This window comes from Paenibacillus taihuensis (genome assembly GCF_003386535.1).
Taxonomy (GTDB): Bacteria; Bacillota; Bacilli; order Paenibacillales; family Paenibacillaceae; genus Paenibacillus_Z; species Paenibacillus_Z taihuensis.
In genome coordinates, this window is record NZ_QTTN01000016.1 from 65,872 (window position 1) to 121,548 (window position 55,677).

Sequence of the window (55,677 nt, forward strand, 5' to 3'; positions counted from 1 at the left end):
TGTAAAATCTATCTCTCAAGATATTGCGCTGCTGAAGGACGGGAGTGTTGTCAAATGGGGATTAAACTTCAGGGGAAGTATGGGGTTAGGTACCTTAAACGATTATTATTACGATCCAGCACCGATACCGTCTTTGAACAATATCACTGCGGTTTCTAAGACGCGTGCACTCACGGCGGATGGCCACATCTGGTCATGGGGCAGAAATGAGCGTGGGCAGGTAGGCGACAATACACAGCAGAATCGGCCTACACCAGTGCTGCTTCCAAATATCGATCACATTAAAGATATGACGAGCGGTGAAGAAACGACGGTTGTGCTCACCGAAGATGGCAAGCTGTTCGAGTGGGGTGACAATAGGAACGGAGAGATTTCCGGAGATGCAGTAGACATTATGCCGCCAACCGCAGTTCCCTTCACACTTCCACAGGTCAATTACACGTTGCCTATACCGCGAGATCCTTTCACGTGGACCTTCTTGGACGATAAGGATAAGCGAATAAAAGACCATCAGCTCTATCTTCGGGTGAAGCCTTATTCAGAAGGTTTGGCTGCCGTGCAGCGTGCTTCAAATCAGCTTTGGACTTTTATTAACGTTCATGGTCAGCCTGCTTTCTCCAACCAATTTACCGTTGCGAAGGATTTCCACCAGGGAGTAGCGGCAGTCAAACTGCAGGACGGATGGCATTTTGTGAAGGCGAATGGCAAGTTCCTTAATCAAGTCAGCTATCAAAACGCAGACTCTTTCTCGAACGGGTTAGCTCCAGTAATGCTCAAAGGCAAGTGGGGCTATATCGGGCTGGATGGAGAAATGAAAATCACTCCTCAGTTCGCAAGTGGCGCGCCGTTCGAGAATGGTATGGCAGCTGTGCAGATGAACGGGAAGTGGGGATTCATTAATTTGACGGGGAAGCTTGTTATTAAGTCGTCCTATTCAGCAGCAGGTTCATTCTCAAGTCAGTTGGCTGCCGTTAAGCAGAACGACCTATGGGGATATATGAACAAAGCAGGTGTTTGGGTTATTAAGCCTCGTTTCCAGGATGCGAAGGGGTTTACTGATTCTAAGCTGGCGCCGGTGAAGATCAATGGAAAATGGGGCTATATTAACGCAACTGGAAAGCTAGAAGTTCCAGCACAATATGAAGATGCAAGCACATTCCAAGAAGGGTGCGCGAGTATAAAGAAGAATGGACTATGGGCTATCATTCAGAATAACGGCAAGCTGCTGACGCCTTTTCAATTCGTGTCCATTCAACCTTTTAAGAACAATAAAGCTTGGGCGGTTACCAAAGCCGACAATGGATACATCAGCATTAATGGCAGTTGGTCCTATAAAGCAGCCATTTATCACTAAAACGGAGGAACAATTAATGAGCGAAAATAACGCGGTGAACCAGACTCTTGCACAAGTAGGCGACAACCGGGCATGACTGGACCATACGCGCACCAGGGGCGTTTTCGAATACAGAGCTTGCTCGTCGGGCTGCTCGCTTTCACCCTCATTGGGTCGACTGTAATCTTGATGGCCGTGTCGATCCACCGTCAGAACGAGATGCTAATGCGGACAACGCAGCAGAAAAACTTTGAGGCTGCGCGGAATCTCGCCACATCCGTCAATACGATCAAGAGTCTGATGTTCCAGCAGCTTGGAGGGACGGCCAACTACATTGCCGAAGAAGGGCTGTCGGTTGAAGGCGACAGCAGGCGGCTGGGCAGGCTGTTGCTGGGCTCGCGAATGTTTAATGGAGCAATGGTCGTAGACAGCGAGGGGCAAGTGTCCGTAACGACGCCGGAGACCGGCTACTTGAAGGGCGATCAGCTTGCTGCTTCCGATCTGTTTCCTAAGGAGCGGGAGCCAGGCCCTTGGATGTCCAAGCCGTTCATCGCGCCGGACGGACATCGCGTCATCCTGGCCATGCATCAACTGACGATGCCGGGCAAGCAAAAGCGTCTATATCTGTCGGGTCTGATCGATCTTGGGGGGCGGAATGTGTTCTCCGACATGTTCGAGCATACGATCAAGAGCGGCCCTGGCACCTACGCCTATCTGGTCGACGGCCAGGGCGAAATGCTGATGAACGCGCAAGAGAATCGGGCGGGCGAGGCCGTGCCCGGCGATCGGCTTGTCGCGGCGTTCGAGAGAGGAACGCTAGGGCAGCGCGGCAAGCAAGGCGGAACACCGCCGCCGCCGCCTTCTCCCCCGCCGCCCGCCAACGGTAAGGTCGGTAAAGGTGCCATCGATGGCAATCGACAAGATCCAGCCGAGACGTCGCATGTCGCGATTCTGGCAGACGGTCACGGCGTCGAGACCATTGTCGGCTACTTGCCTGTCGGCGACCTCGACTGGGGGCTGGTCGTTCAATCTTCGGCTTCGATCGTGACCAAATCGAAGCATGACTTTCTTATGACGCAGCTGAAGTGGTGCGTGCCGCTTATTGCGGCGTTTCTATTGCTCAGCCTTTGGATGGCACGCAAGCTCGCTGCGCCTTTCGCACAGCTGACTGCTGCCGCAAGGGCGATTGCGTCCGGCGATCGGGCAGGGTATCCACTATTCGATAGCCATTGGAATTATGAAGCCCACCATCTTGCGCGGGCGATGATGATGGCGGTGCAGGGCTTGCAGAATCAGGCGGATCGGCTAAGCCAGCAGGCACATACCGACCGGCTGACCGGACTCGCGAACCGGGCGGGGCTAGAGGATTGGCTGAAGGCACGTGAAGGCGACAGCACAGGTTATACGCTCCTGGTCATCGACATTGATCATTTTAAGACCGTCAACGACAAGCATGGTCATAAGGTCGGGGATGAGACGCTCGTCTACTTGGCGCATATTTTACAGGCGGAATGCAGGGAGACGGATCTCGTCTGCCGGCTTGGCGGGGAGGAGTTCATTGCCATTCTGCCTGGAGAGAAGATGAAAGGCGGGACAGACCTCGCGGAGAAGGTGCGAATAAGAACCGAGAGTACAGTCAGTCCTACGGGCCAGCCGATCACGGTATCAATCGGAGTAGCGGCTGCGTCTCCTGAACGGGGCTTTGACTTCGAACGAACATTTCAACGGGCGGACGAGGCGCTCTATGCAGCGAAGAGGTCGGGGCGCAACCGCACAATGGCTTCAGCCTAACGAATTGAATTTGTCAAAACTACTGCACCATCGCCCCATTCGTCTCGAAATCGCGGCTTTTCTGTATAATGAATGTAGTTTTTTTAATGGCAAAGGGGAGACGTGAATCGTGCTGGAGTATAGAATGGCAAGGCCGGATGAGCGCGAAGAATATATCGATTTAGCTAATTATGCATTCAAAATAGATGTCGAGTGCGTACTGCCCAAAATGTACAGCAAGGACATCGATTCGTCCGGCATGCACATGGTCGCCGCGGACGGGCAGGGGCGGCTTCGTGCGCAGGTTGCGGTATATCCGGAGCCGATGAACGCAGGCGGCTTCCCGCTGCGGGTCGGATACTTGGGCATTGTATCGGTGCACCCAAGAGCTCGCGGAGAAGGACATATGAAGGTGCTCATGAACAAGTGGATCGAAGAGGCGCCTGCTTCGTACGACATGCTCGTCCTGTACGGAAATCGGCAGCGGTATGAGTATTTCGATTTCACGCTTGGCGGGGTGAAGATCAAATACTCGGTGGGGGAAGTCAACGCCCGCCATGCCTTGAGAGAGGTGAATGTAGAAGGGCTGTCCATTCGCCCGTTGTTCGAGATCGAAGGCGCGGCGGCTTACGCGAGCAAGCTGAACGAGGCTCGGCCGTCATTCGTGCATCGAAGCGAGCGGCAGATGCAGGACATCTTGACGGGGCTAGAGCAGCAGCCGCTCGGCGTGCTTGAAGATGACAAGCTGATCGGCTACTTGGTGGTCAGCAAGACAGGCAAGGAATTGACCGAGCTCGCCATGGAGCGTGCAGCCGATATTCCGCGAGCGATCAAAGCTTATTTGGCACATTCAGGCGCAGATTGGATCGCTGTATTTGCCCCTGAGTATGACACGGAGCTGAACGCGTCCTTAAGCAGCTTCGCGGAGAATTACACGATTGAGACCTCCGACATGTATAACATCATGGACTTTGCCCGCGTGCTGGAAGCGTATTTGACGGTGAAGCACCGGACGATCGGACTTATGCCGGGCGTGTTCTCCGCCGTGCTGGACGGACAGCCGGTTACCGCCCGTGTGGACGGCAACGGCGTGACGGTCGAACGGTCGGCGCAGCCTGGCGCAGTGGAGCTGGATAAGAAGCAGGCACAGACATTGCTGCTTACGCCGCATGGTCGCTATGTGGGCGGCGGCGCTCACGTCCCTGCAGGCTGGTTCCCGCTGCCGATCTTCTGGTATATAGCGGACAAGTTCTAATCGATGGATCATGAGGAGATAACGGATATGGCAGAGAAACGCGGCATACTTATATTACCGGAGGAAGCTGGTCCTTATTGGGCTGACTTGATCGCCCGCTCAGGTCTTAACCTGGTTGGCATCCACCCGGGCTGGGGAGAGGGAGCGCTCGAGGAGCTTGAGAAGACGCTCCGGCATGTGAAGAAGCCAGCCTATAAACAATTCTTGCAGCAGATGCAGGAGCTGAATGTGGACGTGGAGTTCGAAGCGCATGCGATGTCTTGGCTCGTTCCGCGTGCCATGTTCGCTGAGCGCCCTGATTGGTTCCGAATGGACGAGACAGGCAGCCGGAATCCCGATTTCAACCTGTGCGCGACGAACCCGGAGGCGCTCGAGTTTCTGGAGGCGCGCTCCGAGGAGCTGGCACGGGCTGTGCCTTCGTCGACGGGACGCTATTACTTCTGGATCGACGATGTGACGAATAGTGCCTGTCACTGCGGAAGCTGTCAGGCGCTGACTGCCTCCGATCAGGCGATGGTCTTCTACAACCATATCCTGCGGGGCATTCGGCGGTTCGATGCAGAGGCGCAGCACTGCTATTTGGCTTATCAAGATACAATCCAAGCGCCGGAGAAGGTACAGCCGGATGCTGGTATTTTTCTCGAGTATGCGCCGATTTACCGCGATTCGGCACGGCCGATCAATGATCCGGATTGCCCGGAGAACTATAAGGAGCTTGAGCACCTGCCAGGGCTGCTTCAGCTGTTTGGACAGGAAGGGGCTCAAATCCTCGAGTACTGGATGGACAATTCGAGGTTCTGCAAATGGCAGAAGCCGCTTAAGCCGCTGCCGTTCTACGAGGAAGTCATCCGCGGGGATGCCGAGTATTACCGGAGCCTTGGGTTTGGCAGGCAGACGAGCTTCGGCGTATGGCTTGGCGAGGATTACGCAGAGGCGTTCGGCGAACCGCCGATCGTGGCGTATGCGAAGGCAATTGGGAAGTGAGGTGAAGCGCTGTGGAGCTAACGTACTTGCGGACCTTTCGTGAAGTCGCCAAGTGGGGCAGTTTTACGAAAGCCGCGGAAACACTCGGGTACGCGCAGTCGAGCATAACGACGCAGATTCAGAAGCTGGAGGAAGCCTACGGCGCGGTCCTCTTGGAGCGTTACGGCAGGAAAATGGTGCTGACCATGGCAGGCGAAGCGCTGCTGCAGTATGCGAACTATATATGCAGGCTGCATGATGAGTCCAAGGAAGTCGTAGCCAAGCAGTCCAAGGGGACGCTCTCGATTGGGACGATCGAGACGCTGGCTTCCTTTTATCTCCCGGCGTACTTGCAGGCTTATCGGAAGGCGTATCCCGACGTCAATGTTGCGATTCAACCGGGTAACGAGCCGTTCATCATCGATGCGGTGAAGGAGGGAGCGCTCGATATTGGGATTATATTGGACCCTCCGTTCTCGGACCCGGAGCTGGACTGCAGCATTTTGCGGGAAGAGCCGCTCGTCATTATTGTAAGCCCGGACCATCCGTTAGCCGGACAAGGCGAGATCGGTGTGGAAGATCTGGAGAACGAGTCACTGATCTTGACCGAGGACGGCTGCACCTATCGTGCCATGCTGCTCAAAGTGTTGAAGAGCAATCAGGTGACGTTCAAGCTGTCCTACGAATTCGGCAGTCTCGAAGCGATCAAGCAGTGCGTCACGTATGGGCTCGGGATTGCGCTGCTGCCTCGAATTGCGGTGACGGAGGAAGTGATGGCGGGTAAGCTTGCCGCGATTCCGTTCATTCATCCGGAGTGTAAATTTTACACCCAGCTCATCTGTGCGAAGAAGAAGTGGAAGTCCAAAGCTTATGTAGGCTTCCTGGAGCTGCTAAGCGGCGGTGCCCGCGAAGGTGATTCTGACGCTGGCAGCGAACTATCAAAATAAATGAAGTATGCTATAGATTTCTATCGATAACTCCAATTGCGGGAGCTATGGTACATTGACATCAAGGAAGCCATAACCCAATCGGAGGTAATCCAAATGACCATTCAAACCCGCCAATCCCTCGTTCTCGAGACGCCTGCCGCATCACCGGAGCAAACGCATCGTCATTATATGAATAAGCTGGCTGTCGAGACAGACGTTGCGGATGTTCGGTATGACATGCAGCATGGCTTGAATGACTTTCTGCTTATCGATGTGCGCAGCGAGAAAGCCTTCACCGAATGCCATATTCCAGGCGCGATCAGCCTGCCATCCAGAGAGATTAGTGCCGAGACCACGGCCGAATTCGACAAGGAGCAGACGATTGTCGTGTACTGCTGGGGGCCTGCCTGCAATGGCGCGACCAAAGGGGCGGCTCGTCTCTCCGGGCTCGGGTTCAAGGTGAAAGAGATGCTCGGCGGCATGGAATATTGGCGCAAGGAAGGGAACGAGGTTGAGGGAACGCTGGGGGAGGCTGCTCCCATAGTCGGTTAAGAAGGGGCTGTGACAAGCTGTCGGAATGACAGCCTGTTGCAGCTCTTTTTTCTGTGCTTGACTTAGAGTCAGCTCTAATTTTTATGCTGGAACTATCCTCATATTTCAGATAAGGGAAGGGAGAGCTGATCAATGATGAATGCAAGAGTTGTCGTAACCGAATACGGCGGACCGGAGAAGTTGAAAGTGGTGGAGGAGCCCCTGCGCCCCGTGCAGCGAGATGAGGTTCTTGTTCGGGTGCTAAGCGCCGGAGTCGCGCTCGCCGATGTGATGCGAAGAGAGGGCAAGTATCCGGGTTCACCGCGCGTACCTTTTACACCTGGATACGATGCAGTCGGTGTTGTGGAAGAGCTCGGAGAAGATGTCAGCTATGTCCGTAAGGGAGAGCGGGTTGCCGTATTTTACAACGGGACTGGCGGATATGCGGCCTACGTCTACGCCAAGTCAGATGAGCTGTACCCGGTGCCGGATCAGCTCGACGCCTCGCTCGCGGTGGCAATCCTATTGAATTATGTGACCGCGTATCAAATGCTTCATCGGTTCGCTAACGTTGCCGAGGGAGAACGCATCTTGATTCATGGCGCAAGCGGAGGCACAGGCACCGCGCTGCTCGAGCTTGGTCGGCTTGCCGGGGCCAAGATGTTCGGAACGGCTTCGAAGGCCAAGCATGATACAGTCGCACATTACGGGGCGGTGCCGATTGATTATCGCAGAGAGGATTTTGTGCAAGCCGTGCGCGAGCGGGCGCCGGAAGGCATGGATGCCGCGTTTGATCCGATTGGAGGAGATAACTGGGAGCGGTCATTCCAGACGCTTCATCCGAACGGACGATTCGTCGGCTATGGCTACACGTCAGTGCTTGGGCAGGGCGATTCGAGTCAGTGGATGAAGGACTGGGCGAGCATGGCGGCAAACCGAACGACGCCAAAGGGTAACCCCGCTTATCTCTATTCCGTTACAACGCTGAGGATGGAGCATCCGGAGTGGTTCCGAGAGGACCTAAAACATCTGTTCCAGCTGCTTGCCGATGGGCGGATTTCTCCGATTATTGCTGCGCGGATTCCGCTGCGCGAAGCGGCACAGGCGCATCAGCTTCTTGAAACCTCCCAGATAACGGGTAAAATCGTTCTTATAAACCGTTGATCTTCGGGAAAGTGGTGTGAGGATATGTATTCGATCAGCGACATCGCACGATTAACTGGCATTACGGCGTATACGCTTCGTTATTACGAGCGAATCGGCGTTCTGCCGAAACCGCGCCGGCAGCTCGGGAATAGCGGCGGGTCCAGACAGTACGATGACTTGGACCTGCGGTATATTCGGTTTATTTACGGCTTGAAACAGACGGGAATGACGCTCGAAGATATTATGAGTTTCACGAAGGACGGATGTTTGCTGACGGAGCGGGAAGAAGATGCGCCAATAATCGAGGATACGCTGCACAGTCGAATTGACATTCTGAACCGGCACATCGCGGATTTGGATCAACGTATGAAACAGCTGGAAGAAGTAAAGGCAGTAGCGCTTGAGAAGAGAGCGTTCTACTCCGCTATGCTGGAGAAACTGGAAAAGGCCGATCACATCCTTTAAGGCGTGAGCGGCCTTTCTTTCTGCCCTAGAAATACATGCTTCGCTGCGGGCTGCGCTGCTGCCGCTCCAGCGAACGGGTAAACGAGAATTTCAGCACGCCGCGAGCCTGTGCCAGCACCTGTTGTCCGATCTGATCTGCTTTCGCTTGCTCCCCTTTTTTAAAGGCGATCTCGGCATCAATCGCAAGCTGAAGAACCTTGCTGCGAATGCCATCCTTGAACGCATCGGCGCGGTCGAAGTCGTTCTGCATAATGGCGATGATGGCTTGCACATAATTGCGGTGCGAGACGGATTGTACATCGTCCAATAGCCGAAGCGCTTCCTGAATTTCTCGCCGCTCGAGATGAAGAGAAATTAGCGCTGCTGCACGAATCCGCTTGTTCCGGATACGAGGAATCGCGCGTTCCACGGCTTCGAAGTCGCCATTTGCCGCATCGAGGATGATACCGTTCTGGAGATACTTTGCCCGAGTCCGTTTAAGAAAGGCTTCAACTTTGTCAATGTCCGGCGTCCAGAATACGGCTTGCAAGCTCGGAATAAAGAACAGAGCAAATGTAAGGACCAATACGCCAGCCACGAGCAGCCAGTCCTGAGTCGTCATTTGATCATGGGTCCCGATCCACAAACCGATAGCGAAACCGAGCGGGAGTAGGCTGGCCCATCGTAACCATTTGTTCATTTTGAATGTTAATCTCCTTCTGGGTGAATCGATAATCGATAAATGATAATCAGGTCTAACAATAGTGGATATGCTCGCCGCAGGCTATAAGGAATTAATGGATTTCATATGAGCCAGCAGCAGGGATTTTATATTATCTGGAGAATTTATCCAAAATTATAACTGCGAAGGCGGAGGTATGTTCATGCAGGCGGAAGAGGCAACGGGGTCACACGCGATCGTGAAGCTGGACAACTACAGGTTCAGCGGGCTGGATTCTTCACTCGTCGGCGCGATTAAGTCAGTCACGGATTATTATGGGCTGCCTTTAACCGCTTCGTGGATTTATGGCATGACAGGACTCGCGTTCTTGTTTGTTCTAGATGAGAACATGACAGAGCCCAATGGGGGACCGCCTGTTCCAAAGGTGCTCCGGCTTGCCCGCAATATTGGCGTGGACATTGAGGGCTTTCATGTCTATGCAGACGGTGAAGAATTCACTCGTCTTCAACAAGAGGCATGGGATAAAGCAAGAGAAGCCATTGCAGCAGGACAGCCGGTTTTTGCTAAAAATATCGACATCCGCAATCAATTCTCCGTCGTCTACGGGTACGATGACAACGGCTATTACAGGTACAACTGGCATACCGGATATGAGCTTAGCGAGGACGTCATTCCGTGGAACCTGCTTGGCCTAAGCCGATGCACCTGTATTCACTGCGTGAATAATCGGGAACGTGCAGAAGCGGGCGGCGACATTACAGGCGGACTTGTATCGCTGCACTGTGGCAGAGCTGTTGAGGCTGAGGATGACCATGCTTCTTTCAAACAAGCGCTCGAATTTGTCATTGCGATTAATGAGCAGGGCACATACCAATGCGAATGGTCCGGCAAGACGTATCTTGTCGGTGAACGAGCCTATGAACGCTGGTTAGAGGGACTCGCCGACGGCAGTTTGAGCCAGTACTTCTTCAGTCTGTTTATTGAGATATTGAACGAATCACGCAGCCATGCCGTTCAGTTTCTGACTGAAGTACGGGAGAGGCTGGCTGAGTCGAACCAAGCGCTCATCGACGAGCTTACCCGAACATACAACGAAATTTCCGCTAAATTCAGCATCTTACGAGATACATATCCGTACACCGAGCCCCCTGAGCATGAAGTCAAAGAGAGCGAGTGGTGTGCGTTGACCTTAAGCGAGATTCAGACATTGGAGAAGCAAGCGCTCGGCAAAATCAAAGAGATCTATGCGGCTTTATAACAATCGTTCGAGGAGGAAGTCCTTCGTGCCGGTCCGAGATATCGAGAGGTCGCGAAGCTGGTATTGCAAGGTTCTCGGATTCAATGAAGCTGATTGTGAAATCATTGCCGGGCATTTATGTCCGCTGCCGATTGAAGGCACCGGCATTATATTGGACACGATGCCGATGTGGGAGGCCAAGAGCCTGGCGGAGCGCCGCCCATTGTGACGCCTGCCTTTATACTGATGACAAGCGACTTGCAAGGCTCGCTGGACTACATGAAAGAGCTAGGAGTCGAGCTTGTTACGGAGATCGAGCACGACCATTGGTTCGTTGTGAAAGATCCGGACGGCAACAAGGTCATGATTTGCCGAGAGTAAGTTCGAGATCGACTGGGCGAATGAGCTTGCACCTTTTGCGAAGCAGGTGTACATGACCTACCGCAAAGAGTCGCTGAAGGGTCACGAAGCAGAGGTATCGAAGCTGGTCGACAACGGGGTCGACTGCCTATTGAATACAGAAATCGAGAAGCTGATCGCCCCGCACGGACAGGAAGCCATTACGCATGTGCTGCTTCGCAACAACGAGGACGACGCGAAAGTGGAGATGCCAGTGGATGAGGTTATTATTTGTCATGGCTACGATTATCAGCGAGATCTGCTCGATAACAGTAAAGTGCGTATCCAGATGAAGGACGAGTGGAATATCGCGGGAACGCCGATGAGCGAAACATCGGTTCCCGGCATCTATGCAGCGGGCGACCTGCTGGCGCACGAAGGCAAGCTGCACTTGATCGCAGGCGCGTTCCAAGACGCGGCGAACGCGGTGAACAAGGCGAAGAAGTTCATTACGCCGGAGGCGGAGGAGTATGGCATGGTCTCGTCGCATAATGACCGGTTCATCGAGCGCAACCGCAAGCTTAAGAAGCAGTTGTTCGGGAATTGATCCCAGTTGGAACTGCATAGGCATACGGTGCTATAATAGCTCTAATAGGACCGAGCAAAGAGCGAGAGGGAGGTGGCACAGATGGATCAATTACTAGACTTATTCGATTTATTGCTCTCGATCTGTCTCATCTATTCCATCGTCACTTTTACGTCCGCCTTCATCAGCGCGAAGGAAATACCGTCGACTCATGGCATGGTGGCCGCAGCTCCGTCTGTGATGCTGCCTGTCAATCAGCCTCGTATGCCGAATATTCAGCGCTGGCTTGTGCTTACCATTAGACGCAAGGAATCGCCTGATGATACAGATTGTCATCCCCTTATTGATGCATAGTACATTCAATAGGGAGGATTACATTGAAAGCATTATTCAAATCACGCAAATGGGTGAAGCCCGCAGCTCTCGCGCTTCTCGGAGTCACTCTGGCTCTGACGCTTGGCGGCTGCTCGGCTGCTTCGCCTTCGCATCCAATAGAGGCCTCATCGCCGGGGCTGTTTAACCACTACTTGATCTATCCTTTCTCATGGTTGTTGAAGAATCTCGCTGGCGGCTTAGGCGGCGATTACGGTTTATCGATTATCTTGATGACATTGGTTATCCGGACTGCCATCCTGCCGCTGATGATGAATCAGACGAAGAAGTCGATGGCAATGCGGGAGAAGATGGCCATCCTGCAGCCGGAGCTTAACGCGCTCAAAGAGAAGTTCAAGGACGACAACAGCGCGGAAGCGAAGCGACAGCACCAAGTCGAAACGATGCAGCTCTACCAGAAGCATCAGTTCAATCCGCTCAATGTCGGCTGCTTGCCGATGCTGCTGCAATGGCCGATTACGCTCGCGTTCTACTACGCCATTCGCCGTACGCCGGAGATCGCGGCGCATAATTTCCTCTGGTTCAGCCTCGGCAAGCCGGATGTGATCCTGCCGTTCATTGCGGCGGCCGTTTATTTCATCCAATTCCGCGTCTCGCAGCGGATGTCTGTGCAAGTTCAACAGAATGCGAGTTCGAATAATCAACTGGCGTTCATCGGCTTGTTATCCCCGATCATGATGGGGATTACGGCTTTTGCCATGCCGGCAGCACTGCCGCTGTATTGGTCGGTGGGCGGGATTTTCATCATCGTGCAGACGCTGCTTCTGACGAAGCTGTATGGGAAGCGTACGAAGACAGAGCCGTCCGAGCAGACGTCCGAGCTGACGGAGAAGATGTAACAGATATAAGGAAGACCGGGTCATGCCTTTATGGTAGGTATCCCGGTCTTTTTTTGCCATTTTCATGTTAAAAACCCCACATTGGGCTAAACTTCCAGTCGAAATTTGCCGAAAACTATTTTAGGACTAATGTACTAATCAATTTATATTTAAAAGGAGCGCTTTTGAAGATGAAAAATCGGATTTCAAAATGGCTACTGGTTCCTCTGGTAGCCAGTATGCTCTTGCCAAGTGCAGTTGCCTCCGCAGAAAATTCAACGACAACCAAGACAACGGCAGATTTCAAGGATTTGGCTGGCGTGGACGCGGCATTAAAAGCCAAGATCGATGCCTTATTGTCCAAAGGTGTGTTCGAAGGCATTAGCGAAGATTCGTTCGGCATCGATGATAACATGACCCGGGCGCAATTTGCCAAGGTGCTTACTTTGATTTACGGAGTCAATGTCAATGACAGCGTGACAGCCTCCAGCTTCTCGGATGTGAAAGCGGATGACTCTGCCAATGGATGGGCGATTCCCTATATTGAAGCGGCGAAGAAGGCCGGTCTCCTGAACGGAACGGGAAATGACACTTTCCAGCCAGGCGGCGATGTCACTTTAGGACAGTTTGCGACAGGTTTGGTCAGGGGATTAGGCGTAAAGCCGGACACGACAGGATCCCCTTGGTATGCAGATGCAGTTAAGCAAGCGATTAATAAGAAGATCCTCCCCGAAGAGACCGACGGCAGCAAGCTCGCTACCCGCGCGGATCTCGTTGTTGGCGCATATGGCGGGCAGCAGGCGTACGTGGCGATTAAGAAAGAGGAAGAAGCGAATCTGGGCAAGGAACCCGAGAAGGATACGAATACTACGCAGCCTACCGCTCCGACGACATCGACCCCGACAATACCGGTTCAGCTTTCTGCTGCAAAACCAACTGTAAGTGTATCGGCAGGCGCGGTCTTATCTGGAACAGTCGTATCGCTTAGCACGACGACATCGGGAGCAGCCATCTACTACACGACAGACACCACGACGCCAAGCGCATCGAACGGCACAGCGTACAGCGGGCCGATTGTGATTACAAACGCGGTAACGATTAAAGCGGTCGCGGTAAAGAGCGGTTATATAACAAGCAACGTGTTGGAAACGAGCTATACGATTCAACAAGCGGAAGCGCCGACGGCAAACGTGGCTGCAGGCGAGGTTGTGTCGGGGATGACAGTGACGCTTAGTACGACGACATCGGGAGCAACTATCTACTACACGACAGACACCACGACGCCAAGCGCAACGAACGGCACGGCATACAGCAGCCCGATTGTGATTACGAGCGATGTGACAATCAGAGCCATTGCAGTAAAGACCGGCATGACGGACAGTGCGGTAACAAACGTTAGCTACACGGTGCAAGCGCCGCAGTATGTGGAGCCGGTTTATCTGTATGCGCCTCGAAATTTTACTTATGATGATCCAGCAGACGGTTCGACAACAGATACTGCACAGATCATAGCATTGGAGAACCTGCCTGCTGGGGCTACAAAATGGATGGTAAGCACCACCGTTGATGAGCCTGAGACACCATCAGCCGGCACTGAATTCAATGGAATTGACTATACGGCTGGAGACGACATCGATATCAGTGAAGGAAAGAACTGGATTGCAATAGCCGCGGCGGATGACGATGGAAATGTTGTTGGCTTCAGAGCATTATTGCATGCTGAGAGTACTTCTCCGTCAGTCGTGGCTTCACTTTCGCAGATTAGTAGCGGGGATTTGTACATGATTACTATTACTTTCAATCCAACTGTAAGCACAGATTTGACAAGTATAACCGATGCTAAAGACTTAATTGCTTCAATCATCATAAATCCGGACTCTAACCCTGTTACTGTTGATCTTGATTCTGCAACTCTAAACTGGGATGGTGGTGGTTCTGGAGGAGGCTTCCCTGGAGGCGGGTTCCCAGGTGGCGGTTCCCCGGGTGGTAGTCTACCGTCAATGGCCATGATAGCGCTTGCCCATACTCCCGCTTATCAAGTACAAGCTGGAGATGTTGTGAGAGTCACGTTTAAAAATGGTATTGAAATTGAAAACTGCAGTACTTCAGTCGTTGCCTCCGGATAACACCAAATAACGAAAGCAAGAATCTATGTCTTGAAAGACCCGCAGCTTGAACTGCGGGTCTTTATTTTCGTTCTCTTTATTTAACCCCCTCAAGCTCTTTAGCAGCTATAGGGGAAGCAGAAGCTGCGGCCTGTGGGCTGAAATGCGAGGCGCTTATTATCGATTAAGAATACTATCCTCAAGCACAGCGAACTTATCGCCATACTCCTTCACGATGTGCTGCTCTCCCCAGGAGCATAGGGAATCGAGCAGCGGCTTCAACGTCCAGCCGTACGTGCTGAGCTCATACTCCACCTTCGGAGGCACTTCATTGTAGACGATCCGATTAATGATGCCGTCGCTCTCCAGCTCGCGGAGCTGCTGGGTGAGCATCTTCTGCGTGATAGCGGGCATGAGACGCTTCAAGTCGCTTGTGCGCTTCTTGCCATGCGTGAGATGGCACAGAATGACGCATTTCCATTTGCCGCCGATAACCTCTAACGTTGCTTCAACGGATATATTATATTTCTTCCTCTCCATATTGCCGCCGCCTTATTCGAATCAGATTGGGTTGTATGATCGTGTTAGTAGGGTACTTTTTGGTGCCTATAGCACTTAAGAGTGCGTACTATTCGTCCCGGAAGGACTCCACTATAATAGCACTACCGGCCGGTGAATACCAAGCTTGAAGGAGTGGAACAATTGCATACGAATCGAAAAAGCTTGCTCGCGCTCATCGCGCTCGCAGTAAGCGCATTTGCTATTGGAACAACCGAGTTTATTAGCGTCGGGCTGCTGCCCCTCATCGCTGATGACCTGCATATAACGGTACGTACCGCTGGACTTACCGTCACTTTATACGCCCTCGGCGTCACGATTGGCGCGCCGGTGCTGACAACGCTTACCGCCGGCGTGCCGCGCAAGACGCTGCTGCTCTGGATTATGGCGATCTTCATTGCCGGGAACAGCCTGGCTGCCATATCCCATGGAGTGATGCTGCTGTTGACGGCACGTATTATCTCTGCCTTCGCCCATGGCGTCTTCATGTCGATCGGCTCGACCATTGCGGCCAGCCTGGTGCCTGAGAATCGCCGGGCGAGCGCGATTTCCATCATGTTCTCCGGGCTGACAATCGCGACCGTAACAGGCGTGCCGCTCGGCACGCTGCTCGGCCAACACTTCGGCTGGCGCAGCTCCTTCATCGCCATTGCGGTAATCGGCCTCGTGGCGCTGGTAGCGAACGCACTGCTCGTATCGGGCGATCTGAGCCGTGGAGCACGAACACGAATGAGCGATCATGGCAAACTGCTGTCTAATAGCCGCATGCTGCTTGCGTTCATTATTACGGCGCTCGGCTACGGAGGTACCTTCGTCGTATTTACTTATTTATCTCCGCTGCTTCACGAAGTAACCGGATTTGGCGCGCAGACCATTGCGGCCATCCTGTTCTTCTATGGCATCGCAATCGCGATTGGCAATCTTATCGGCGGCAAGGCGGCGAACCGCAAGCCGCTCAAAGCGCTGCTATACATGTTCGCGGCGCAGGCCGTCGTGTTATTGCTGCTCGCTTATGCAGCTCCATATAAGGGACCGGCGCTGCTCGTTATATTCCTCATGGGGCTGCTTGCTTTCATGAATGTGCCCGGCTTGCAGACGTATGTCGTCGTTCTGGCGGAGCAATTCGCGCCGCGGATGAAGGATGTGGCATCGGCGCTGAACATTGCCGCATTCAATGCTGGTATTGCGCTTGGCGCATACTTGGGCGGCGTGGTGGCTGAACAGATGGGACTTGTGCATACCGCATGGGTCGGCGGCGTGATGGTAGCCGCAGCTGCCGTGCTGACCAAGGTCAGCGGTGTCTTGGAACAAAGGGATCAGCGGGCTTCTGCGGAGAAACAACAGGAGCAGCAGATTTGCGCCTGAGAAGAAAAGAGTAGGACATCATTTAGTGGTGAACGATAATAGAGGAGGAAATGGGCAAGATGACAACAGCAACAACTGCAAAACATTTACAGGATACAACGACATTGCATAACGGGGTGGCTATGCCTTGGCTAGGACTCGGCGTCTTCAAGGTCGAGGAAGGGCAGGAGCTCATTGATGCCGTGAAGGAAGCGATCCGTTTCGGCTATAGAAGTATCGACACAGCTGCGATCTATAACAACGAGATCGGCGTTGGACAAGCGATCCGTGAGGCACTGGCAGAGACGCCGTCGCTTAAGCGCGAGGACCTATTCATCACTTCGAAGGTGTGGAACGCGGATCTCGGTTACGAGTCGACGCTGGCTGCTTTCGAGACGAGCCTCGAGAAGCTCGGCTTGGAATATCTGGATCTGTACCTTATCCACTGGCCGGTGAAGGGCAAGTACAAGGATGCTTGGCGTGCGCTGGAGCAGCTGTACAAAGCGGGCCGTGTTCGTGCAATCGGCGTCAGCAACTTCCACGTTCATCATCTGGAGGATCTGCTGAAGGATAGTGAAATCGTGCCGATGGTCAATCAGGTTGAGTTACATCCGCGGCTATCGCAAGAGGAGCTAATCAAGTTTAGCGCTGAGCATCGTATCCAGATGGAGGCATGGTCGCCGCTGATGCAAGGTCAGCTGCTGGACAATACGACACTGCAAGACATCGCGGCGAAGCATGGCAAGTCGATTGCGCAGATCATCCTGCGCTGGGATCTGCAGCGCGGCATCGTCACGATTCCGAAGTCGACCAAAGCGCATCGCATTGCCGAGAACGCATCCGTATTCGACTTTGAACTGAGCGCCGAAGACATGCAGCATATCGATGGATTGAACCAGAATCTACGCGTTGGACCGGATCCGGACAACTTCAATTTCTAAGACGAATAAGAGACGTGGACAAGCTTTCCATCTTAGCTGGAACTAAGATGGAAAGCTTGTTTTATTTTTCGGAAAAAGCCATACAAAGATACGATTTGCCATATTCCCGCAGTACCGAGGCAGCTGAACCTGTTCTACACTGAAATCATAAACAGGTTGGAACAGTTTGAGAACGGATACATGCAGTGGAGAGGATGTCGCTTATCATGGATATACAGATTTATCAATTGCTCGAGGGCGCACAGCAAGCGCGCGGGCTGACCGTAATCATCGATGTGTTTCGAGCATTCTCAGTTGCTTGCTATGCGACTGCGGGCGGAGTGGAGAACCTGTTGGCAGTGGGCAGCATCGAAACTGCTTATCGGTTGAAACAGGAGCGCCCGAATTATATTCTGATTGGGGAACGCGGAGGCGTCATTCAACCGGGTTTTGATTACGGGAATTCACCGCATGCGATTCAGCAGGCAGATTTCAGCGGCCTTACAATTGTGCATACGACAAGCGCTGGAACGCAAGGCATTGTGAATGCTGTGAATGCCGACGAAGTCATTACAGGCAGCTTTGTTAATGCGCAGGCGATTATCGACTACATCCGTCAGCGGAATCCGAAGCAAGTTTCGCTCGTTTGCATGGGCTGGGGAGCTGTGGAAGAAGCGGATGAAGATACGCTATTCGCGCAATATGTGAAGAATGCGCTTGAGGGAAAGCCGAACGATTTTGAAGCAATCGTTCGTTATTTGCGGCACGAGAGCAAGACCGGCAAGTTCCTCGATGTATCGGATGGCTCTGCGCCGCCAGAAGATTTTGACCTGTGCCTTAGCTTGAACCGGTTCCCATTCGTCCTTAAGGCAGAACCGTTCGGTGAATCATTGATCAGGCTCAGCAGACAAAATGTAACGGAAGGAGCAGCACCATGAACCGCCGAGTTATCATTATCGGAACGGACGGATTGCGTCCGGATTGCATCGATCTGAGCCGAATGCCGACTTATGCAGCGCTCATTCGGGAGGGGGCGCTGTTCAGCTCCTTCCATTCCAGCTACCCGTCTGAGACTCGCGTCAGTATGACGACGTTGACGACCGGCACACTTCCTGGCCGTCATGGTGTCGTGGGCAATCTGATGGTCATTCCGGGATTTCGTCATGATGGATTTCTGCAGACAGGCGATGATCGGGATTTATTGGCTTATAAATGCGCGATGTCTGAGCCCTTCATTCTGGATCCGACGCTGGGCGACAGGCTGGGCGCTCATGGGCTAAAGCTCGCAGTAGCTGCCTCAAGCTCTCCGGGAGCCTCGCTATTATGGAATTTAAACCATCCTGAGCAAGTGATCAATCCGTCATCCATCTATGAGTCCGAACAGCTGCAGCAGCTGCATAAGGAGCTCGGAGCAGTTCCTGCAGAGCTTTCGCATATAAGGCGGGAGCGGGCTCTGTGGGCGACGCGGGCGCTAACGGAGGTTCATCTGCAGAACCCCGCGAATGGCGCGATGGTATTGTGGTTGTCCGAGCCAGACTCCGCTCAGCACGATTACGGGTTAGGCTCGCCAGAGAATCTGGAGGCATTGGAGCTTATCGATGGCTGTGTGGCGGAGGTGCTGAGGGCTATCGATGAGAAGGGGCTACGAGATGAGGTAGATCTATTCCTGATCAGCGACCACGGGCATTCGACCATTCAGGCACAGGGCTCGCTGCAGGAGCATGTACGAAAGGCATGCGACGAGTTAGAGCTGGCGCAGCGCTTCGTTGCCGCAGGGCATTACGTGTATGCCGCGCCGCAAGAGGCGGTTACACCTTCGCTGCAGGAGACGGCGTCGCTCATTGACTGGGTACAGCAGCAGCCGTGGTGTGAGCGGGTTTATGTGGGCTCGTCCGATCTTTGCGATCTTCCGGGCGTGCTGCCTATGGAGCAACTGGTTGGTCCTATTACGCACCGCCGTGCCCCGCTGTTCGCTGTACAGCCGATATGGTCGGGCGAGCAGAACGAATATGGCGTGCCTGGAACAACGCTCTCATTAACCTCCTCCTCGATGCTCCGCGCTAGTCATGGGACCGCGAATCCCTACGATCGGCATGCATTCTGTCTCGCGGTAGGCAGCAGCTTCCGTCAAGGGTTCATTTCCGACGTTCCATGCGGCATTCAGGACATTGCCCCGACTGTCTGCTGGCTCGTCGGCCTGCGCGATGAGACCGGCTTCGATGGCCGCGTATTGAGCGAAGCGTTCAAGCTTGAGTAAGCCATAAGGGCCGAGATTGTCTGCCGTTGTTCTGGCATGCTTTTTACTGTGCGCCGAGAACGCTTATATACTTCTATCACGGTTATCGAATACGCTGGACGAACCAGCAGTGTACATCAATGCGCTCGGAATAATGGGCGAGCGTTGGCGCTGGAAGGGCGAGGCCGAACGGCTGCAGCATCGTATTGCGCTCAATCTCGAAGCGGGCTTGGCGCAGCTTCCAAGGGCGATGGTCAATATCTCCGCGATAGAGCTTTCCCTTATGCTCACTATAGAGGCCGTAGCGTTCGACGAGGAATTCGTTTAGTGAGCCAGGCTCTGCCATCTGCGCAGAACCAGAATCTGAATCAGATAAAGGCGCATAGGAGCATGCGAACTGAATGTCCGGGTTTGCGGTCCGCTTGCTCGTGTAGCGATATCCGTCTCGTTCACGGAGAAGCTTCATGGAGGCATGGTGGTAGGCAAGGTGAAAGAAGGTTCGCCCGCCCCAAACCGTCGGCCAGCTATGGGCATCGAGACTGAAGAAATAGACGCCGGGCTTGCCGTCCATCGTGACATAGGTGCGGACATTGAGTTCATTGAATGTAGAGACGCCGGGAATCGGAGGCAGGAAGCGCGGCCGTACGTCCCGCATTTGAAAGGGGACAATGCTAAGCCACGCAGATCCTTCATAGAGATCGAGCTCCATTCCTTGCGGCAGAAGCGGAGCGACAACGTCCGGAGAGACGGGATAGTGCAGAAACAGAAGGTGCATCCACGTCTGGTTCATAACCCAGGGCGAGCGCGGAAGAGGCCAGCCTCGATTGGGCGAAAGTGCCATCTGATCCATCTCCTTCGTTTACTGGACGATCAGCGATAGTTGCGGTACTATTATACCGCTTTACATGATTATATAGCATATCATTGCTTTCGAGAGGGGCTTTAGTTTCACACAGCCATGGATTTAACTTGGGGAATTATTGCATTAATGCTCGGCGGCGGGTTTCTGGCTGCCTTTATCGACGCTTCGGTGGGCGGAGGAGGCCTCATTTCGGTGCCGGTGCTGCTGGCGGCCGGGCTGCCGCCGCATCTGGCGCTGGGGACGAACAAGCTGTCGGCTTCGTTCTCGTCGGTGACGAGCACCATCACATTCTGGCGTTCCGGCAAAATCAATCTGCGCACCATGGGCAAGCTTGTCCCATTCACAGCGGCCGGTGCGGCGGGAGGAGCGCTGCTGCTTCAGCTGATACCATCGGATTGGCTGCGACCAGCGATTGTCGTCATGCTCATTGCCGTCACGGTGTACACGCTGTTGAAACGCAATTGGGGCATGGAAGGAGCGGAGCGCAAGCTCACAACCGCTGCGAAGCTCGGCGCGATTGCGGCGGCGTTCGTGCTAGGCGCGTATGACGGCTTCTTCGGTCCGGGGACGGGCTCGTTCCTCATCTTTATCTTTATCATGCTTGGCTACGACTTCGTTCAAGCGGCAGGAAACTCGAAGCTGCTGAACTTCACGAGCAACGTGGCGAGCTTGATCGTATTTCTGTCGCTGGGCTGGGTCGATTTCCGCCTGGGCCTGCTAATGGGCGCAGCGATGGTCCTCGGCTCGTTGGCCGGCTCCCGTCTGGCCATCAAGAAAGGGACCAAATACGTCAAGCTGCTCTTTGTATTTGTAACCGTATTGTTGATCGGCAAGCAGCTTTGGACGTTGATCGCGGGGAGCTAGGCTAGAGCGAAAGCCCAAGCCGCAGCTCACTTCACCATACCTCGGCGCAGCGCCGTTACGACGACCTGCGTCCGATCTTCACAGCCGAACTTTTGCAGAATTCGATGGACGTGGCTCTTAACGGTACCTTCACTGATAAACAGCTTCTGCGCGATGCGGTCATTGCGCAGCCCATACGCCATCTCCTGCAAAATCTCCTGTTCCCGTTCTGTAAGCGGCTCGAGCAGCGAGGAGTCCGCTCCGTCCTTCGCACCATTGGAAACAGGCGGCACGAGAAACGCGGAGGAGACCGCGCGGGACAGCGCGCCTGCGGCCAGCTCCGTCCGGTAGACGGCTTCGCCACGATAGGCGGAGCGAATCGCCTCAAGCATATCTTCCACGTCCGCATCCTTCAGCAGATAGCCGACGGCGCCGGAGCGGATCACTTCATAGATGTAATCCGGATCGTTGAACGTGGTGAGGATGACGATTTTAACGCCTGGCAGCTGTTTAATGATCGCTTTCGAAGCTTCGATTCCTGTCATGCCCGGCATCTGGATATCCATCAGAATGATGTCCGGACGCAGCGCGAGCGCCTGATCAACAGCTTCATGGCCATCCGCCGCCTCGCCCGCGATCTCCATATCATTTTGCAGGCTGATGACGTAGCTGAAGCCCTGCCGAATCATTTTCTGATCGTCGACGAGCAATACTGTAATTTTACCGTCGTTGTTTGTCATCTATGAACCCTCCTTCGCTTCCTCTTCTGCTTCGCTCAATGGCTGCAGCTCTGCCCGAATCTGAAACCCTTGAGGCTCTGCTGCCCCAAAGGTTAAACAGCCTCCTGCTTCCTCTAACCGAGCTCGCATCGTCTTCAGTCCGAACCCTTCTAGAACGGCTTCATTCGCATCTGCGTCCACATTCGCTTTTCCGTTATCCCGAACAACCAGCACGATCCGCCCGCCTTCCGAAAATATACGGACATCGACATGAGTCGCTTCCGAATGACGCACAATATTGGTGATCGCCTCTTGCATCACTGCGAAGAGCAGCGTAGCGTGTTCCGCCGTAATCCCATCCTCGTGCAGCTCAGCCTCCAAGCTATACGTGATGGCTGCAGTCGCCTCCATTCGGGCAAGCTGCGCCTTAATCGGCGCGAGACCGGACATTGACCGATCATCGGCTAGCGCATGGATGGAGGTTCGAATATCTTGAAGACCTTGGCGAGCCACCTCCAGCATACCGCCCAGCGACTGCTCTGCTTGCACAGGGTCCTTGGCGATCATGTAGCGCAGCGCCTGCATTTGCACGATGAGCGAGGTCAGGCTGTGCCCGACGGCATCGTGAATGTCGCGTGCAATCCGCGTCCGTTCGTCCAGTACCGCGTTACGCATGGACGTTACCGACGCTTCCTGCAGATGGACATAGGCTTCTTGGAGCTCTGCCAAGTTGCGTTTATTTTCTTCATAGATCGCATCACGCTGGCGCCTGCTCTGCACGATGAAGAAGAAGAAGATGGCAATAATGACGAAAGAGAGGAAGTTGATCACGCTCTCGCCGCCGAACGCCGTATACATCCCGGCTACTATGATCATAGCCGCGAGCATCGGGATGCGCTTCGTTGAGAGCGATAACCGAATAGTCGTCGTGATCACGATAACGGTGAGAAAATAAAGCAGCACGTTCTCGTCATACCAGATCATGCCAGCCAATGTCTCCGCTGCAGCAAGCGCAACGAAAACAAGCGACATCCGTCTCGTCTGCCAGAAGCCGCGAAATACGAAACGGCTAATGTATGTCGCTAAGATGAGGACGTTCAATGCGATTTTGACAGGAGAGCCCGTGAAAAATCCGTTCATATGCATAAGTATGGCGATGAATATGGCTCCGGCCGCCGAACGGATGAAGAATCGCCGGTCTTGCAGCTGCTGCAGCATAAGTACCAACCTCCCCGACATTTTTATTGTAGCTTTGGGCAGCGCCGGAAATCAATTGCGGTAGAGACCGGATGCGAGCATCTCTATCTATAGATATAGAGCGGATGATGTTCAGGTTCTATCCGAGGTTGGTCGAACGGACAAGCCGATTCGGGATATGATGGTATTCGTTGAGACAACGATAACGATGAATATGAGGGAGGCAATATACATGGAGCAGCAGCTTATTATTATTTTGGTTGTTTTATTCGTGGGGTATCGGATCGCGATGCGGGTCCGCCGCAATTTCACTTGGAGCGAGCTGAAGTCAAGAAGATTAGGTTTTCGTATAGGCCTGTTTGCATTTATTGGGGCGGTGTTTATGGCGGAGAGCGGCTTTAGTGCCGTCAGCGTCGTTTCGGATGTGATCGGCATTCTGCTCGGCGTCGCGCTCGGACTAGTAGGGGCGTCAATGACAACGTTCGAACGCCGCGGCACGGAGTTATTTTATAAGGCGAATGTGTGGATCGGAAGCATCGTGACCGTTCTGTTCGTCGGTCGGTTCGCGTATCGGATGTATGAAGTGATGACCATGCCGCATACCAAAGACAGCTACAACTTCGCAGCTGGGGGCAGCCAGTGGTCGTCCGGTCTTATGCTTATCATGTTCGCTTACTACGTCGTTTATTACGTACTGCTTATTAATAAGGGCAAGCAAGCGCCAGCACGTTTGAGCTAAAATAAAGCCGAAGCCGCGACCCGGGAGAGGGAGCAGCTTCGGCTGTTTCGTTATTGAAGCGACTTGATATACCAAGCATCGCAGGCAAAATGCTCCGATCCCGCAAGCGGCGCATCCAACTGCTCGAAGCCATGCTTCGCATAGAAGCGGTTCGCAGCGGTCATGTTAGAGAGCGTCTCCAAGTAGCACTGCTTGTAGTGCTCCCGTGCGAATGCGAGCGCAGTGCCCAGCAGATCGGCTGCCATGCCGGTGCCTCTCGCAAGCGGCAGCAGGTACATCTTCTGCAGCTCGCACACGTCTGTTGAATCGGCAAAAGGAGCAATTCCGCAGCCGCCAACAACTTCTACGTCTTGTTCAACAACCCAGTAGTCATGAGCCTCAGGCTCGTAAAACTCCGCAAGCTTGCTAAGGCTCGCATCTTCCCATGCCAGTCCCGCCCGGTTGCCTCCGAACTCGATCAAGCACTCCCGTATAATCCGTTCAATGACCGCGTTATCTGCCGTCTGTAGTTTTCGAATGATCCAAGCCAAAGTCCAACAACCTCCATTATTGATCTTGCGTCGTGCTGATCCCGTTCAGAAATACACGATATGCCGTTTGCAGCTGATCGCCGAGCCCAGTGTCGCCCATCCCCGTACTCCATATAACCAGTGTGCCAAAATAAAGCTGCAGCGCGGTCGACGCCAGCTCGTCTGCAGAGATATGACGCCTGAACTCGCCGCTTCGCTGCCCTTTGTCGAAGAGCTCGATGATCGATTGCAGCTTGAGTACATGGCCTGCTGTGCCTTTATCGGCGTTGCTTGAGGCCAGAAACCGCTGCAGTGCCGATCGCAGCAGGGCGGGACTTTCGCTCATCGAGTCGCCGACCTCCTTCACATAGGCGAGAATGAGCGGCATGTAAGGGCCCGGCCGATCACGAAGGCTGAATAGTTCATGAAGGTAGAAGTTCTTCTGGAATTTAAAGAGCAGTTCTTCCTTCGTCGCAAAATAATTAAAAAAGGTGCCCTTCGCCACACCGGCAGCCTGTGTAATCTCCGCTACGCTCGTTTCCTCGAAGCCCTTCTCGCAGAACAGCCGATCAGCGGCCTCGATGATACGCTGCAGCGTCGCTTGTTTCTTCTCTTCCCGATTCATCGATTCATGCGAGCCTCCTTATCTTCACGTATTATAGCATAAACATTAAAAATGACCACTGGTCAAATAAATATTGACCAATGGTCATTTTTAGTTGTATGGTGTTAGTAAGATAACCGCTTACGTTTGGGAGGAAGCAAAATAATGATGATGACCGGGAACGTTGAAATCAATTCGAACCATAAAGTCGTACTGGTTACAGGTGGTACAGGGTATGTCGGGGGCTGGTGCATTGCCCTGCTGCTCAAGCAAGGCTATACCGTTCGCACAACGGTGCGCGGTTTGGAGAAAGAGCAGACGGTGCGGGCGAGCATCGCAGCAGAGGTTGATCCGGGCGATCGGCTGTCGTTCTACGCTGCCGATCTGACGTCGGACAACGGCTGGGACGAGGCAGTGGCCGGCTGTGATTACGTCCTTCATGTCGCTTCGCCTCTTGGCCACGAGAATGCCCGAGATCTGGACTCGCTCGTCGGTCCGGCACGCGATGGCGCGCTGCGCGTGCTTCGCGCTTCTGTGAAAGCTAGCGTTCAGCGCGTCGTCATGACGTCTTCCTTGGCAGCATGCACGCAGGTTTCCTACAGCGAAGAGGCGATCATAGACGAGTCCTTGTGGAGCGACCCTAAAGATAATAAACTGGATGCATATCGCAAATCGAAGGTGTTATCCGAGATGGCCGCATGGCAGTTCATGGAGGAGCATGGCGGGCGCACGTCGCTCACGACGATTCTGCCAGGCGCGATCTTCGGTCCAATCCTGTCGCAGGCGAATCAGAGCGGTTCCGCCCGCGTCATCGAACGGATCGTGAAGGGGCGCATGCCGGGCACGCCGCGAATCGGATTCGAGATCGTGGACGTGCGGGACTTGGCGGAGCTGCACATCCTCGCTATGACCTCGGAAGCGGCGGCGGGGCAGCGGTTCATCGCCGTCGGCGGCTTCATGCGGATGCACGAAATTGCGCAGGAGCTGCGTGCCAAGCTTGGCGGCAAAGCAAGCAAAGCGCCAACCCGCATGATTCCGGACTTCGTGCTGCGCGTGCTCGCGATCTTCGACGCGTGGAATGCGCGGAGAGCATTCATTAAACGGACGAAGCGGAGTGACCCTATTTTGAGAAAGATACAGAATGACTGGCTGCATGTACTCGGCATTATCCTTAGTCTTCTTGGCATTGCGCTAATTGTGCAGCCGCTTGTACGCGGAATCTTCGGCAATCCGATCCTTTACCGATTCCTCGGCTGGCTGCCGGAGGGCTGGCCTTCGCTGGGCGGATGGATCGTGGTGCTGATTATCGGCCTCGTCCTTATCTCGATTACGAAGCCGCTGCCGACGAAGAAGTCAGAGTAGGCAAGGAAGCGGGGGGAGCAGGTAGAGGAAACAGGTAGGCAGAGGGACAGATACACAGATACACAGATACACAGATACACAGATACACAGATACACAGCTGGGCCAGTTGGGTCTCGGCTGTTTTTTATTATTCTTTATTTAAGTATATACTTAATTAAGTGTTCGATTTATAATATACCCATGGACACCTTTACAGCAATTTCAGACCCCAACAGACGCCATATTGTTGAATTACTGGCCGAGCACGGAAGCCTCACCGCCACCGACATTTGCGGCTACTTCACCATTAGTCCTCAGGCGATCTCGCAGCATCTCAAGGTGCTTCGCGAGGCGAATGTGGTCTCCGTGGAGAAGAAGGCGCAGCAGCGAATCTACCGCTTGAATGAGCAGTCGATATTCGAGGTGGAAGAGTGGGCGAAGCGGTACAGACAGCTATGGAGCCAGCGATTCGAGAAGCTTGACGGTTTACTGCAGGCGCGGATGGAGCAGCTGAAGAACAAGCCGCGTACTCAATCGAATGAGAGGGATGGAGAACAATGACAATGGTAAATGAAACGAAATTGACGGCAGAGCCAGGCAAGCAAGTCATTCTGATCGAGAGAGAGTTTAATGCACCGCGCGAGCTCGTATTCGAAGCCTTCACAGACGCGGATCTGTTCGTACAGTGGATGGGACCAAACGCGCTTACGATGAAGCTGGAGAAGTTCGATGCACGTGATGGCGGCGCGTGGAAATATATTTCCAAAGAGCCAAACAGCGGCGCTGAATTCGCATTCTGTGGTGTGTTCCACGAAGTGACAGCACCTTCCCGTATCGTGCAGACGTTCGAATTCCTCGGCCTTCCGGATCGCGGACATGTGACTTTGGAGACAGCTGTGTTCGAGGAGCTGCCAGGCGACCGGACGGTTGTGAAGATGGAGTCGGTGTTCCGCTCGATTGCGGACCGTGACGGCATGCTGCAGTCCGGCATGGAGGGCGGCTTGAACGAATCGTTCGGCCGACTGGTGAAGCTGCTCGAGACACTTCGCAATCGCTAACTCGGAGCCGTATAATGGAGCTAGCAAGTTCAAGCTTCGTTAGGATACGGAGGGAAGAAGACGATGCAAACGATAAAGCGGATGATTGAGCATCAGATTTGGGCAGATAAGCGGATGATGGCTGGGCTGCGTGCGAACGGGGGAAAACCGGCGGATGCGGTGAAGCTGATGCGCCACCTTGCGACCGCGGAGCAGGTATGGGTTACGCGGCTGAATGGACAGAGCAGCGCGCATCTTCAGCTATGGCAAGACGATGCGGATCTCGACTCGCTCGAGGAGCTGCTGGCAAGCAATGAGGCGAGCTACCGCGCGTACGCGGACGGCTTGACGGAAGAGAAGCTGGATGAGATGGTCTCGTATGCGAACCAGAGCGGCGTCATGTTCAGCACGTCGGTGCGGGATATTTTGTCGCAGGTTGTGCTGCATGGACAGTATCATCGCGGACAGATCAATCGTGCTTTGAAGGAAGCGGGCGGGACACCGCAGGCGCTGGATTATATTTTGTATGCGCGAATGCAGTAGGCATGGCTATAGAAAAGAGAAACGAAAAAGCACCCAAAGCTGGGGTGCTTTTTGTGCTCATGATGCGCTCTATGATGGATAAATCCAACTTAAATCCACCTTTTGGGGCGACTCGCTGGCTATAGTGGAAAAATCCACTCATTTCTTCTCCAAACGAGCGTTTTCCGCCAATCCGGCCGAAAATGAGTGGAGAAATCCATTATAGCATCGAAAAACGGCTGATTTTGCTTAAAATGAGTGGATTAATCCCATATAGCTATGGTGGCGAGTGTGAACTCGTGAGTTTGATTAAGCCAAGACCAGGCCAAGACCAAGCCAAGACCAAGCCAAGACCAAGCGAACCTAGCCAAGCACCGGAAGCAGCACATGGCTCGGATACTGCTCGGTGTGGTGGATCGTTTGCGTTGCGAGCACCGGCTTCGGATCTTCATACGGGTTCAGCCCCGTATTCGAGTTCGGGAAGGCGACGTTCTTGCTCGACGATGTCACCGAGAAGCGGACGCGGTGTCCAGCGACAAAACGGTGCGCGATGTTCGGCATGAAGATGTTGAACCGCTCCACCTGGCCCGGCGTCAGCAGCTCCGGCTTGTCGTAGCCGCCGCGGTATTTGGCCCGGACGATATAGCTCGACAGCAGGATCGAGTTGTCCGCTTCATCCACATCGCTCAGCGAGACGACCCAGTCGGTGTCGACCGCGGAGCTTGCCGCATACAGCACGGCGGAGAGCTCGCCCGCAATCGTGAGCTCCTCGTTCAGGCTCTCGCTTGTATAGCAGAGCACATCCTGACGAAGCTCAATCGTGCGGCGATTCTCCGGCTCGCGCTCGCCGGAGTCAGCGACCGGATCGGACGGATTGTAGACGTATACGTCCGGCTCCGCTTGAGACGGGCCCGCAGCAGGCTGCAGCTGCAGCGTGCCGTTGCCGAAGGCGGAGTTCGCCCGCCCGCCGCTGCTCAGATAGAACGGCGTGGCGGTCGATTCGGTCGGCGTCCAGTCCGCGGACGTGCGCCATTTGTTCTCGCCGACCACGTAGTAGCTGGCTCTCGGCTCGGTATCGATGCCGTTGGCGATGCCTTTGAGGTGGCGATCGAACCAGCGAAGCACGTTCACGTCGTAGTCGTAGACGACGGCATCTTCACCGAACGCAGCACCCTTCAGGTCGCGCGCCCGGTTCGGGCCGTGCTCCCATGGACCGAGCCAGATTTTGCGGTTCGGCACATCATGCTCGGTGAGCAGCCGCCATGTCTCGGAGACGCCTGGGCTGTCGCCGTCGTACCAGCCGGAGATGACGAACATCGGAGCCTTGATCTGGTGGGCGCGCTCCGCATGATCGCAGTTCCGCCAGTATTCGTCGTACTCCGGATGCTCGCTCCACATGTCCCAAGGGCCGGAGCTGCGGCCGATCATTTGCTGCGGAATCTCCTTGATCGGGCGCGCGTCCACTGCCTTCGCAGGGTCGACCGTGATGCCCGCGAAGATTTGAAAATCCGTCCGCGTGCCGACCGACTGCGCGAGTGTCCAGCAAAGCAGCGGCCACGAGCAGACCGTCCCGCCCCGGCGCACGGTATCGACGAATGGCGTGCCGACGTTCACTTCGTTGACGACGGCTTTGAGATTCGGATGCCCGCTCGTGGAAGCGGCCATGACGACATAGCCGAGATACGAAGCGCCCCACATGCCGACGTCGCCGTTCGACCACGGCTGAGCGATGATCCAGTCGATCGTGTCGGAACCGTCCTCGCGCTCATGATAGAACGGCACAAGCTCGCCTTCGGAATCGGCGCGGCCGCGCACGTCCTGATTGACGACCGCGTAACCTTTGCACACCCAGTGCATGAAATTCTCTTTGCGTCCATTGCGGTCATAGCATGTCCGAACGAGAAGGGTCGGCAGCTTGGTGCCTGGCGCGATGCCTTCCGGCAAATAAACATCCGTCGCGAGCTTCACGCCATCGCGCATCGGGATGAGGAACGTGCCGAGATCGTTCACGCCGTACTCGGGCTTCGACAAGGAAGGATCATCATAGACGACGAGCGGCGTCAGCTTCTCCAGCCCTTCTTGCACGATAATCTCCATGCCGTAACGGTTCGGCGTCAGGAAGGCAATCACTTTGCCATCAAGCGTGACGATGTCTACCGCTGTGCCTCCGCGTTTTGCCCATACCTGAGAGGTACGTCCTTGTTCGTCCGTATAGGTCAGATGGCGATGATAGTTCTCGCCGTTCTCGACAATCACGCGGTCGCCCGCCCACTCTGCCTTCAGATAGAGCGGCATCGCTTCACGAATCTGCTGGAGCGGAAGTGCGTACTTCGCACGATCATCCAGCACGTTCTCTTGCATTTGCGTACGCTGTCTCGGGTTCACCTTGGCATGCATGATTTTGCCGCTGCCGCCTTCTTCCGTGAACCGGATACGCCCCTCATAAACACCTGCACAGTAGAAGCTGTAAACCTTCGCCGTAGCCGTAGTCTTTGTCATTGTTGTCGCCATCGCTTAGCTCCCCCAAACCTGTTCGAATACGCGCAGCCAGTTGCCGCCGATGATTTTGCCGACTTCTTCGTCGGAATAGCCGCGGGCAACGAGACCCCGGGTGAAGTTGATGAATAGGCCGTACTGTTCGAGCCCGCGAACGAGCTCTGTGGAAGGACCGTCACCCTTAGCAAAACCAAGCTTCGGCGCGATATGCTCCTTGAAGTAGACGAGCGACCAGTCGACATCGCTCATCGGCCAGTCGGTACCGATGCCGACGTGGTCGACCCCGACCAGACGGACGATGTAATCGATATGATCGAGCACATGATCAATGGTCGTATTCTTCGGGTCCTCGTGGACGAACCACGGCATCGCGAACACGCCGATCACGCCGCCCGTAGCCGCGATCGCCTGAATCTCTTCATCGCTCTTGCAGCGGCGGTGCGGGTAGATCGCCTCAACGCCTGTGTGGGAAGCAATGACTGGCGCCTCAGATAAGCGGCACGCGTCGAGCGTCGTCTGTTTGCCGCAATGGCTCGTGTCGACGACGATACGGAGCTCGTTCAGCCTCCGGATGAACGTCATGCCGAAGTTAGACACTCCGCCGTTTGCGAGCTCCATACAGCCCGAAGCGATGGCGTTCTGATTATTGTAAGTCAGCTGAACGAGACGGAGGCCGAAGCTGTGCAGCGCCTCGAGGAGATCGAGGTTCTTGCCGAGTCCGGTCGGGTCTTGGGTCGTGACGATGCCGGCTTTCAGCCCGTCTGCCTTCGCACGCCGAATGTCCGCAGCGGTCAACGCTTTGATGAGCCAGTCGGTGCGGTCGAACTGCTCCTGCACCTCGCCCATGCTTGTCATGATACCCTCGTGGCTGGACATGTCGAGCTCCCGGTTGCCGGCTGTAATGCCGGAGCGGTACCACTCGTCCTTGAACGCGGCAAGCTCGCCGCGGGCGGACATTTGGCGCAGCCGCTTGCTCGGAAGCATGGCATACGCCATCGGATCATCCTTCAGCGGCTCGCACTCCGCCTTGATCTGTTCGGATACTTCAGCCGGTATAACGCTAGGGGAAAGAGGCCCTTGAAAAAGTAGATCAATAACGATGCTGCGCTCATGAATATCGCGCGCACGCTGTTCTTGCTCCGCAGTCAGTCCGAAATCATACATTCCTGCATGCTCGCTCATATTGCTCATGATGTCTCTCTCCTCGGGTTAGATTGCTATTGATGTGCCCTTGCCTTGCTGCTGTGCTTGTTCATAGATATAGGCGGCTGCCGCCAAATCCTCGACCGCAAGACCGAGCGACTTGAACAGCGTGAGCTGCTTGTCCGACGTGCGACCCTCGATGCGGCCGAGCAGCGCTTCGCCGACCTCGCCGACAATGTGGTCGCTGCTGATCGCGCCTTCTTGCAGCGGGATCAAATAGTCGCCAGCCTCGCCAAGCGCGGACTCGCGGCGGTCGACGTAGAGCCTCGACCGCCGCACGATCGCGGTGGCGAGCTCGCGGTCCTTCGCCCGGCAGGCGCCCACCGCATTGATGTGCGCGCCTTCGGCGATCCATTCGTCCTCGAGCACTGGCGTGGTCGAGGACGTCAGTGTACAAATAATTTCGGCGCACGCGACTGCTTCCTGCGCGGAGCCGCTCGCCTCAATCGCTAGCCGCTCGCCGTAGCGCGCGCTCATATCGTCCGCAAACCGCTGCGCATGCTCCGCGCTGCGGCTCCAGACGCGGACGCGCTCGAGCGGCCGCACGAGCATCAGCGCCTCGAGATGGCTGCGCGCCTGCTCGCCCGTGCCGATCAGCGCGAGCGAGCGCGCGTCCGGCTTCGCGAGCAGCTTCGTCGCCGCCGCGCTGACTGCGGCCGTGCGGATCGCGGTTACGCGGAGCCCATCAACGATCGCGTTCACGGCTCCTGTGGTCGCATCGAACAGCGTGATGAGCCCTTGATGCGACGGCAGCCCGCGGTCGTGATTATGCGGGAAGACGCTGATCAGCTTCGCGCCGACGATCTCTTGGCGGATCAAGTATGCGGGCATGAGCCCCATGAGTCCGCCTTCGCGGACGGGAACGACGGAACGCAGCTGCTGCTCGGCTTGTCCGGCGGACAAGTCTTGAAGCGCGGTTTCCATGAGTGTTATGCAGGCTTCCATCGATAGTAGTTCGGATACTTCGTGACCGGTAATGACTAACATGCTGCGCTCACCTGCTCATTTCTGTTCATTTGTTTAATAAATTAACTTTTATTGTATGCGAACAGGGTGGGGAAGGAAAGCCCCGATTACGCGGGGCTTTCGGGCTACAGGTTTCAACTCAGTGTCCTTAACCGCGTGTGTCGACACCCCAGCCCCGACTAGAACAGCGTCGGAATCGGCGGACAGGTCGACGCTTCAATAAATCTCGAATCAAAACCATAATAATACCAGAATGATCCGCTCCATCTGTAGCCTGTCGTGCCGTTCATATCGACCATTGTCGGGTAGAACCAGAAGCTGTCTCCGCCTCTTAGCCAAACATAGGTGTACTCGTGAATGCAGTCGATGATATACGAAACTTGAGGCTTCGGAGGGACGTAAGCAGGCGGTGCAGAGGCCGGCGGCTGACGCATGGGTCCATAAAATCCGAAATGAGACATAACATCGCTCCTCATAGAAGGCTGGCAATCCGTACGTTATCGTACGTAGGTGAATAACCATTTGACTGTACAGCCGCCTAAGGTCATCATAATGGTAATCATATGCTCGTTCAGAAAGCGGGGACCGCCCATGACCACGAACATCCTTCTCATCGAAGACAATGAGCAGCTGCAGAAATATATAAGCGAATACTTGAGCGCCTATGGCTTCGAGGCGCACATCCTGCAGAATTACGACGCCGTGCTGGACACCATCGCCGCGCTCGCGCCGAAGCTGATACTGCTCGATATCAATCTGCCGAAGTTCGATGGCTTCTACTTCCTGAAGCTCATCCGCTCGCGCTATCAGGTCCCGATCATCGTCATCTCCGCGCGCAGCGAGGAGAGCGAGCAGATTCGCGGCATCGAGATCGGTGCGGACGATTATGTGACGAAGCCTTTTGCCATTGGAGTCCTCGTCGCCAAGATCAACGCCGTCCTTCGGCGCACCGAGCAATCCCACCAGAACCAGAGCCAGCAGCCGCAGCCGTCCAGCACCGAGCTAACTTACGGACCGCTCTCCCTCTGCGCCGACACGATGCGGGCGAAGTACAAAGGGGCTGCTGCAGAGCTGACCCGCAACGAGTTCCGCGTACTGAAGCTGCTTATGAAGAGCGCCGGTCAGATCGTGACGCGCGAGCAGCTGCTGGAGGAGCTGTGGGACGATACCAGCTTCGTCGACGACAATACGCTGACCGTCAATGTGACACGGGTGAAGAAGAAGCTGGCGGAGCTCGGGCTTGGCAGCGTGATCAGCACGAAGAGGGGAGTAGGCTATGTTCTGGATCAGACTTCTGGGCCGGACGCTGAATAGCGAACGGAAAGCCGTCATTTTCTACCTCATCAACACGGCTGCCCTCATGCTCATCTACAATATGCTGCTCGACACGTTCAACACCGCCTACCCGCTCTGTGTGGCTTTGACGATTCTCGTCCTATTCGTCGTGAGCCGCGCCTTCGCGCTATACCGTTTCGAAGAAGCCCTTCATGATGCGAAGTTCGGCGTCGAAGCAGGCAGCGAATCAGCCGTCGACAACGCCAAGGAGCAGCGGGTGCTGAGTACGATTGATGAGATCCATGATACATACCGGGACAAGCTGACCGAGATGAGCGACAAGCTGGATGGCCGCAATGCGCTGTTCTCGCGCTTCATCCATAACATGAAGACGTCGGTCGCCGTCATTGAGCTTGCCGCCGCGAAACAGTCCCCCGAAGCGGGTGTCCTCTCCGACATCGCGGCAGAGAACGAGAAGCTGAAAGCAAGCCTGGAGCAGTCGCTCAACCTGCTGCGGCTGGACGAGTTCTCGAACGATTATGTGCCGGAGTCGCTTGATCTCTACGCACTCGTGAACGCCGTCATCAATGAGAAACGGCGCGAATTCATCTATGCCGGAATTTATCCGAAGCTTAGAGGCGGCGGGCAAGTCTACGTCTACACAGACCGCAAGTGGTGCACGTATATGCTGGATCAGATCATTACGAATGCGATCAAGTATAGCGAGCCTGGAAAGAACGTATACTTCGAGGTAACAGCTGGGGCGGACGGCGGCAGCGAAGCGGCCAGTGTCCGCATTCGCGACGAAGGCGAAGGAATCGCGCCGGAGGATCTGCCGCGGGTGTTCGAGCTGTTCTTTACCGGGCGGAACGGGCGGTCTACTCCGAACGCGACGGGCATCGGGCTCGCGATGGTCAAGCATATTGCGAAACGGCTTGGTCACGAGGTCAGCCTGACCTCGGCCGTTGGCGAAGGCACATGCGTCACCATTTCTTTTCTTACAAAATTGCAAGATTATCGTAAGTCGAATCCATTTCTGTGATTCGGCTTTTTTTCTATGATAAGGATAGAAACGGAGGTCATCGAACATGAACGACATGATCCAGGTGGAGAACCTGACGAAAGTATACCGCTCCTTCAAAGGGGCGAAGGAGGTGAAGGCGCTGGACCAGATCAGCTTCAGCGCCGCGCCGGGCGAGTTTATCGGCATTATGGGACCGAGCGGCAGCGGCAAAACGACGCTGCTCAATGTGCTCTCCGGCGTCGATCATCCATCATCAGGCGAGGTGGCGATTGCCGGGCACGCGATGGATAAGCTGAAGCGTGACGAGCTGGCGCTGTTCCGCAGACGGAAGATCGGCTACGTGTTTCAGGACTTTAACCTGCTCGACAGCCTTACGCTCAAGGAAAATGTCGCGCTGCCGCTTATCCTTGACCGAGTCGCGCCGCGTGAGATCGAGCAGCGCGTCGATGAACTGATGGCGTTCTTCGGTATCGCGGATCTGGCGAACAAGTATCCGTACCACGTATCCGGCGGCCAGAAGCAGCGCGCGGCTGCGGCACGAGCAATAGTGACGAATCCGGCTGTCTGCTTCGCCGACGAGCCGACGGGCAACCTCGACTCCAAGTCCGCCGCCGACATTATGGAGATGCTGACACAGATGAACGAGGAGCGGGCAAGCACCATACTGATGGTCACGCATGACCCGTTCGCGGCGTCGTATTGCAAACGAATTATTTTTATCAAGGACGGCCAGATCAATCTGCAAATTCAGAGCGCAGGCGACCGCAAAGCGTTCTTCGACCAGATCCTTGAAATCTTGAGCGTGATGCGAGGCGAAGCCTAATGAACCTGACGTTTCGACATATCGTGAATCAGAACCTGAAGTACAACTTCAAGCGGTTCCTCTCTTACTTGTTCGTGAACGGCTTCGTCGTCGCGGTGCTGTTCATCTACGGCAGTCTGCTGTTCAACGAGAAGCTGGCCCAAGATGTCTCCATGCAGATGGTGATGGACTATATCAGTATTTGTACGTATGCCATCATTCTGTTCAGCGTCATCTTCGTCGCCTACACGGGCATCTATTTCGTCAAATCAAGGGGCAAGGAGTTCAGCGTTTACCTCACCCTTGGCATGACTCGCCGCGATCTCATTCGGATGATCTATCTGGAAAGTCTCGCTATCGTGGCGGGTTCTGCGGTGAGCGGCATAATTGGCGGGCTGCTGCTGTCCAAGCTGTTTTATTTGATTTTGGGCCGGATCCTCGGCTTGTCGACGGACATTTATTTTATTAGCGGGACAACGTATCTGCTCAGTCTCGGCGTGTTCGTGGTTGTCTTCCTGTGCAATATGCTGTTTACAAGCGTATTTATTCGCAGGCTCTCGATCATTCAGATCGGGAAGGCGGCCAGCACGAAAGGCTTGTCGAAGTCGCGTCCGATCCTCGGTTCGATCGCGATCATCGCAACAGCTGCGGCGATGTATACGTACTACGGGGCCTCTACTGGAGAGGATTCCTTATTCGGGTACATTATAGATGAGCAGTACAGGTCGCTCATTATTATCGGCTCGATGCTGACGATCTTCGTGGCGTTGTATTTTGTCATCCCGACTTGTGTAGATGTCGTGCGGGCTGTGATGAGGATGTTCCCTTCGCTGTACAACCGCCATCTGCTCATGATGACGAATTTGAAGCACCGCTTCTTCGCGTACAAAGTGTCGCTGTACATGGTTACGCTGCTGATCAGCTTCGCGATCATTACGATGGGGTTCGGCTTGTCGTTCTACAGCTACACGCAGAAGACGATTAATCAGCACCTTCCGTACGACTTCATGATCGAATCCGGCGCCGGCATTAACAGTGTCAGTGCGGACGAGGTGAAGCAAATTGTGGAGAAGAACGGCGGAGAGGCGGACGACTTCAGCTCGCTTGCGTATCTCTATGACGAGAATTACCGCGATTATGGAAAGAGGCTCGTTCATGACTATGCGGACAGCATGGTTATTAGCGAATCGAATTTCAACCGGCATACAGGTTTGTCCGTTGACGTGAAGCCGGATGAGCTGCTTCTGGTGAGCAGCCAGTCGGATATGGATTCCGCCGTCGACTTCGACACCTTGATAACGGTCGAGCCGTGGCGGAAAGGTGATGAGCGCGCCGTCGCTTTCGAGAGAGGGTCGGTAAGCAAAGAGAAGTTCCTTCAATCGCTGGAGCAAACGACAAGTCTGTCGTTCAGCCGGGACAAAACCCGCACGATGGTCGTTCATTTCATCAATTCGTATGGCGACGTCGAGTTTGAAGGCGTGCTGGCGAACGTCGTGGACGATAGCGTCTATGCGGAGCTGAAGACCAAAGCGCAGGCGCCGGAGTATACGTCGTATCTCTTCAATCTGAAGCGGGGCAGCGGCGAGAAGGTCTACGCGGGCATATTGGATGCGCTTCGTGCGAGCAACCATGCGGATAGCAGCTTATGGTCAAGCGCGGATACGATGTTCGGCAATAAGGATCAAGCGGAGGCGCTGCGTCCGATCTATAAGAAAGAGCGGTTCGAGATTGCTTTCAAAATCAACGGTCTCTTGTTCTTCTCCCTCGGCTTCCTCGGCATTCTGTTCCTGTTGTCCTCCAGCGTCGTGCTGTACTACAAGCTGGTGACGGACATTGATGAAGAGAAGGAGCAAGTCGCGCTGTTGCAGAAAATCGGACTGACGGCAGCAGAGTGCAAGTCGTATCTCCAGACGCATCTGGCGGTCGTCTTCTTCGCGCCGCTCCTGCTTGGCGGGGTGTTCGGCATCTTCATCCTATCGTCCGCATGGTCGGGGGCCGGTGCGAATATGTCCGGATTTCTGATGGGGCGCGTCTTTCTCATGTATAGCGTGTTTGCGCTGCTCGACGTGCTCTTCTATATGGCGCTGCGGAAGAAGTTTTTCCGCGGTGCGCGGATTTAATGGGTTGGCCGCAGAGTCCTTGTATATTCAAGTGTTAATACCGAGCGTATCTTCCTCTTCTTTCTTGAAGTTTTATAACCATAAAGTTATAATTATAACGATTGTGTTATAATCCTTCGAAAATGGACATAAACATAGTAGAGAAGGGGAAGGTCGTATAGGTGTACGAAATCTTATTAGACGAAGAGGTCAATCAGTATATGACGGACCTTAGAAAAGCAGCCTCAACGAATGATGACGCGCGAAGAATGTTCGAGAAGATTATTTACATAATTGGCCGTATAGAAGCAGATGGAACCAGAGCTGGGGCAAATTTCATTAAGAACCTCAAAGGGGAAGAGAATGCGAACCTCTACGAGCTGCGCCCTTACGATGAAAGAATCTTCTGCTGTATGTGGGACGGCAATCATTTTGTATTACTTACGCATTATACTAAGGACGGCAATCAGACAGACAAGCTTCAGCTAGCAAGAGCTCGAAGAGCGCGCGACAGGTGGATGCAGGAGCATCCGGTTGTGAAAAAGGAATCCAAGAAAAGGAGACGATGAATCGCTATGAAAAAATGGGACGATTTCATCAATGAAATGGAACCTGAGCGCCGGAAGGAAGCACAAATCATCCAAGCGAAAGCCCGGATGGTATCCGAACTCATTCATATTCGGGAAACTCTGGGATGGACCCAACAACAGCTCGCGGACGCCGCCGGGATGAAACAACCAGCCATCGCACGTTTTGAAGGAGGGACGACAGCCCCTTCGATAGAAACTATTATTCGAATCGCATTGGCGTTAAACGTACAAATTCGTTTTGTTGGGTCAACTGCCGGATTGGAAGAAGCAGCGTCTTTTGAAGAAGAAGTGTTTGTTTAACTACTCGTTGTGAAGCAACCACAAATACCGGAACTTCTTATTTAAGGGGTCCGGTATTTTTGTTATAGTTAATAGATATTTGTATATCAAGAGCTAGTCGGGAGTGGCATCTATGAACAAACACAAACAGCTGAGATCCAGTCTGTTACTGCTAATTACCGCATTTATCTGGGGATTTGCTTTCGTTGCCCAGCGTCAAGGGATGGAGCATATCGGCCCGTATACCTTCAATGCGGTTCGATTCGCGCTCGGGGCGTTGTCGCTCGTGCCGCTCATGCTGTTCTTGAATAGGAAGAGCGGGCAGACGCCGAAGTCGACGGACAAGAAGCTGTCGTACGGGACGGCTGCGAGGTCCGGCCTCATTACGGGGATGGTCCTCTTCTGCGGCGCAACGCTGCAGCAGATCGGACTCATCTATACGACGGCGGGCAAAGCCGCGTTCGTTACCGGCTTATACATCGTCATCGTGCCGTTCCTGGGGCTTTTCCTGAAGCAGCGGCTGAACATGAACAGCGGGATCGGTGCATTGCTGGCTTTGATCGGCTTGTATCTGCTCTGCATGACGAACGATCTATCGCTCAGCAAGGGCGATATCTACGAGCTGGTCGGTGCTTTCTTCTGGTCGGCGCACATCTTACTCATTGACCATTTTTCGAGTAAGACGGACGTTATTAAGCTATCCTTCTTCCAGGTCGTTACTTGCTCCGTACTGAGCTTCATCGTTGCTTTTGCTAGGGAGACGATTACGCTCGATGGTCTGTCGCAAGCGCTCATTCCGATACTGTTCGGCGGCATCGTATCTGTAGGTATCGCGTACACCTTGCAGGTAGTCGGGCAAAAGAACGCGCAGCCTACGCAGGCGGCCATTATTATGAGCATGGAGACGGTGTTCGCGGTCATCGGCGGCTATCTTATTCTGGATGAGCTGCTCGGCATGCGCGGCATCATCGGCTGCGTGCTTATGCTGACAGGCATGATTATTCCGCAGCTTCCGCAGTTTAATTTGTTCCGCAGCGATCGCAGACTGACTCCTTCGGAGCCAAGCACAGATTCGCGCTAGGGAGGACTTCGGGCGCTCCATGTCGTATTCATACGGCAGCAGTGAAAATCTACCTGCAACAAGGAGCGTGTCCGAATGTCAGCACAAGCTCGTATCGCACCATGGCTGCTCGTCCGTCATGCGGAAGAAGCGGCAGCATTCTATAAAGCGGCGTTCCATGCAGTCGAATTACACCGGCTCGAAGGAGACGGAAGCAAGCTGGAGCTGGCGCAGCTCGCTGTTCAAGGCGCAGAGTTCTGGATCCAAGAGGATGCGGAGTTTGATCCGGCTGCAGCTGGCCGTGGCTTGGCCCGGATGATTCTGACGGTTGAAGATCCGGATTCGCTGTTCGACCAAGCGGTGGCGGCTGGCGCTGTCGTTATCGTGCCGATGGAAGAGGCGCATGGCTGGCGCGTTGGACGTATCGCTGATCCGCTGGGCCACCACTGGGAAATTGGCAAGCAGCTATGAATAGGCAGAGCATGGCGGTTCACGGACTCGCTGTGCTCTTTTTTCGTATTGGCCTTGCAGAAGTGCGCACCGATTGCAAGGAAGCCGACCAACCTCTTTGCTACACTTATATCGAAAGGAGGCTGCATACGTGGATTGGCTAACCCGCATGAATAACGCGATGAGCTATATTGAGGAGGGCCTTACAGGCGAGATTGATTTTGCAGAGGCGGCTGGGCGGGCATTCTGCTCGGTTCACCATTTTCAGCGCATGTTCTCGTTCATCTCCGGCATTCCTCTGTCTGAATATGTGCGGCGCAGACGGCTGACGCTTGCTGCCTTCGAGCTGAAGAACAGCCCGATCAAAGTGATCGATCTCGCGCTCAAGTATGGCTATGAATCGCCGGAAGCATTCACTCGTGCGTTTCACCTGCTGCATGGCGTCACGCCTACTGCAGCTCGGGAGTTAGGGAGCGCGCTCAAGGCTTATCCCCGTATGTCCTTTCATATTATGATTAAGGGAGATGTGGAGATGAATTATCGAATCGAACAGCGCGGTGCTTTTGTTGTATATGGGGTGGAACAAGTCATTGACTCTACTAACGAAAATAACTTCAACCAAATTCCGGCGTTCTGGCAGTCGGCGATGGAGGATGGAACGTTCGAGCAGGTGCGGCAGGCAGCTCCGGTCAATAGCGGGATGACCGGCTTGGCGGAGGTAAACGCGATTATGTGCTACCGTCCGACAGGCGCGGATTCCTTCCCTTATATGATCGGCGCGCTGGACTTCGAAGAGAAGGCGGAACGTCCGGAAGGGCTGATCGCGGTTGATGTAAAGCCATATACGTGGGCGATATTCAAGTCCGAGGAAGGGACACAGGAGGAGACGGGAGAGAAGATTCAAGCCGTCTGGAAGCGGATCTTCCCGGAATGGTTCCCAAGCTCAGGCTACGAGCACGCAGAGGGACCGGATCTCGAGCTGTATTACAATACGACAGACGGCCGGGGCTATTCCGAGGTGTGGATTCCGGTTGTGAAGAAGGCATAGAATGAACAAAGAGCACAGCGTGATGAACGCTAGTGCTCTTTGTTTGTTGAGGAGCTATTGCTTGTAGCAAGCAGATCGGGAGTGGAATAGATGGAAAAATCCAGTTATTTAATACAGCTGCTTAGCGGAGGTAACCGTTGTCGTTGTTGTTGTTATTGGTCGTGCCTTGCGTACGCAGTTCCTCGTAGAAATGCGCGATGGTCGTATAGTAATACGGTCCAAGCCAGAGGAAGCCGATGCCAAGCGTCAGGATACAGAGCAGCGCCCAGCCGATGAAGGACAGGTATAGCACGAACAGCCGCCATTTATGTCCGATCATCATTTGTTTGCTTTGGCTAATGGCCTCAAGCGGCGACATATTCGGATTGTCTCTGAGCAGGTACTGTGCCTGCGAATACCGAAGAGCGGCGATGATGCCCGGAATAATGAACAAGAGCGTCCAGAGCACGGTGAAGATCATCGACAGAATGTAGAGGATGAACGTCTCCTTGTACCGCCGGAAGCCGCGGAACAGACCATTGGCATCCGGAACTTGCCCGCGGGCAAAGTCCAAGTAATGATTATAAATCCCGTATCCGAGCGGCGCTTCGAGCAGGATGCCGATCCACCAGCCGATGTATTGGATGTTTTGCGTGACCGTGTTGATCAGGCTGCTGATCACGATGAAGAGCAGGAAGTGAAGGACAGCGGGCTTCCAGTTCCCGGCTAAGCTTCGCCTTGCTTGCGCGCGAATTTGCGGACGAGTGAGCATGAATAAGTTCCTCCTGGCACAAAAGGTTTTGGTTCATTGTATGGCTGTGGTTGTCCTGATATGAGCTTGTCGAGAGGTTTATTGGTAAAATAAGATACGTTAACGAGGGAGCATGCGTTTCAAGAAGGGGCGAATACAGTCGTGAGTCAGGCACAGGTCGAATATGATCTGGCTCAGTTTTTGGGCTAGCGATAACGGGGTGCCGAGAGCAAACCCGAGGCGTTTGGAGCTGCATACGATCCATGCCAAAGCGGAGCAGCTGCCATCTATTGAAACGCTATATGGAACCCCATAAAATCCGATCGCAGATTGTCGGGTCCACCATCTGAATCGCTGCTATTCTCTAGTTAAGGAGGTCATGACGAAATGGATTCGCTCAAAAGCATGAACAGCGCGCTGGCGTACATCGAGGCGCATTTGTCGGCGGCGGAGGAGCTTGACGTGAAGGAAGCGGCGCGGCTGGCGCTCTGCTCGGAGTATCATTTTCAGCGGATGTTCTCGTTCCTTGCGGGCGTGCCCTTGTCCGAGTACATTCGCCGCAGACGGCTGACGCTTGCCGCATTCGAGCTGGAAGGAAGCAGCGCGAAGGTGATCGACATCGCGATCAAGTACGGCTACAGCTCGCCAGACTCTTTCGCGCGCGCGTTCCAGACGATGCATGGCATCTCGCCTTCGGAGGCGAGAGCGGGCGGTCATGCGCTCAAGGCTTATTCGCCGGTGACCTTCCAATTAACGATTCGAGGAGGCAGCGAAATGCAGTATCGCATTGTAGAGAAAGAAGCATTCCGCATCGTAGGCATGATGCGGAGAGTGCCGATTGTGTTTAATGGAGTCAATCCGGAGATCGCGGCGATGTGGCAGAGCCTGGACGCCGCTACGATTCAGACGATGAAGGACCTGTCCAATACGGATCCTAGCGGTATTATTAGCGCGTCCACTAACTTCTCCGAAGGACGGATGCAGGAGCAGGGAGGGCTCGACCACTATATCGGCGCGGCGACGACACATCCGTGTCCGGACCAGCTGACCGCGCTTGAGGTGGAAGCGACGACATGGGCGGTGTTCGAGGCAGTGGGGCATTTTCCAAGTGCGCTTCAAGATGTGTGGGGCCGCATCTATTCCGAGTGGTTCCCATCCTCGAACTACGAGCAGGTGCAAGGACCGGAGATATTATGGAATGCGGATAAGGATACGACCTCGCCGACGTTTCGCAGCGAGATCTGGATTCCGGTTAAGCGGCGGCAGGAGGATTAATACTCGTACCCTCGTATACGACTCCATTCGATTAGGCAATCTATTTATGCTAAAGTAATGAGATTGCTTGAGATGGAGGGGAAATAACAATGTCGAATAACGATACGCAGCCAGAGCTGCCGCCTAAAACCTGCTCGATCGAGCGATTGGTTACGATGAAGCCGGACGTAGAGAAGGTCATTGCAGGTACGAAAACTTCGCAGCGCCGCAATGGGCGCTATGCCGATGTCGGCGAAGTCATGGAGCTGGAAGGTCACCGCTTCGTCGTGGAGAAGGTATATGCGCAGACGCTTGGCGAACTAACAGATGAGCATGCGCGCAGCGAAGGGTTTGAGAACGTGGAGGAGTACAAACAAGCGATTCTATCCTATCACAAAGGAATGCCATGGTTGCCGCATATGCAGGTGTGGGCGCATGAATTTCGCCCTGCGCAGGAGTAGTCGCTAGGTGAGCATGTGGTACTCGCTGCTGCTGTACATTCATATTCTAAGCGTCATCATGTCGATAGGCCCTTTCTTTGTGTTCATACCGGTTATCAAGAAGCTTCGCAGCGCGGAGGTGCTGGAGCAGCACGCCTATCTGAACACGTTTCGTTCCGCCATTCGTCTTGCGAAGCACGCAGGGCATCTGCTTGTCATAACCGGGATATTGCTCGTCATCGTCGGCTCGTGGACATGGTCAACGTCGTGGATAATCATGACGATTGCGATTCTGGTCGGCTCGCTGCTTTTTCTGGCAAGAGCATTCTCGCCGAAAATCCGCAAGTTTGAAGAACCGGGACAGGATAAGGAACGGATCATCCGGCTGCTGAACCGCGCTGTCTATATCTATCTGGCGCTTCTGCTTATCATGCTTGCATTTATGGTGATGAAGCCGACTTTGTGGTAGCAGAAGAGATGATGTAAATGCATGAAGGCCGGGCTTCTCATACGAGAAACTCGGCCTTCTGTTCGACGTGCAAGTAGCTGCGCGACATGCCGTTGCGCCCGTTTCGTTTGGCGCGGTATAGTGCTTTGTCGCAGCTGGTGTATAGGTGCTCAAGCCGCGTCCGCGGGCTCGGCACGACGGTGATGACACCTACACTAATCGTATAGGTGAGCGGAATCGCGACAAGGGGCGCTGATTGGCGGACCGTCTGCATGATGGCCGAAACCAGCTCGTCGGACTCCGCCTCGTTATGACCCGGCAGCATAATCCCGAACTCGTCGCCGCCATAACGGACGAACAGATCATCTTTGCCGAGATACGGCTTGATTTGTTCGACTAAGTTCTGCAGCACAAGGTCGCCCGCGTGATGCCCGTGCGTATCGTTAATTTGTTTGAACTGGTCGATGTCGAACAGGAGATAAGAGACCGGCGTTCTCTGCTTCGCCGCCTGATCGAGAGCTGCTTCCGCGTAAACGGTGAATGTTCTGCGGTTGAACGTGTCGGTCAGGTCGTCGTAACTGGCCAAGCGCACGAGCTCACGGCTCGCTTTCTCCTTGAGCAGTAAGACAAAGCAGGTGCTGCTGAGAAGAAGAGCCATGTAGATCGTCAAGATAGAGATGAGCTGGTACGTGCTTGGATGATACAGGCTTGTCCAGCTTGTCGCATGCCTGGCGGAAACTCCTCTGTATGCAGAAATCACCAGCATCAGCATATAAAAGCTGCCGCTGAGGCGCATCAAAGTGCTGGCTCCTTTGTCGAGCGTGACCCGGCAGACAGGGAGCAGGAGAACGGCCATCGCGATCGAAGAGACGGCAATCCGCACATGCTCCTCATTATCAAACAGGTATACATATTGGAAGCTAGCGATACATAGCGCGGTAATGAGAAGGTAGAGCTTCACGAGGGGCGGGTTAGGCGCATATTGGATGCGCAGCAATGCGATAACTTCCAGCGCCAAGCCCAAAAGCATGAACGTATTCGCGACCGAAATCGACAGCAAGTCCGAAATATCACCGCGAAAAACCGCTAAGAACCATCCCGCGGTCTGCATGAATTTCGACGTTAGGAACAGAGTTTTGACATGATTCATCTTCTGCTTATCCCGCCAATATGCTGCAATAACCAGCAAGGATAACAAATAGCCAATACCAAGAGCAGTCGTAATCGTTTTCATATCGAACAAGAGAGCCATGAAGTCACCAGCTTGCGTAATTTTTTCAATTTCCACCCAGCACTACTCTATTATAGCATTAGCATGTAAGCTGTGTATAAAAGCTTGTAGCAGAGGAGTATGAGAATGCAGCTGTTTCGCTTGAAGGTTCAGGCAGAAGGCAAGCACGGATTGCCGGAATTTGTTGAAAATCATTACATTCGCTTCGGCAGGCAAGGCCTTGGCGATCTGAGCGCAATCCCTTACCACGAGCTGGCTGCGAAGCTGGCAGCGGTATATCCGGAGGTACAATTAGAGCAGCAATTAGCTATGCATATTCTATTCACGCAAGTCATGCAGGATGGCGATCATATCCTCGTTACGGATGGCGAGCGTACGTATTTGGGGGATATTGGCGATTATTATTATGTCGTGGAATGCGATAACGCAGAAGAGGACAGCGCCCATCGGCGGGGCGTCACTTGGCTGCAGCAGGTGGCGGAGGAGCAGCTTCATCCGGAGCTTGCCGCTTTCCTCCAGCAGGACGGGGAGCTCGGCCAGTTCCATCGTCCGCTGATCCGCGAGCAGCTCGATCGCTTGCTTGCGAAGCTGGCGACGGCTGCTGCTGTTGTGAACGGGATCGACGACGAGACGATCTCGGAGGCGATTGCGATCCTGAAAGAGGCGATGCGGAGCGGGGACGTCGAGCGGCGGGAACGTGCGGCGATTGCGATTTTGCAAGCGGCAGCTCACATGAATCGATCGGTGGCGCTAGAATAAGAGCGTGCGCACTTTGCGGGGGGCTTTGCCTCGAAGCGATCTGCGGACAATGAACGGTCCGATCATGCTGCCAATCATGCCAGCCATGACGGAATGCATCGGCAGTCTGATCATATAGTAGAGCGCAGTGCCTCCGATAATATCGATCAGGACGAACTTCTTGATCTCGGACAGCGGAATAACGACGACGATGAAATTTTGGCTGTTGGTGGTCATGGGCTCATCGGCCTCCTGTAACGAACATGTCTTACTTTGAAAGTGTATGGCAGGCGTTCTTGTCCGATTCCCACCATATTCACACCATTTTCGCACCTTACCGCAAGCGCGCAAAAAACCTGTACACCCGGCTGAACCGCAGCAGGCATACAGGTTTTTTCGCTTTTAGGTGATTACAGGTACATGTTATACGCAAGTAAATGCGTCGATCCGGGACAGATCGAAGCCGGAGAACATCCAGAAGAAGCCGTTCCAGCGGAAGCCCGATACCGAAGTCCGGCCAACGAACACCGGATAGAACCAGAAGCCTGCGCCGTTGCGCGGCCAAATGTACGTATAACGGAACATGCAGCGGGAGATCGCTCCCGGATCAACTGCGAACGTCGACGTGAGCGGTTTGATCGGAACTTGTGAAGGCGGTGGCCCAGCTGGCGCTTGTTGTGAGCCTTGCGGTCCAAACGGCGGTGTAAATGCCATATCGTTTCACTCCTTATTAATCTGACAAGGTGGTCATTGATGGCTGCTTACAGCAGCGAAATAGCAAGAAGGTTGAACAGGACGAGCGGCAGCACGTTGTTGTAATAAACCGGCGGTCCGCCTGGGAAGAACGCGCGGTCGCAGCCCTCGTTCGACAGACAGATGAACAGAACGCCGCGGTGGCACGATACGATATGTCCCTCGAACACGTCGCCGTCGCAGGTTTCCACTTTCACCAGCCGGTGTACATGGTCTGCGCACAGCTGATGAAGATGGTCTTTGACAGCCATCATCGTACGATGAACCTTCGCGTCGCACTGCCAAATAGGCTTGTGGCCATGGTGGTGGTGGTGGTGCTCGGTTTTATGCTCGTGCTGCGATTTTGGCGCATTGTTCGATTTATGCTCATGGTGCGGCTTATTTTCTTGATTTGCCGAAGCTTGCGAGTTCATAGCTCAGATACCTCCGTTTATAATCATGGAGCATTCTATGCAGAAGCCTAGCAGGGCGTTACGGAGATTCCGGTCCGCAGACAGGCATAGTGTGGTAATATTTTACTGGGGTATATCCCGGTAGTTTCGGGCTATCGTTATCGAAGCACACATCATGCTAGAATGATAGAATAGCTTGGAAAATCACCTAAGGCGTTGGGAGTGGGGAATGAAAATGTCAGACGTGTTAGTGGAAGAATACAGAGGCGAAATCGTGGAAAATGTGCATCGCGGCCGGATTTGCGGTGTGAATGATAAAGGGGAAGTGTTGTATGCGGTAGGCGATGTCGAGCTTCCGACCTTCCTTCGCTCGTCGGCGAAGCCGCTGCAGGCGCTGCCTGCCGTTGCGCGCGGCGTACAGGAGCAGTATGGGCTGACCGATGCGGAGCTGGCGCTCATGGCGGCATCGCACCGCGGCGAGTCGTTTCATATCGAGGCGCTGGAGTCGTTATCGCGCAAGATCGGCCTCGTAGAGGACAACCTCGTCTGTTTGCCAACGTATCCGTTGAATCCGGCAGAGCGCGACAGCTTGTTCAAGGACGACAATCCGAAGCGGCGCATTTACCACAACTGCTCGGGTAAGCATTTTGGCATTATGGCACTTTGCAAAATGTTAGGTGCAGGCACGGACGAATATTGGGAGAAGGAGCACCCGGCACAGCAGGAGATTTTGCAGACGGTGGCTGCGCTCGCGGACTACCCTGCTGAAGATATTCAGCTCGGCGTGGACGGCTGCGGCGTACCGGTATTCGCGCTGCCGCTGAAAAATATCGCGACAGCGTACTTGAAGCTCGCCTGCCCGGATCTTATTGAAGATATTAACCTGCGTGCAGCGGCTCAGCGCTTGTCGGAAGCGATGAATGCGGCGCCGCAGATGATCGGCGGCACGAACCAGATCTGCTCCACGCTGCTGCGCGACTCGAACATTGTTGCGAAGGGCGGGGCGAAGGGCGTGTATTGCTTCGGCCTCAAGGAAGAGCGTCTCGGCTTCGCCCTCAAGGTGAGCGACGGCTCCGAGGAAGAGTGGCCGCTTATTGTAGCGAGCATTCTGCAGCAGATCGGCTACCGTAAGCAGGAGACGATCGACAGCATGCTCGAGCTCGCGACGCAGAAGGTTATTAACGATAACAATCGTATCGTGGGCGCTAATAAAGCGGTATTCCGTTTGCAGCAAGTATAGGTTCAGGTTCAGGTGAAGGTGTAAGCGATAATACGTGAGGGAGTGGTCATGAACGATGAAATTTGAAGTGATGACGACTGATCAGATCGCAGCACGAATTGCAGATTTGCTGGAGGAGCAGTTGAAGCAGAAGCCGGACTCCGTGCTCGGCATGACGACAGGCTCGTCGCCGATTAAGTACGGCATTTTTCAGGAGTGGATTCGCAGAGAGGAAGCGGGGGAGCTGGATTTTGCGGGGGCGACCTTCGTCAATCCAGACGAGCTGATCGGCATCGCGCCTGATCATCCGGAGAGCTATTACACGTTCATGCAGGAGCATCTATTCCAGCATCTGCGCACGAAGCGAGGCGCTGCTCATATTCCGGACGGTTCGGCGGCGGATTTGGAGCAGGAATGCAAGCGGTTCGACCAAGTGCTGCGCGACCTGCAATTCGTCGACTGGCAGCTGATGGGCCTTGGTTTGAACGGGCACATCGCCTTCATCGAGCCGGCGGATTCCATTCCCGTGACCACTTACGTTGCGGATATCTATGAGCAGAACCGCCCCTCCGGCTCCGTACACTTCAGCACGCCGGAAGAGGTGCCAAGCCGCACGATTACGATTGGACTCGAGGCGGTTATGAAGTCGCGCTCCATCGTGCTTGTCGCGGCAGGCGCGAACAAAGCGGATATTGTCGCGGAGGCGTTCCAAGGACCAGTGACGACGCGCGTTCCGGCGTCGCTGCTGCAGCTCCATCCGAATGTGACGGTTATATTGGATGAAGGCTCCGCGAAGCGGTTGGCTTTGTAAGTGAAGGAGGCGATAGAACGATGAGCGGTGTAAAGCTGTTAGGTTTGGATGGTTTGACGGAAGGGCAGCAGGCGGCGATACGGCTCGCCGCGCCGGATGCGGACATCGTGTTCGGGCAGCCTGGCGGCGACAGCGATGATGGGATTTACGCGGAAGCGGAGATCATATTCGGCTGGGATGCGAAAGTGCAGAGCTGGTCGTCCGGCATCGATAAGCTGCCGCTCGAGCAGCTCGCGGCGCGCGGCATCCTGCTCACGGATGCCAGCGGCGTTCATGCGCGGAGCGTGTCGGAGACCGCGCTCGCGATGATGCTTGGCCTTTCGCGCGGCATCGCAGCGGCCGTGCGCAATCAAGGGAGCCGCGTATGGGACAGTCCGCATACGCTGGCTGAGATGAACGGCGGCACCGTCGCGATCGTCGGTGCAGGCGAAATCGGCCGCGAGGTCGCGCGGCTGGCACGCGCATTCGATATGCGCGTCATCGCGGTACGGCGCTCCGGCGGTTCGATGCCGGAAGCCGACGCGGTGTACGAGACCGCGCGCATCGATGAAGCGCTGCGGGAGGCGGACTACGTCGTCAACATACTGCCGCTGACGACGGAGACCGCGCATCTGTTCCACGCCGAGCGGTTCGCCGCGATGAAGCGTGGCGCGTACTTTATCAACGTCGGCCGCGGCGGTACGGTGCGGACCGAGGATCTTGTAGTGGCGCTCCAGCAAGGTGTCATCGCGGGAGCTGGTCTCGATGTGTTCGAGCAGGAGCCGCTGCCGAGCGACCACCCGCTCTGGGCATTGCCGAACGTGATCCTGACGCCGCACAACTCCGGCGGTCATACCGTTCGGAATGCGGAGCGGCTCGTGAAGCTGTTCATCTCGAACCTGCAGCACTACTTGGCAGGCGAGCCGGGCAGGATGCGCAACCTGGTGGATTATTCGAAGCAGTACTGATAAAGGCTCACCTTATCTCATCCGTTTGGAACATGAGAGCCTGCGCGGATGTAGCTGGAATGATGGACTCTTCTTTGGTAGGGGAACGCATCTCCACCATCTAAAGGTTGCCACTCGCGGGTATCATGTTTCACGGTAACGGCTGGCTAGTGATGGTCGAGAACATATTGAGCGGACTCTTGTACCTGTACACGAGCCCGCTCTTTCTTTCATTCAAAGCAAGCAATAAAATGCTCCGCCCGCCGCGACAGCTTCTGATCCAACAGCCACACGATGCCGACGTCTGACTCGAAATGCGCGTCGCGCAGCTCAAGCACGGTCACTTGCTCCGATGGGAACGAAGCGATAACGGACTTCGGGAACACGGTGACGCCGATCCCCGCCGCGACAAGCGACATGATGATGGCGACGCTTGAGCACTCGCCGATGATTTTCGGCTCATGCCCTTTGCTCATGAAGGTTTGAACGACGCGCTCGTGCATGCGGATCGTCTTGTCCGTCTTCAAGGTGAGGAAGTCGAACTGCGCCAGCTCCTCGATGCTAATGGCTTGATCGCTGGAAGCGGGCGCCCACGCGGCGGGCATGAGCGCCACGTAAGGGTCGGACGGCAGCTGATGTACTGCAAGCCGTGTCGGCAGGATGTCCGATTCGAAGGGAAGCCGAGACACGACGAGCTCAATCGCACGGTTGGTCAGCATCTCCCCGAGCGAGAAATGGTCACCCTCTGCGATTTTGTACGTCACATCCGGGTACCTCGCTCTGAACTGCCCGATCGGCTTCGGCAGGATGGACACGCACGATACGACCGCGCCGATCGAGAGCGTTCCGCGTACGCCTGCTTCGAGTTCCTTCACTTCGTTCACGGTCTCGTCCAGCTGCAGCAGCAGCGCCTCCGCCTTAACCTTCAGCAGCTCGCCCGCCGCGGTGAGCGTCAGCTCCTTGTACCCCCGTTCAAACAGCTTCGCGCCAAGCTCCTCCTCCATCAGCATCAGCTGGCGGCTCAGGGGCGGCTGCTCCATATGAAGCAGCTTGGCCGCCCGCGTAATTTGCTTCTCCTGCGCGATGGTCAGGAAGTATTTGAGCTGCCGAATATCCATTTGTTTCTACCTCCATCTGCATACCTTCAAGGTATGGGTGAACGATCTTATAGATATTTTATATATACCCCTCGCGGTGGTAGTATGCAATAAAAATATAACCGTGAGGAGAAGTGAACGGCATGATACACATTGAACGGAGTACGAATTTGAAGGTGAAGCCGGCGCAGGAAAAGCTGGGGTTCGGGCAGTATTTTACCGACCATATGTTCATGCTTGATTACGATGTTACGAAGGGCTGGCACGATGCTCGCATCGTTCCTTATCAGCCGATTACGCTGGACCCGGCGGCCAAAGTATTTCATTACGGGCAGACGATCTTCGAAGGGTTAAAAGCATACCGCGGCGGCGATAGCCGTATCCGCCTGTTCCGTCCGGAAGCGAATATCGCGAGGATGAACCGGTCGAATGTGCGCATGAGCGTTCCACAATTGGACAGCGACCAGGTCCTTGCTGCACTAGAGAAATTAATCGAGGTGGACGCGAAATGGATTCCTTCGGAGCCGGGCACGTCGCTCTATATTCGGCCGTTCGTCTTTGCGACGCAGCCGGTGCTGGGCGTTGCGCCGTCCGAGCAGTACCAGTTCATCATCATCATGTCCCCGGTAGGCGCGTATTACCCTGAGGGCATCAATCCGGTTCGGATCTTCGTTGAATCGGAGCATGTTCGGGCTTCCGTCGGCGGAGTGGGCGAAGCCAAGACAGCAGGCAACTACGCGGCCACGTTCATGTCCCAACAAACGGCGAAGGAAGCGGGTTACACGCAAGTCATGTGGCTCGATTCGGCGCAGCATCGATTTATTGAGGAAGTCGGCAGCATGAATGTGTTCTTCCGCATCGATGGCAAAGTGTGCACGCCTGCCTTATCCGGCAGTATTCTTGCAGGGATTACGCGCAGCTCCATCATCCAGCTCCTTGCGAGCTGGGGCATTGCGGTGGAAGAGCGGACGATTTCGATCGAAGAGCTCTACGAGGCTGGGCGAGAGGGTCGCTTGGAGGAAGCATTCGGTACCGGAACGGCGGCAGTCGTGTCTCCGATTGGTGAGCTATGCTGGCAAGGGGAGCGATTGATTATTGGCGAAAGCCGCACAGGAGAGTTGGCGAAACGGTTGTATGATGCGCTGACGGGCATTCAGTATGGAACGGTGGAAGATACTTTCGGCTGGGTTAAAGCAGTGGATGTACAAGCAGCATTAGTATAGGGTTATGGAGCGATTAATAGAGCAATCCAGACAAACGCGGGCTGAAACAGCCCGCGTTTGACGTTTTTAGTGCCTGTGTTTCGCAGCGACCAAGCGAGAGGCAAGCGCTACGATGATGATGAGCGCCGCGCTTATGCCGAGCCCGACACGTTCATTGCCATGCAGCAGTGCGCCGGAGATGGCGATCAGAATAAGCGCGATGCCGACATAAGCTGCGGCTGGACTGGCGATTGTGCGGCGGCGGGTAGGCTTCTTGGACTGTTCGTCGCTGCGGCCTTGCAGCTTCAAGTAGGAAGCCAGAATGAGAATCCAGTTCAAGATCAGCATGACGCCCGCGGACGTTGTAACGTACTCGTACATCGTGTTCGGCAGCACGTAGGAGCAGCCGATGGATACGGCTAAGGCGGCCGCGGTTAGAAGCAGCGACTTCCACGCGACGCCTCTTCGATTGAGCGCGGCAAGCCCGCGAGGCGCATCGCCGTCTTCGGCGAGGGAGACGATGATGCGGCTGATCGAGAAGAGCGCGCCGACCATGGTCGAGAAGGCCGCGCTGATAATGACGAGATTGAAGATCGAATCCATATAGGGAATGGAGAAGGCCGACAGCGCCGTGACGAACGGGCTTGTCTCTTCGTTTAGTCCGCGCCAGCCTGCCATGCGCAGTACGAGGTACAGCGCTAGTACATAGACGAGCACGAGAGAGACGAGCAGCACGGTTCCGGTTTTTACGATATCCTCTTTGCGCTTCAGCTCCGAAGCGGTAACGCCGACAACCTCAATACCGCCGAAGGAGAAGAAGATGATCACCATCGCGGACCAGAGCCCTTTCACGCCGTGCGGGAACCAGGTATGCACGCCTGGCGAAGCTGCAGCGGAGGCAGCGGTGGGATGGATAGCGCCGAAGATGAAGAGCGCACCGAATAGAATGAAGCCGACCAGAATCGCCAGCTTGACGATTGCGAAGGCAGATTCCACTTGGCTGAAGTTGCGGACGCCAAGGAAGTTGATGCCGAAGCCGAGCGCTGCATAAGCGATGGCGAATACACCGAGCGGTACGTTCGGGAACCAATACTCCGTGAACGTTGATAGGGCGACGATCTCGCTGGACATGATGAGGACGCCGGACAGCCAGTATACCCAGCCGGACAGGAAGCCCGCGGAGCGTCCGAATGCAATTCTGGCGTAGGCGCGGAACGAGCCGGACTGCGGGTCATTCGCCGTCATCTGCGCAAGCGAAGCGAAGACGATGAACGTCGCGACCCCGGCGATGACGTAGCCGATGAGTACCGAAGGTCCGGCGATTCGGATCGACAGCCCTGTGCCGAGGAAGAAGCCGGCTCCAATGATGGAGCCGATGCCGATTAGTGCCAGCTGCCACCACGTTAATCCTTTTTCATGCATATGAAGCGCTCCCCTCTAGTAAGCCAGCACCATTCGGGGGCTGCCCGCTGGCCGTCCGGTGTTCTGTAGTCTCAAGTCTCTAGTTCCGCTGGCGATATTCCAACCGTTGTCAGTATGTCCGAACGTGATGAGCGCTATCAGGGCGCTATCAGGCTGCTGCCGCTTAAGCGAATAGTTCCTGTAAGCGGGGCGTACACTACTGGGAGCTTTTACCCTGTGTACCATCATTCGCTATTGGAGGGAGCTCTCTATGTCAGAAAGAACGATTTTCGCATACTTCCGCACGCCGGATGAGGCGAAGAAAGCGCTGGACCAGCTGCAGTCGCTGGAGCTGGTTGATTATACAGTCGAACGGATCGACGGCATCGCGGGCACTGGCATCCAAAGTCTTGATACGCTTGGCGCGACGATGACCGGGGACTTTCCCGGCCTTGGCTATTTGACGCTGGGCGGCGATTTCGACGGACCGGACGCCGGCATCCTGGCGGCTTCGAGCGTAAGCGCGAGCGGCTACAGCTCAGGCGGGCCGGAGAATCGGGTGAGCGGCTACGATGTTATGTTGGTAGCCATTGTGAACGAGGGAAGCTACGAGCAGGCGGAACAGATTGTCCGGGATGCCGGAGCTTTGTAAAGATTATGCAAAAAAGCCGGGAAAGATCCTACTTGGGTAGGGGTTCCCGGCTTTCTCTTTGTACGATATGAGGTGTAAACCGATCACTGGGGTCACACAATCTTAATAATAACATTAAGAACGACGGCATAAAGCTTTACAATTGCCGCTTACAATTAAGAGATGGCTTCTACCGATAGGAAAGGAAGTGAACCTCCAGTGGCGGTGCTGCGAAGATTGGCGCCAGCTGTGCTTAAGGCCGTATTCTTGGCGGTCATCGTCTTCTTCATCGTGCGGAATATTCCGCTCAAGCTATCGGATATTACATCGTTTCTACTGAAGGCGAACTTGGAGTTCTACGCATCGATGGCGCTGTTTGCGCTCTTCCTGATGCTGCAGGCAGGCATCTGGGTCCTTATCGTGAATGCCGTCGGCAGAGAAGGCCGGCACTCGGGCGAAGGCGGCGTCAAGCTGCGCTTGCTGCCCGGACTGCAAATCTTTATTAACTCGCAGTTTGCAAAGTACATCCCGGGGGGCTTCTGGAATTACGCAGGACGCATCGTGCTCGCATCGCGCGCCGGTGTACCGCTCAACGTGCAGTTCTCCGCTATTATTTATGAGAACATCCTCCTTGTCTCGGCCGCGCTAGTCTATGCGCTGATGCTTGCGATCACTTTAGGTACGCCGCCGCAGCTCGTCGTCATTGGCGTTCTGGCCCTTGGCGCCTTGATTTACTTCTATTATCCGCGTATTACCGCGTGGACGGGCAGCCTATTCCTGCGCGCTTCGAACTGGAAGCTGCTGCAGCGGGCAATCAGGAAGTTCTCGAAGCCGTTTGGCGATGGTAGCCTTAGCGGTGCGAAGGCCTTGTTGACACGCAATCAATTCTTCGGCTATTTGGCCTGCTTTCTCGGCAGCCATTTCGTTATGGGCATCGCCTTCTGGATGCTTACGAGCAGCTTCAGCGGCGAGCATATCGGCCTGTTCTATGCGGCAGGGACGTTTGCGACGTCCTGGCTGCTAGGCTTGTTCAGTCCGCTCCCGGGCGGGCTCGGCGTCCGCGAAGGGTTTCTTGTTTATTTTCTGTCGCTAAGGCTTGGGGCTGATACAGCACTGCATATTTCGGTAATTGCGCGTCTGTGGAACATT

The 55,677-nt window shown here is 54.7% G+C and carries 60 protein-coding genes and 1 pseudogene (2 of these 61 cut by a window edge); 43 read left to right on the forward strand and 18 right to left on the reverse strand.

Annotated features, from left to right (window positions below; genetic code table 11):
- From A8990_RS14790 to A8990_RS14825, 8 genes are all read left to right on the forward strand, one after another.
- On the forward strand, positions 1-1,354 hold the 3' portion of the coding sequence (locus A8990_RS14790) for a WG repeat-containing protein (RefSeq protein ID WP_116189809.1). It extends 722 nt beyond the left edge of the window; the window shows 1,354 of its 2,076 coding nt (coding positions 723-2,076); its start codon lies beyond the left edge, outside the window; it ends in the stop codon at positions 1,352-1,354.
- 72 nt (positions 1,355-1,426) lie between these two features.
- Positions 1,427-3,124 carry a sensor domain-containing diguanylate cyclase gene (locus A8990_RS14795; RefSeq protein ID WP_245996032.1) on the forward strand — a complete coding sequence of 566 codons (1,698 nt, stop codon included), beginning with the start codon at positions 1,427-1,429 and terminating at the stop codon, positions 3,122-3,124.
- A 109-nt stretch (positions 3,125-3,233) separates the two neighbouring features.
- Positions 3,234-4,358 (forward strand): GNAT family N-acetyltransferase, encoded by a 1,125-nt coding sequence (locus tag A8990_RS14800; RefSeq protein WP_116189810.1) that lies wholly within the window; start codon positions 3,234-3,236, stop codon positions 4,356-4,358.
- A gap of 27 nt (positions 4,359-4,385) precedes the next feature.
- On the forward strand, positions 4,386-5,342 hold the full coding sequence (locus A8990_RS14805; RefSeq protein WP_181909589.1) for a DUF4838 domain-containing protein: 957 nt from the start codon (positions 4,386-4,388) through the stop codon (positions 5,340-5,342).
- Between the two features lie 11 nt (positions 5,343-5,353).
- Complete coding sequence (locus tag A8990_RS14810) at positions 5,354-6,268, forward strand: LysR family transcriptional regulator (protein WP_116189812.1); 915 nt, start codon at positions 5,354-5,356, stop codon at positions 6,266-6,268.
- A 96-nt stretch (positions 6,269-6,364) separates the two neighbouring features.
- The gene (locus A8990_RS14815; protein ID WP_181909590.1) at positions 6,365-6,802 is read left to right on the forward strand and encodes a rhodanese-like domain-containing protein; all 438 of its coding nucleotides are present in this window, start codon (positions 6,365-6,367) and stop codon (positions 6,800-6,802) included.
- Positions 6,803-6,934: 132 nt separating this feature from the next.
- Positions 6,935-7,945, forward strand: coding sequence for a medium chain dehydrogenase/reductase family protein (locus tag A8990_RS14820; protein WP_116189813.1), 1,011 nt, complete (start codon positions 6,935-6,937; stop codon positions 7,943-7,945).
- A 24-nt stretch (positions 7,946-7,969) separates the two neighbouring features.
- The gene (locus A8990_RS14825) at positions 7,970-8,392 is read left to right on the forward strand and encodes a MerR family transcriptional regulator (RefSeq protein ID WP_116189814.1); all 423 of its coding nucleotides are present in this window, start codon (positions 7,970-7,972) and stop codon (positions 8,390-8,392) included.
- A 25-nt stretch (positions 8,393-8,417) separates the two neighbouring features.
- On the opposite strand, the gene A8990_RS14830 is transcribed toward A8990_RS14825, so the two are convergent.
- Entirely contained in the window at positions 8,418-9,071 is a 654-nt protein-coding gene (locus tag A8990_RS14830) for a hypothetical protein (RefSeq protein WP_116189815.1), read from the reverse strand.
- Between the two features lie 184 nt (positions 9,072-9,255).
- Here A8990_RS14830 and A8990_RS14835 point away from each other — a divergent pair, with 184 nt between their 5' ends.
- From A8990_RS14835 to A8990_RS14860, 6 genes and pseudogenes are all read left to right on the forward strand, one after another.
- The gene (locus A8990_RS14835; protein WP_116189816.1) at positions 9,256-10,311 is read left to right on the forward strand and encodes a cysteine peptidase family C39 domain-containing protein; all 1,056 of its coding nucleotides are present in this window, start codon (positions 9,256-9,258) and stop codon (positions 10,309-10,311) included.
- Positions 10,298-10,671, forward strand: a pseudogene (locus A8990_RS14840) (VOC family protein). Before A8990_RS14835 ends, A8990_RS14840 begins: the two are co-directional and overlap by 14 nt.
- 7 nt (positions 10,672-10,678) lie before the next feature.
- Entirely contained in the window at positions 10,679-11,236 is a 558-nt protein-coding gene (locus tag A8990_RS14845; protein WP_281272509.1) for an NAD(P)/FAD-dependent oxidoreductase, read from the forward strand.
- An 81-nt stretch (positions 11,237-11,317) separates the two neighbouring features.
- Positions 11,318-11,569 (forward strand): hypothetical protein, encoded by a 252-nt coding sequence (locus A8990_RS14850; RefSeq protein ID WP_116189818.1) that lies wholly within the window; start codon positions 11,318-11,320, stop codon positions 11,567-11,569.
- A gap of 23 nt (positions 11,570-11,592) precedes the next feature.
- Positions 11,593-12,447, forward strand: coding sequence for a membrane protein insertase YidC (yidC, locus tag A8990_RS14855; protein ID WP_116189819.1), 855 nt, complete (start codon positions 11,593-11,595; stop codon positions 12,445-12,447).
- A gap of 170 nt (positions 12,448-12,617) precedes the next feature.
- Positions 12,618-14,552 carry a chitobiase/beta-hexosaminidase C-terminal domain-containing protein gene (locus tag A8990_RS14860; RefSeq protein WP_116189820.1) on the forward strand — a complete coding sequence of 645 codons (1,935 nt, stop codon included), beginning with the start codon at positions 12,618-12,620 and terminating at the stop codon, positions 14,550-14,552.
- A gap of 156 nt (positions 14,553-14,708) precedes the next feature.
- On the opposite strand, the gene A8990_RS14865 is transcribed toward A8990_RS14860, so the two are convergent.
- Positions 14,709-15,071, reverse strand: coding sequence for a winged helix-turn-helix transcriptional regulator (locus tag A8990_RS14865; RefSeq protein WP_116189821.1), 363 nt, complete (start codon positions 15,069-15,071; stop codon positions 14,709-14,711).
- A gap of 162 nt (positions 15,072-15,233) precedes the next feature.
- On the opposite strand from A8990_RS14865, the gene A8990_RS14870 reads away from it, so the two are divergent.
- The 4 genes from A8990_RS14870 (at position 15,234) to A8990_RS14885 (ending at position 19,610) form a co-directional block, all read left to right on the forward strand.
- Entirely contained in the window at positions 15,234-16,454 is a 1,221-nt protein-coding gene (locus A8990_RS14870) for an MFS transporter (protein WP_116189822.1), read from the forward strand.
- Positions 16,455-16,513: 59 nt separating this feature from the next.
- Entirely contained in the window at positions 16,514-17,374 is an 861-nt protein-coding gene (locus tag A8990_RS14875; protein WP_116189823.1) for an aldo/keto reductase, read from the forward strand.
- Between the two features lie 206 nt (positions 17,375-17,580).
- Positions 17,581-18,291: a 2-phosphosulfolactate phosphatase gene (locus A8990_RS14880; RefSeq protein ID WP_116189879.1), complete on the forward strand. Its 711-nt coding sequence runs from the start codon at positions 17,581-17,583 to the stop codon at positions 18,289-18,291.
- Positions 18,288-19,610 (forward strand): alkaline phosphatase family protein, encoded by a 1,323-nt coding sequence (locus A8990_RS14885; RefSeq protein WP_116189824.1) that lies wholly within the window; start codon positions 18,288-18,290, stop codon positions 19,608-19,610. Before A8990_RS14880 ends, A8990_RS14885 begins: the two co-directional genes overlap by 4 nt.
- A gap of 82 nt (positions 19,611-19,692) precedes the next feature.
- On the opposite strand, the gene A8990_RS14890 is transcribed toward A8990_RS14885, so the two are convergent.
- Positions 19,693-20,430: a YqjF family protein gene (locus A8990_RS14890; RefSeq protein WP_245996033.1), complete on the reverse strand. Its 738-nt coding sequence runs from the start codon at positions 20,428-20,430 to the stop codon at positions 19,693-19,695.
- A 117-nt stretch (positions 20,431-20,547) separates the two neighbouring features.
- Here A8990_RS14890 and A8990_RS14895 point away from each other — a divergent pair, with 117 nt between their 5' ends.
- The gene (locus A8990_RS14895) at positions 20,548-21,315 is read left to right on the forward strand and encodes a sulfite exporter TauE/SafE family protein (RefSeq protein ID WP_116189826.1); all 768 of its coding nucleotides are present in this window, start codon (positions 20,548-20,550) and stop codon (positions 21,313-21,315) included.
- Positions 21,316-21,341: 26 nt separating this feature from the next.
- On the opposite strand, the gene A8990_RS14900 is transcribed toward A8990_RS14895, so the two are convergent.
- Both A8990_RS14900 and A8990_RS14905 read right to left on the reverse strand, forming a co-directional pair.
- The gene (locus A8990_RS14900) at positions 21,342-22,034 is read right to left on the reverse strand and encodes a response regulator (RefSeq protein ID WP_116189827.1); all 693 of its coding nucleotides are present in this window, start codon (positions 22,032-22,034) and stop codon (positions 21,342-21,344) included.
- Positions 22,035-23,231: a sensor histidine kinase gene (locus A8990_RS14905; protein ID WP_181909591.1), complete on the reverse strand. Its 1,197-nt coding sequence runs from the start codon at positions 23,229-23,231 to the stop codon at positions 22,035-22,037. It abuts the gene before it with no gap.
- A gap of 211 nt (positions 23,232-23,442) precedes the next feature.
- Between A8990_RS14905 and A8990_RS14910 the strand changes: the two genes are divergently transcribed.
- Positions 23,443-23,949, forward strand: coding sequence for a CcdC protein domain-containing protein (locus A8990_RS14910; RefSeq protein ID WP_116189829.1), 507 nt, complete (start codon positions 23,443-23,445; stop codon positions 23,947-23,949).
- Between the two features lie 50 nt (positions 23,950-23,999).
- Here A8990_RS14910 and A8990_RS14915 read toward each other — a convergent pair whose 3' ends face one another.
- Entirely contained in the window at positions 24,000-24,479 is a 480-nt protein-coding gene (locus tag A8990_RS14915) for a GNAT family N-acetyltransferase (protein ID WP_245996034.1), read from the reverse strand.
- Positions 24,480-24,495: 16 nt separating this feature from the next.
- Positions 24,496-25,083, reverse strand: coding sequence for a TetR/AcrR family transcriptional regulator (locus tag A8990_RS14920; RefSeq protein ID WP_116189830.1), 588 nt, complete (start codon positions 25,081-25,083; stop codon positions 24,496-24,498).
- 144 nt (positions 25,084-25,227) lie between these two features.
- On the opposite strand from A8990_RS14920, the gene A8990_RS14925 reads away from it, so the two are divergent.
- The 4 genes from A8990_RS14925 to A8990_RS14940 all read left to right on the forward strand — a co-directional run bounded on the left by A8990_RS14925 (position 25,228) and on the right by A8990_RS14940 (position 27,984).
- On the forward strand, positions 25,228-26,424 hold the full coding sequence (locus A8990_RS14925; RefSeq protein WP_116189831.1) for an NAD-dependent epimerase/dehydratase family protein: 1,197 nt from the start codon (positions 25,228-25,230) through the stop codon (positions 26,422-26,424).
- A gap of 181 nt (positions 26,425-26,605) precedes the next feature.
- Positions 26,606-26,965: an ArsR/SmtB family transcription factor gene (locus tag A8990_RS14930; RefSeq protein WP_116189832.1), complete on the forward strand. Its 360-nt coding sequence runs from the start codon at positions 26,606-26,608 to the stop codon at positions 26,963-26,965.
- Positions 26,962-27,462, forward strand: a complete 501-nt coding sequence (locus tag A8990_RS14935) for an SRPBCC family protein (protein WP_116189833.1) — start codon at positions 26,962-26,964, stop codon at positions 27,460-27,462. The genes A8990_RS14930 and A8990_RS14935 overlap by 4 nt, the downstream gene beginning before the upstream one ends.
- A 63-nt stretch (positions 27,463-27,525) precedes the next feature.
- Complete coding sequence (locus tag A8990_RS14940; RefSeq protein ID WP_116189834.1) at positions 27,526-27,984, forward strand: DinB family protein; 459 nt, start codon at positions 27,526-27,528, stop codon at positions 27,982-27,984.
- Positions 27,985-28,326: 342 nt separating this feature from the next.
- Here A8990_RS14940 and A8990_RS14945 read toward each other — a convergent pair whose 3' ends face one another.
- The 4 genes from A8990_RS14945 to A8990_RS14960 all read right to left on the reverse strand — a co-directional run bounded on the left by A8990_RS14945 (position 28,327) and on the right by A8990_RS14960 (position 33,089).
- A complete protein-coding gene (locus A8990_RS14945; RefSeq protein ID WP_116189835.1) occupies positions 28,327-30,474 on the reverse strand; it encodes a CocE/NonD family hydrolase in 2,148 nt (715 codons plus the stop codon).
- A 3-nt stretch (positions 30,475-30,477) separates the two neighbouring features.
- Entirely contained in the window at positions 30,478-31,650 is a 1,173-nt protein-coding gene (locus A8990_RS14950; RefSeq protein ID WP_116189836.1) for a dipeptidase, read from the reverse strand.
- An 18-nt stretch (positions 31,651-31,668) separates the two neighbouring features.
- Positions 31,669-32,649 (reverse strand): ornithine cyclodeaminase family protein, encoded by a 981-nt coding sequence (locus tag A8990_RS14955; RefSeq protein ID WP_116189837.1) that lies wholly within the window; start codon positions 32,647-32,649, stop codon positions 31,669-31,671.
- 158 nt (positions 32,650-32,807) lie between these two features.
- The gene (locus A8990_RS14960) at positions 32,808-33,089 is read right to left on the reverse strand and encodes a transporter (protein ID WP_220376811.1); all 282 of its coding nucleotides are present in this window, start codon (positions 33,087-33,089) and stop codon (positions 32,808-32,810) included.
- Between the two features lie 130 nt (positions 33,090-33,219).
- Between A8990_RS14960 and A8990_RS14965 the strand changes: the two genes are divergently transcribed.
- From A8990_RS14965 to A8990_RS15005, 9 genes are all read left to right on the forward strand, one after another.
- A complete protein-coding gene (locus A8990_RS14965; protein ID WP_116189881.1) occupies positions 33,220-33,942 on the forward strand; it encodes a response regulator transcription factor in 723 nt (240 codons plus the stop codon).
- Positions 33,905-34,945, forward strand: coding sequence for a sensor histidine kinase (locus A8990_RS14970; protein ID WP_116189839.1), 1,041 nt, complete (start codon positions 33,905-33,907; stop codon positions 34,943-34,945). The genes A8990_RS14965 and A8990_RS14970 overlap by 38 nt, the downstream gene beginning before the upstream one ends.
- 46 nt (positions 34,946-34,991) lie before the next feature.
- On the forward strand, positions 34,992-35,750 hold the full coding sequence (locus A8990_RS14975; RefSeq protein WP_116189840.1) for an ABC transporter ATP-binding protein: 759 nt from the start codon (positions 34,992-34,994) through the stop codon (positions 35,748-35,750).
- Positions 35,750-37,849 (forward strand): FtsX-like permease family protein, encoded by a 2,100-nt coding sequence (locus A8990_RS14980; RefSeq protein WP_220376812.1) that lies wholly within the window; start codon positions 35,750-35,752, stop codon positions 37,847-37,849. Before A8990_RS14975 ends, A8990_RS14980 begins: the two co-directional genes overlap by 1 nt.
- Positions 37,850-38,049: 200 nt before the next feature.
- The gene (locus A8990_RS14985) at positions 38,050-38,397 is read left to right on the forward strand and encodes a type II toxin-antitoxin system RelE/ParE family toxin (RefSeq protein WP_147306817.1); all 348 of its coding nucleotides are present in this window, start codon (positions 38,050-38,052) and stop codon (positions 38,395-38,397) included.
- A gap of 6 nt (positions 38,398-38,403) precedes the next feature.
- Positions 38,404-38,718 (forward strand): helix-turn-helix domain-containing protein, encoded by a 315-nt coding sequence (locus tag A8990_RS14990; protein ID WP_116189842.1) that lies wholly within the window; start codon positions 38,404-38,406, stop codon positions 38,716-38,718.
- Positions 38,719-38,830: 112 nt separating this feature from the next.
- A complete protein-coding gene (locus tag A8990_RS14995; protein WP_116189843.1) occupies positions 38,831-39,778 on the forward strand; it encodes a DMT family transporter in 948 nt (315 codons plus the stop codon).
- 75 nt (positions 39,779-39,853) lie between these two features.
- Positions 39,854-40,228: a VOC family protein gene (locus tag A8990_RS15000; protein ID WP_116189844.1), complete on the forward strand. Its 375-nt coding sequence runs from the start codon at positions 39,854-39,856 to the stop codon at positions 40,226-40,228.
- 130 nt (positions 40,229-40,358) lie between these two features.
- Positions 40,359-41,255: an AraC family transcriptional regulator gene (locus A8990_RS15005; RefSeq protein ID WP_116189845.1), complete on the forward strand. Its 897-nt coding sequence runs from the start codon at positions 40,359-40,361 to the stop codon at positions 41,253-41,255.
- 121 nt (positions 41,256-41,376) lie between these two features.
- On the opposite strand, the gene A8990_RS15010 is transcribed toward A8990_RS15005, so the two are convergent.
- Positions 41,377-42,006, reverse strand: a complete 630-nt coding sequence (locus A8990_RS15010; protein ID WP_116189846.1) for a DUF975 family protein — start codon at positions 42,004-42,006, stop codon at positions 41,377-41,379.
- Between the two features lie 366 nt (positions 42,007-42,372).
- Here A8990_RS15010 and A8990_RS15015 point away from each other — a divergent pair, with 366 nt between their 5' ends.
- The 3 genes from A8990_RS15015 to A8990_RS15025 all read left to right on the forward strand — a co-directional run bounded on the left by A8990_RS15015 (position 42,373) and on the right by A8990_RS15025 (position 44,148).
- Complete coding sequence (locus tag A8990_RS15015) at positions 42,373-43,260, forward strand: AraC family transcriptional regulator (protein WP_116189847.1); 888 nt, start codon at positions 42,373-42,375, stop codon at positions 43,258-43,260.
- Between the two features lie 89 nt (positions 43,261-43,349).
- Positions 43,350-43,700, forward strand: coding sequence for an ASCH domain-containing protein (locus tag A8990_RS15020; RefSeq protein ID WP_116189848.1), 351 nt, complete (start codon positions 43,350-43,352; stop codon positions 43,698-43,700).
- Between the two features lie 13 nt (positions 43,701-43,713).
- Complete coding sequence (locus A8990_RS15025) at positions 43,714-44,148, forward strand: hypothetical protein (protein ID WP_181909595.1); 435 nt, start codon at positions 43,714-43,716, stop codon at positions 44,146-44,148.
- Between the two features lie 37 nt (positions 44,149-44,185).
- Here the strand turns inward: A8990_RS15025 and A8990_RS15030 are convergent, their stop codons facing one another.
- Positions 44,186-45,415 (reverse strand): GGDEF domain-containing protein, encoded by a 1,230-nt coding sequence (locus tag A8990_RS15030; RefSeq protein WP_116189850.1) that lies wholly within the window; start codon positions 45,413-45,415, stop codon positions 44,186-44,188.
- A 69-nt stretch (positions 45,416-45,484) separates the two neighbouring features.
- Between A8990_RS15030 and A8990_RS15035 the strand changes: the two genes are divergently transcribed.
- Positions 45,485-46,117: a hypothetical protein gene (locus tag A8990_RS15035; protein ID WP_116189851.1), complete on the forward strand. Its 633-nt coding sequence runs from the start codon at positions 45,485-45,487 to the stop codon at positions 46,115-46,117.
- Here A8990_RS15035 and A8990_RS15040 read toward each other — a convergent pair.
- From A8990_RS15040 to A8990_RS15050, 3 genes are all read right to left on the reverse strand, one after another.
- On the reverse strand, positions 46,109-46,333 hold the full coding sequence (locus A8990_RS15040; RefSeq protein ID WP_116189852.1) for a hypothetical protein: 225 nt from the start codon (positions 46,331-46,333) through the stop codon (positions 46,109-46,111). The two genes, A8990_RS15035 and A8990_RS15040, sit on opposite strands and share 9 nt — an antisense overlap.
- A 186-nt stretch (positions 46,334-46,519) precedes the next feature.
- Complete coding sequence (locus tag A8990_RS15045) at positions 46,520-46,810, reverse strand: transporter (RefSeq protein ID WP_116189853.1); 291 nt, start codon at positions 46,808-46,810, stop codon at positions 46,520-46,522.
- A 47-nt stretch (positions 46,811-46,857) separates the two neighbouring features.
- Positions 46,858-47,262 carry a hypothetical protein gene (locus A8990_RS15050; RefSeq protein ID WP_116189854.1) on the reverse strand — a complete coding sequence of 135 codons (405 nt, stop codon included), beginning with the start codon at positions 47,260-47,262 and terminating at the stop codon, positions 46,858-46,860.
- Positions 47,263-47,476: 214 nt separating this feature from the next.
- Between A8990_RS15050 and A8990_RS15055 the strand changes: the two genes are divergently transcribed.
- Genes A8990_RS15055 through A8990_RS15065 form a run of 3 tightly spaced genes read left to right on the forward strand, consistent with a single transcriptional unit; the run spans position 47,477 to position 50,218 of the window.
- Positions 47,477-48,481 carry an asparaginase gene (locus A8990_RS15055; RefSeq protein WP_116189855.1) on the forward strand — a complete coding sequence of 335 codons (1,005 nt, stop codon included), beginning with the start codon at positions 47,477-47,479 and terminating at the stop codon, positions 48,479-48,481.
- A gap of 55 nt (positions 48,482-48,536) precedes the next feature.
- A complete protein-coding gene (locus A8990_RS15060; protein ID WP_116189856.1) occupies positions 48,537-49,271 on the forward strand; it encodes a glucosamine-6-phosphate deaminase in 735 nt (244 codons plus the stop codon).
- 20 nt (positions 49,272-49,291) lie between these two features.
- Entirely contained in the window at positions 49,292-50,218 is a 927-nt protein-coding gene (locus tag A8990_RS15065; RefSeq protein WP_116189857.1) for a D-2-hydroxyacid dehydrogenase, read from the forward strand.
- A 209-nt stretch (positions 50,219-50,427) separates the two neighbouring features.
- Here the strand turns inward: A8990_RS15065 and A8990_RS15070 are convergent, their stop codons facing one another.
- Positions 50,428-51,315 carry a LysR family transcriptional regulator gene (locus tag A8990_RS15070; protein WP_116189858.1) on the reverse strand — a complete coding sequence of 296 codons (888 nt, stop codon included), beginning with the start codon at positions 51,313-51,315 and terminating at the stop codon, positions 50,428-50,430.
- A gap of 122 nt (positions 51,316-51,437) precedes the next feature.
- On the opposite strand from A8990_RS15070, the gene A8990_RS15075 reads away from it, so the two are divergent.
- Positions 51,438-52,517, forward strand: coding sequence for a branched-chain amino acid aminotransferase (locus A8990_RS15075; protein ID WP_425463908.1), 1,080 nt, complete (start codon positions 51,438-51,440; stop codon positions 52,515-52,517).
- A 66-nt stretch (positions 52,518-52,583) separates the two neighbouring features.
- On the opposite strand, the gene A8990_RS15080 is transcribed toward A8990_RS15075, so the two are convergent.
- The gene (locus tag A8990_RS15080; RefSeq protein WP_116189860.1) at positions 52,584-53,918 is read right to left on the reverse strand and encodes an amino acid permease; all 1,335 of its coding nucleotides are present in this window, start codon (positions 53,916-53,918) and stop codon (positions 52,584-52,586) included.
- A 250-nt stretch (positions 53,919-54,168) separates the two neighbouring features.
- Here A8990_RS15080 and A8990_RS15085 point away from each other — a divergent pair, with 250 nt between their 5' ends.
- The gene (locus A8990_RS15085) at positions 54,169-54,549 is read left to right on the forward strand and encodes a hypothetical protein (RefSeq protein WP_116189861.1); all 381 of its coding nucleotides are present in this window, start codon (positions 54,169-54,171) and stop codon (positions 54,547-54,549) included.
- Between the two features lie 198 nt (positions 54,550-54,747).
- A protein-coding gene (locus tag A8990_RS15090) for a lysylphosphatidylglycerol synthase domain-containing protein (RefSeq protein ID WP_116189862.1) crosses the window boundary here: on the forward strand, positions 54,748-55,677 show its 5' portion. 78 nt of this gene lie beyond the right edge of the window; 930 of the gene's 1,008 nt are visible here — the first part of the coding sequence; its start codon is at positions 54,748-54,750; its stop codon lies off the right edge, out of view.

Excerpts from the sequence above, each read along its gene's own strand:
- A8990_RS14795 (WP_245996032.1), top strand. The coding sequence starts at position 1,427 with ATGACTGGACCATACGCGCACCAGGGGCGTTTTCGAATACAGAGCTTG.
- A8990_RS14805 (WP_181909589.1), top strand. The coding sequence starts at position 4,386 with ATGGCAGAGAAACGCGGCATACTTATATTACCGGAGGAAGCTGGTCCT.
- A8990_RS14815 (WP_181909590.1), top strand. The coding sequence starts at position 6,365 with ATGACCATTCAAACCCGCCAATCCCTCGTTCTCGAGACGCCTGCCGCA.
- A8990_RS14820 (WP_116189813.1), top strand. The coding sequence starts at position 6,935 with ATGATGAATGCAAGAGTTGTCGTAACCGAATACGGCGGACCGGAGAAG.
- A8990_RS14825 (WP_116189814.1), top strand. The coding sequence starts at position 7,970 with ATGTATTCGATCAGCGACATCGCACGATTAACTGGCATTACGGCGTAT.
- A8990_RS14830 (WP_116189815.1), bottom strand. The coding sequence starts at position 9,071 with ATGAACAAATGGTTACGATGGGCCAGCCTACTCCCGCTCGGTTTCGCT.
- A8990_RS14835 (WP_116189816.1), top strand. The coding sequence starts at position 9,256 with ATGCAGGCGGAAGAGGCAACGGGGTCACACGCGATCGTGAAGCTGGAC.
- A8990_RS14850 (WP_116189818.1), top strand. The coding sequence starts at position 11,318 with ATGGATCAATTACTAGACTTATTCGATTTATTGCTCTCGATCTGTCTC.
- A8990_RS14860 (WP_116189820.1), top strand. The coding sequence starts at position 12,618 with ATGAAAAATCGGATTTCAAAATGGCTACTGGTTCCTCTGGTAGCCAGT.
- A8990_RS14865 (WP_116189821.1), bottom strand. The coding sequence starts at position 15,071 with ATGGAGAGGAAGAAATATAATATATCCGTTGAAGCAACGTTAGAGGTT.
- A8990_RS14875 (WP_116189823.1), top strand. The coding sequence starts at position 16,514 with ATGACAACAGCAACAACTGCAAAACATTTACAGGATACAACGACATTG.
- A8990_RS14880 (WP_116189879.1), top strand. The coding sequence starts at position 17,581 with ATGGATATACAGATTTATCAATTGCTCGAGGGCGCACAGCAAGCGCGC.
- A8990_RS14885 (WP_116189824.1), top strand. The coding sequence starts at position 18,288 with ATGAACCGCCGAGTTATCATTATCGGAACGGACGGATTGCGTCCGGAT.
- A8990_RS14890 (WP_245996033.1), bottom strand. The coding sequence starts at position 20,430 with ATGGCACTTTCGCCCAATCGAGGCTGGCCTCTTCCGCGCTCGCCCTGG.
- A8990_RS14895 (WP_116189826.1), top strand. The coding sequence starts at position 20,548 with ATGGATTTAACTTGGGGAATTATTGCATTAATGCTCGGCGGCGGGTTT.
- A8990_RS14900 (WP_116189827.1), bottom strand. The coding sequence starts at position 22,034 with ATGACAAACAACGACGGTAAAATTACAGTATTGCTCGTCGACGATCAG.
- A8990_RS14905 (WP_181909591.1), bottom strand. The coding sequence starts at position 23,231 with ATGCTGCAGCAGCTGCAAGACCGGCGATTCTTCATCCGTTCGGCGGCC.
- A8990_RS14910 (WP_116189829.1), top strand. The coding sequence starts at position 23,443 with ATGGAGCAGCAGCTTATTATTATTTTGGTTGTTTTATTCGTGGGGTAT.
- A8990_RS14920 (WP_116189830.1), bottom strand. The coding sequence starts at position 25,083 with ATGAATCGGGAAGAGAAGAAACAAGCGACGCTGCAGCGTATCATCGAG.
- A8990_RS14925 (WP_116189831.1), top strand. The coding sequence starts at position 25,228 with ATGATGATGACCGGGAACGTTGAAATCAATTCGAACCATAAAGTCGTA.
- A8990_RS14930 (WP_116189832.1), top strand. The coding sequence starts at position 26,606 with ATGGACACCTTTACAGCAATTTCAGACCCCAACAGACGCCATATTGTT.
- A8990_RS14935 (WP_116189833.1), top strand. The coding sequence starts at position 26,962 with ATGACAATGGTAAATGAAACGAAATTGACGGCAGAGCCAGGCAAGCAA.
- A8990_RS14940 (WP_116189834.1), top strand. The coding sequence starts at position 27,526 with ATGCAAACGATAAAGCGGATGATTGAGCATCAGATTTGGGCAGATAAG.
- A8990_RS14945 (WP_116189835.1), bottom strand. The coding sequence starts at position 30,474 with ATGGCGACAACAATGACAAAGACTACGGCTACGGCGAAGGTTTACAGC.
- A8990_RS14950 (WP_116189836.1), bottom strand. The coding sequence starts at position 31,650 with ATGAGCAATATGAGCGAGCATGCAGGAATGTATGATTTCGGACTGACT.
- A8990_RS14955 (WP_116189837.1), bottom strand. The coding sequence starts at position 32,649 with ATGTTAGTCATTACCGGTCACGAAGTATCCGAACTACTATCGATGGAA.
- A8990_RS14960 (WP_220376811.1), bottom strand. The coding sequence starts at position 33,089 with ATGTCTCATTTCGGATTTTATGGACCCATGCGTCAGCCGCCGGCCTCT.
- A8990_RS14965 (WP_116189881.1), top strand. The coding sequence starts at position 33,220 with ATGACCACGAACATCCTTCTCATCGAAGACAATGAGCAGCTGCAGAAA.
- A8990_RS14970 (WP_116189839.1), top strand. The coding sequence starts at position 33,905 with ATGTTCTGGATCAGACTTCTGGGCCGGACGCTGAATAGCGAACGGAAA.
- A8990_RS14975 (WP_116189840.1), top strand. The coding sequence starts at position 34,992 with ATGAACGACATGATCCAGGTGGAGAACCTGACGAAAGTATACCGCTCC.
- A8990_RS14980 (WP_220376812.1), top strand. The coding sequence starts at position 35,750 with ATGAACCTGACGTTTCGACATATCGTGAATCAGAACCTGAAGTACAAC.
- A8990_RS14985 (WP_147306817.1), top strand. The coding sequence starts at position 38,050 with ATGACGGACCTTAGAAAAGCAGCCTCAACGAATGATGACGCGCGAAGA.
- A8990_RS14990 (WP_116189842.1), top strand. The coding sequence starts at position 38,404 with ATGAAAAAATGGGACGATTTCATCAATGAAATGGAACCTGAGCGCCGG.
- A8990_RS14995 (WP_116189843.1), top strand. The coding sequence starts at position 38,831 with ATGAACAAACACAAACAGCTGAGATCCAGTCTGTTACTGCTAATTACC.
- A8990_RS15000 (WP_116189844.1), top strand. The coding sequence starts at position 39,854 with ATGTCAGCACAAGCTCGTATCGCACCATGGCTGCTCGTCCGTCATGCG.
- A8990_RS15010 (WP_116189846.1), bottom strand. The coding sequence starts at position 42,006 with ATGCTCACTCGTCCGCAAATTCGCGCGCAAGCAAGGCGAAGCTTAGCC.
- A8990_RS15015 (WP_116189847.1), top strand. The coding sequence starts at position 42,373 with ATGGATTCGCTCAAAAGCATGAACAGCGCGCTGGCGTACATCGAGGCG.
- A8990_RS15020 (WP_116189848.1), top strand. The coding sequence starts at position 43,350 with ATGTCGAATAACGATACGCAGCCAGAGCTGCCGCCTAAAACCTGCTCG.
- A8990_RS15025 (WP_181909595.1), top strand. The coding sequence starts at position 43,714 with ATGTGGTACTCGCTGCTGCTGTACATTCATATTCTAAGCGTCATCATG.
- A8990_RS15035 (WP_116189851.1), top strand. The coding sequence starts at position 45,485 with ATGCAGCTGTTTCGCTTGAAGGTTCAGGCAGAAGGCAAGCACGGATTG.
- A8990_RS15040 (WP_116189852.1), bottom strand. The coding sequence starts at position 46,333 with ATGACCACCAACAGCCAAAATTTCATCGTCGTCGTTATTCCGCTGTCC.
- A8990_RS15045 (WP_116189853.1), bottom strand. The coding sequence starts at position 46,810 with ATGGCATTTACACCGCCGTTTGGACCGCAAGGCTCACAACAAGCGCCA.
- A8990_RS15050 (WP_116189854.1), bottom strand. The coding sequence starts at position 47,262 with ATGAACTCGCAAGCTTCGGCAAATCAAGAAAATAAGCCGCACCATGAG.
- A8990_RS15055 (WP_116189855.1), top strand. The coding sequence starts at position 47,477 with ATGTCAGACGTGTTAGTGGAAGAATACAGAGGCGAAATCGTGGAAAAT.
- A8990_RS15060 (WP_116189856.1), top strand. The coding sequence starts at position 48,537 with ATGAAATTTGAAGTGATGACGACTGATCAGATCGCAGCACGAATTGCA.
- A8990_RS15065 (WP_116189857.1), top strand. The coding sequence starts at position 49,292 with ATGAGCGGTGTAAAGCTGTTAGGTTTGGATGGTTTGACGGAAGGGCAG.
- A8990_RS15070 (WP_116189858.1), bottom strand. The coding sequence starts at position 51,315 with ATGGATATTCGGCAGCTCAAATACTTCCTGACCATCGCGCAGGAGAAG.
- A8990_RS15075 (WP_425463908.1), top strand. The coding sequence starts at position 51,438 with ATGATACACATTGAACGGAGTACGAATTTGAAGGTGAAGCCGGCGCAG.
- A8990_RS15080 (WP_116189860.1), bottom strand. The coding sequence starts at position 53,918 with ATGCATGAAAAAGGATTAACGTGGTGGCAGCTGGCACTAATCGGCATC.
- A8990_RS15085 (WP_116189861.1), top strand. The coding sequence starts at position 54,169 with ATGTCAGAAAGAACGATTTTCGCATACTTCCGCACGCCGGATGAGGCG.